Source organism: Pseudomonas sp. WS 5021 (genome assembly GCF_012985535.1).
In the GTDB taxonomy this organism is placed as follows: Bacteria; Pseudomonadota; Gammaproteobacteria; order Pseudomonadales; family Pseudomonadaceae; genus Aquipseudomonas.
In genome coordinates, this window is sequence record NZ_JAAQWP010000012.1 from 57,310 (window position 1) to 114,521 (window position 57,212).

Below are 57,212 nucleotides of genomic sequence, written 5' to 3' on the forward strand. Positions count from 1 at the left end.
CACTTCACCCTGCTCGGGCTTGCTGAAGCGATAGGCGCAGCGCAACAGGCTGGTCTTGCCGCTGCCATTGGGCCCGATCAACCCGACAAACTCCCCGGCACCCACCTGCAGGCTGGCATCACGCAGGTGGAACTGGTGATGACAGTGGCCATGGCCCAGGGGGGACCAGGCGAGGTGGTGGAGGTTGAGTGTGGGCATCAAAAATCTCAAGTCAAACAGCGATCCAGGGGTGGTTAGAAGGTGTAGTCCGCGGTCACAAAGAACGAGCGCGGTTCACCCAGTATCCATTGCTGGCCGTCATTGTATTGGCTCACGGCATAGGTGCGGTCGAACAGGTTATTCAATTGCAGGCCCAATGTCGTGTTGCGCAGGGCTTTCCACGAAACAGTGGCGTCGACCACGGTGTAGCTGGGCAGCTCATTGCGGTTGGCCATGTCAGCGTAGCGCGCATCCACATACCGCACGCCGGCACCGGCGCGGATGTCGTCGCTCACCGCCTTGCTGACCCACAGGTTGGCCGTACGGCGCGGCACGTCCACCGGGCGATTGCCGTCGCGCGAGACCTGCACGCCGCCGACGCTCTGCTGGAAGTCGTCGTACTGCGCCCGCACGATGGCCGCGTTGGCCTGCAGTTGCCAGGCGTGGGGCAGTTGCAGGTCGAGGCTGGCCTCCAGGCCGTCGGAGGATTGCTGGCCCACTTGCTGTTTGAACTGCGTGTTGCCCGGCACATCGGTCAGCAGTTTCTTTTTGACGATATGGTAGGCCGCCAGGGTCCACTCGCCGCGCTGGTCCCAGAAAGCTTGCTTGATACCGATTTCGGTCTGCTTGGCGGTGGACAGGTCGAACGCCTGTTGGCTTGAGCTCAGGGAGATCAGCCCGCCGACGCCATCGGTGCTGGTGGCGTACTGGCCGTAGACCGAGGTGTCCGGGGTGAGGGCAAACACCAGGCCGGCCTTCCAGTTGTTGCCGGTTAGGGTCTTGTCGCTGCGCTCGGCGCTGCGCAGTTCATCGCGGTCCAGGTGCACGTAGTCGCGACGAATGCCGGTGACCAGGGACAGGCGCTCGCTCAGTTGCAGGCGGTTTTCGGCAAAGCCTGCGAACTGCTTGGTGGTGGTGGCGAACACCGGCAGGAACGGATCGGCGCTTTCAAACGGGGCTTGGGCCGGGTGTTTCACATCGATGGGCTGGCCACCGTCCACGACGTCGTTAAACGGTGAGTTGCTGGCCAGGCGAAAGCGGATGCGGTTGTATTCCACGCCGGTCACGGTCTGGCTGTCGAGGCCAAACAGGGTGTGTTTGAAGGTAAAGGTCTGGCGGTCGCCGACCTGTTCCTGGTTGTGCTTGATGCCAAAAAAACCGCTGCGGGTCAGTTGCCCGGCGCTGAAGTTGTAGTTCTCGGCGTTCTGCCAGCGGCGCTGGGCCTTGAGGTAGTACAGCTCGTTGCGCGCACTCAGGCTGTCGTTGATCTGCCACTCGCTGCTCAGGCGGGTCCACTGGTCGTTGTAGTGCTGGGTGTCGTTGCTGACGTTGTAGTTCTTGTCCCGCAGGCCCTTGTGCAGGTGGCCGTTGAGCAGCGGTGTGCCGAAATAGTTCTGCGGGCGTTGGTCGCCGTAGTCGTGGGCCAGGGTGAAGCTCAGGTTGTCGGCGGCCTGCCAGCGCAGGGCGCCGCTGGCAAAATCGCTGGCCGAGTCGCCACGGTCGATAAAGCCATGGCTGCGCAGGCGGTTGAGGTTCAGGCGATAGCTCAAGGTATCGGTCAGCGAGCCGCCGCTGTCCAGGGCCTGTTGCTGGCGATCATAGGAGCCGTAGCCCAGGCGGATGTGGTTTTCGATCTCGCCCTCAAAGGGCTTTTTCGCGACGGTATTGACCACCGCGCCGGTGGCGCCTTCGCCATACAGCACCGATGCCGGGCCGCGCAGCACGTCCACGCGTTCGACGGCCCAGGTGTCGACCGGGAAGGTCGAGGTGCCCATGCCGTTGTACAGGCGGTTGCCGTCATACAACTGCATCACCGAACCCTGGCCGGCAAACCCACGGGCTTGCAGCGAGGTACCGCCGTCGCCCGGGGTGCCGGTGCGGCTGATGCCGGTGGCGCGGGAGATGGCGTCCTGCACACTGGCGTCGCCGCGTTCGCGGATCTGCTCGCCGGTCTGGCTTCCGACACTGCCGGGGGTTTGCCGGGCGCTGAGGCCCAGGCGCGAGCCGGCGGTGGTCGGGGTGTCGAGGTCGACAGGTGCGCTGTCCACTGCCGGGGCGGTCACGGGGCTGACGGGCAGGGTCAGGGCCTGGGCACTGTTGTGCAAGGCAAGCAGGCACAGGCCGCTGGCAAGGTACTTGTTCATCGGACGACAGATCGCTTCTTCGAGACGGTACTCGCCGCTGAGCGCGGCGAGTGGGGACGGTGCAGTAAGTGTTATAAGTTAACACTTCTTGCGCTGGGGATGAAAGCCCGCGTAAGACTACATAACGCCTCTATGTAGGGCATCTCGCCTACCTCATGCAGAAGATGAGGCCGATTCACGTTGCTTGAAAAAACGCGCCAGTACCAGCCGATCCAACACCCACACCACGATCAGCGAGGCGCCGACCAGCGGGAAAATGATCGCCAGGGCCAGCATGATCAGCATCGCGGTTTTCCATTTCGGCAGGTCGTGGCGCAACGGCGGCACCCCTAGGCCGCCCTGTGGCCGGCGCTTCCACCAGATCACCAGGCCGCTGACGGCACTTAGCAGAATCATCAGGCACACCAGCAGCACGATGATCTGGTTGACCACCCCGAACATCTTGCCCTCGTGCAGCATCACCCCGGACTCGGTGACCCGCGCCACCGTGTTGTAGTGTTCCCAGCGCACATCGGCCAGGACCTTGCCGGTGTATTGGTCGACATGCAGGGTTGCGTCATTGCGCGGGTCGTTGGCGAACACGGCGATGGTGAACACGCCCGTGGCCGTGGTGGGGAAGGTGACGCTGTAGCCCGGCTCGACCTGGCGTGCGGTGGCCAGGTCCACCACCTGTTGCAGGCTGATCGCCGGGGCGGCCGGGCCGTGATGCATGCCGCCGTGCTGCATGTGTTCGGCATGCTCGCCGGACATCGGCATGGGGGTGTTTTCCAGGGCCCAGGGCACGGTCTGTTGCGTGGCGGTGTTGAGGCTGCGGGCCTGTTGGTCGGACTGCGGCACGTCATTCCACATCGCCGCTGGGAAGTGGTTCCACAGGTCGGCGTATTGCTTGCCCCAGAAGCCGGTCCAGGTCAGGCCGCTGAGGATCATCAGCAGCAGGAATGCGGCGCCCCAGAACCCGGTGACCCCATGCAGGTCGCGCCAGAACAGGCGCCCGCGACTGTCCAGGCGCGGCCACAGGATCCCGGCGGCGGATCTGCCGCGCGGCCACCACAGGTACGGGCCGGACACCACCAGCATCACCCCCCAGCCCGCCGCCAGCTCGATCAGGCGGTCGCCGGTGGTGCCGATCATCAACTCACCGTGCAGCGCACGGACGATGGCTTGCAGGTTGTAGGTCGCGTCCTGCTCGCCGAGTACGTTGCCGCGATAGGGGTCGACGAACACGGTCAGTTCGTGGCCGGCGTTGTGCAGGACAAACTGCGCGCTGCTGCTTGCGTCCACAGGCGGCAGGTATTTGCTGAGGGTGGCTTGTGGGTAGGCGGCCTTGGCGCGCTGCAATTGCTCGTCGGCGCTGAGGACGTGCGCGGCGGGCTCGACCTTGAGCAGGTCGGCATACATCAGCGGGTCCAACTGGGGTTTGAACAGGTAGATGATGCCGGTCACTGCCAGCAACACCATGAAGGGCGCGACAAACAGCCCGGCGTAGAAATGCCAGCGCCAGGCCAGGTTGTAGAAGGAAATCTTTGGAGGGTTCATCAGGGCGCTCCGCAAGGACTCTTATATGGGTATTGATGACGCTATTGCGGGCAATCCCCCTGTAGGAGCCGGCTTGCCGGCGATGAGGCCCTTGAGGACGCCATCACCGGCAAGCCGGCTCCCACAGGGGGGATTGCCCGCGATGTGGTTAGAAGCTCATATCCACCTTGGTCCAGAGCGTGCGCCCTGGCTCCTTGATAGCTTGCGGGTCGTTGGCCGGGTAGCCGAACCCGGCGTTGCCGGCCAGGTTCAAGTGTTCGGCGTAGGCCTTGCCGAACAGGTTGTCGACGCCGGTGCTGACCTTGAAGTTCTTGTTGATGCGGTACGCCGCGTTGAGGGAGAACACGCCAAAGCCACCGCTCTTGGCGAAGTCCTTGCCGACCACGTTGCCTTTGTTCTGGTCGATGCGGTTTTGCGCCGCCACCACGCGCCACAAGGCGCCGGCGCTCCAGTCGTCTTCGCTGTAGGTCAGGCCGAAGCGCGCGTCCAGCGGCGGCATTTGCGGCAGGGCCTTGCCGTCGCTGCTGTTTTTGCCCCAGGCATACGCCAGGGTGGCATCGGCTTTCCAATTGGAGGTCAGCTTGTAGGCGGCGCCCAACTCACCGCCCATGATCCGCGCGTCGATGTTCTGCGCCTGGGAAGTCATGCCCATCATCCCGGGGGTGTAGTTGAACAGGATGTAGTCGCGCACCTGGCCAACATACCCGGAGGCCCAGGCTTCAAGCTCAGCGGTCTTGTATTGCAGGCCGAAGTCCAGCTGGGTGGTTTTCTCCGGCTTGACTGCATCAAAGGCATTGAGCGAACCCGCCGGGCCTTTGCCGGGGGAGAACAGTTCCCAGTAGTCCGGGAAGCGTTCGGCGTGGCCGAGGCCGGCGTAGAGCGTGGTCGGGCTGTCGGCCAAGTCATGTTCATAACGCACGAAACCCGATGGCAGGGTGTCGGCGCGGGTATCGCCGGCGGTCGGGTTGGCGCGGCTCATCATGCCGCTGCCGGTGCGCTGGCGGTAATCCTTGGCCGAGGCGCGATCCAGGCGGGCACCCGTGATCAACCGGTCATTGTCGGCGGCGTACCAGGTCAGTTCGCCAAACACCCCGTAGTTATGGAAGTCGGCGTCCTTGGTGCGCGGCAGGTTCTTGTAGGTGTCGACACCGGCGCTGCTGCGCTGGCGGTGTTCGTTGGTCTGCGCGTCGATGCCGCTGATCAGTTGCACATCGGCCCAGCGCCAGGTGGCTTTGATCCGCGCGCCGAGGGTGCGGCGGTCGACGTTGGACGCCATGGGCCCGGCCATCATCCCGGTGCCCGATGGCGTGCGCAGGCTGTAGTTGTCCATCACATGGTCGGCGTAGTTGTAGTAGACCTGGGCTTCGACCTTGTCCAGCACCTCGCCGATGTTGGACTTCTCGAACCGCAGGCCGAGGCTTTCGCGCAGGAACTGCGAGCCGTCCATGCCACGCCCGGCGTAGCGCGCTTCGCCATCGCCACGGCCGGCGGTGAGCTCCAGCAGGGTGTCGGCGTCCGGGGTCCAGCCGAGGGCGACGTCGCCGTTCCATTTGTCGTAGCGCGAGGCGACGGTGTCGTTGTTGCCGTCCTTGTAGTCATCGGCGTGGGCCTGGTTGCCGATCACGCGGATATAGCCGAGCGAGCCACCGGCAGCGGCATCTACTACTTTGTCGAAGCGCCCGTTGGAGCCGGCGAGGATGCTGGCGTTGACCCGGGTACCCAGTTCGCCGAACTGTTCCGGCTCACGGTCGAACAGCACTGTGCCGGCCGAGGCGCCGGGGCCCCAGAGTACGGTTTGCGGGCCTTTGATCACGGTCAGCTTGTCGTAGGTTTCCGGGGAGATATAGGAGGTGGGCGCGTCCATGCGGCCAGGGCAGGCACCGAGCATCATGCTGCCGTTGGTGAGGATGTTCAGGCGCGAGCCGAACATGCCGCGCAGTACCGGGTCGCCATTGGTGCCGCCGTTGCGCACCAGGGCAAAGCCTGGGATGGTCTTGAGGTAGTCGCCGCCGTCACTGGCCGGCACCGGCTGGCGCGGGTCCTTGGGGTTGGTGACGATAGTCAGCGGGGAGCTGGGAGCGACGCCAGTAATCACCGTCGGGCTCAGCTCGTTGCGGTGCTCGGCGTGGTCGTCGGCATACGCCTGTGGCGCCAAGAGTGCGCCGCACAAAACGGCGAGCACAGGGGTACATCCCATACGGGTGTCAGCAGGAAACCTGGACATGAAAAATTCCATCAATCAGTCGTAAACAACACGGCCAGCAGCCTGCGGCTGTCTGTGTGAAGGCGGCCGTGCGAAGTTGTGTGTTATTGGCGGTCTACGACTGGCTGGGCGGTGCGCGGCTGCGGGCGCCGGGGAAGATGCTCTGCCGGGCATGGCCCAGGCGCGGTGCGGGGATCAGGCCGGTGGCCGGCGGCGGGCTGCCGAGGGCCACGAACGACACGCTGCCAGGCAGGGCCGGGCAACTGAACAACAGGCTGCAATAGCCGCATTTCTCCCACATCACGTGGTCGGCGGCGGGGGCCTTGGCATGCCCGGCCGGGTGCTGCGGGGCGGCATGGCAGATGTCGTCCATGGACATCTGCATGGACATGCCGGCGTGATGGTCCATCGGCATCGCTTGGGAAATCAGCGGTCCGATAAAGATCATCAGCATGGCGAACAGGCTGATCCAACTGCCGCGGGCCAGCCTCAAGGGCTGGCGGCGGCGCAGGGTCGAGCTGTTGGCGGGAGCACCCATGGGAGCGACCTGGGGTAGTTACTGGGCGTGCTGGTGCTCGTGGTTGGCCATCGGCGGCACTTTTTGTACCCAGACTTGCACTTTTACCGGCCCGGCCTTTTCGAAGTTCAAGGTCAGGGGGAAGTGCTGGCCGTCGCGCAACTGGCTGCGATCTTTAAGATCCAGGAGCATCACGTGATAGGCCATCGGTGCAAAGGTCAGCTCGCCCTTGGACGGCACGGCCACGCTGGGCACCTGTTGCATCTTCATCAGGTCGCCCTGCATCACATGCTCATGCAACTCGGCCTTGGCCGCCACCGGCGTATCGACACTGAGCAGGCGGTCCGGGGCTTCGCCCTGGTTATGGATCACAAAGTAGGCGGCAACCGTGGGTGCATTGGGCGGCAATTCCTGGGACCAGGGATCGCTTACCAGCAGGTCGCCGGCCTTGTAGTCATCGGCATTGGCAGCACTGAACACAGGCAGCAGCAAGGCCGCCAGAAGCAGGGAAGATTTGAGCATGGCAGTTCTCCAGAACGATTCAAACGCAGTTCAATTGCGAAGTGATCAAACGGTTGGAGAGGCGCGGGGGTTGAGGCTCGGCCATTGCTGGCGCGGGGTCGGGGCTTGCAGGGCAGGCGATGGCAGGCCAGGCGCCGGGTCGAAGCGGGTGAGATACAACTGCGGCACATGCCCCGGCAGCGCCACCAATGGCGCCGAGCCCGAACAGCACCAGCAATGCTGCATGCTGGAATGCTCGTCCTGCTGCGGCGCCGGTACATCCAGCGTGCCCAGGGACATCGCCACCAGCTTGCTGCCGGTGGACGAGCAGAAACTGCCCCACAGCAATTGCTCGGTAGGGCTTTTGCCCTGCTGCATCGCCCCAGCCATCGGCATGGCAAACGCATTGAACAGCACTGCAAGGCAGGCGATCCAGGCAAATGCAAAGCGTTGACGGGCCATGGCGGACAATCCGTAGGGTTAAGCGATCAAGTGGGTATTTAGCCTGATCGGGGGGCATAAGTAAAAGTTGCTGGTGTGGTTTGGTGTCGCAGTGATGTCAGGCGCTGTGCTTATCATGATAGACGCGAACGCAGGAATACCAATCGTGAAAACGCCGCAGTCCTAAATGTGGGAGCGGGCTTGCCCGCGATTGCGGTATGTCAGGATCAAATATGTTGACTGATACACCGCTATCGCGGGCAAGCCCGCTCCCACATTTGAGCAGTGTTGTTCTATAAGGCCTGCAATATCGAATCGACCGTCAAAAACTCCCGATCCACCCCCGCCAACACCGGCCGCTGCAAAACGACCACCGGTATGCCGCGCTCGCGGGCCACTTGCAGCTTGGGTTCGGTGGCGCTGCTGCCGCTGTTTTTGCTGATCAATACATCGATGCGCCGCCGTTCGAACAACGCCCGTTCGTCCTCGATCAAAAACGGCCCACGGGCGCCGATCACTTCGCAGCGTTCGTTGCCGGGGTAGGCGTCCAGCGCACGCAAGGTCCAGAACTGCCCGGCGGGGATTTCGTCGAGGTGTTGCAGCGGTTCGCGGCCGAGGGTGAACAGTGGGCGCTGGAAGGGTTTCAAGGCCTCGATCAGTTCGCTCCAGTCACTGACTTCACGCCAGTCATCACCCGGTTGTGGCTGCCAGGCGGGACGGCGCAGGGCCCAGCAGGGGATCGTGCACAAGCGCGCTGCCTGGGCGGCGTTGGCGCTGATTCGTGCGGCGTAGGGGTGGGTGGCGTCGAGTATCAGGCTGATGTTCTGGGCGCGGACAAACTGCGCCAACCCCTCGGCACCGCCGTAACCACCGACGCGGACCTGGCACCTCAGGTCAGTGGGCACCCGGCCAATCCCGGCCAGGCTGTAGATATGCTGGGGCCCCAGGGTGCGGGCGATGGCCAGGGCTTCAGTCACGCCGCCCAGCAGCAGGATGCGCTTCATAGCGGCTTGATCACTTCCAGCAAGGTGATGGGCAGCGCCTGGCGCCAGGTGTCGAATTCGCCCAGGGGCTGGGCCTGGGCCACATGGATGCGGGTCAGTTCGCCGCCGTGTTGTGTGCGCCAGTTCATCAGGGTCATCTCGCTTTGCAGGGTCACGGCATTGGCCACCAGCCGCCCGCCGGGACGCAGGTGTTGCCAGCAGGTGTCGAGCACGCCGTCGCGGGTTACGCCGCCGCCGATGAAGATTGCATCGGGCGCCTCCAACTCTGCCAGGGCCTGGGGCGCGCTGCCGCGAATCAATTGCAGGCCAGGCACGCCGAGGGCCTCGCGGTTGTGTTCGATCAACTGTTGGCGGCCGGCGTCGGCTTCAATTGCCAGGGCGCGGCAGCTGGGGTGGGCGCGCATCCATTCGATGCCGATGGAGCCGCTGCCGGCGCCCACATCCCACAGCAATTCGCCGGGAGTCGGGGCGAGGCGCGCTAAGGTCATGGCCCGCACATCGCGCTTGGTCAGTTGGCCGTCATGCTTGAACGCCGCATCCGGCAGGCCGGCCAGGCGTGACAGGCGTGGGGTATTGGCGTCGGCGAGGCAGTCGATGGCGATCAGGTTCAGCGTGGCAATCGGTGGGTCTTGCCAGCCTTCGGCGTGGCCATCGATGCGCCGCTCGGCGGTGCCCCCGAGGTGTTCAAACACACTCAGGCGGCTCGGGCCAAACCCGCTGGCGCGCAGCAACGCGGCGATGGCGGTCGGGCTCTGGCCGTCGTTGCTCAATACCAGCAAGCGCACGCCACTGGCCAGATGGGCATTGAGCGCGGCCACCGGGCGGGCGACCACCGATAGCGTCACCACGTCCTGCAACGGCCAGCCCAGGCGCGCCGCCGCCAGCGATACGGACGAGGGCGCTGGCAGGATCAACAGCTCATCCGCCGCCACCTGCCGTGCCAGGCTGGCGCCGACGCCGTAGAACATCGGGTCGCCGCTGGCCAGCACGCAGACCGGCTCAAAGCGCCGCGCCAAGAGCGGCTCCAGGGAAAACGGGCTGGGCCATAGCTCGCGTGTGCCACGGATGCACACCGGCAGCAAATCCAGCTGGCGCTGGCCGCCAATGATACGAGAGGCGCGCAACAGAGCATGCCGGGCATTCCTGCCCAGGCCCTTGAAGCCGTCTTCACCGATGCCTACTACCGTCAGCCAGGGCGACATATTGATTCCTTGAACGACATCCGACGGGCAGGCTTTTCATGCCGCCGGACAAAGCAGGCATAATACCGCGCCTTTACCCGTGAACCGGTAGCCCCCCGTGAAGCCACTTCCTCTGTCCACCAGCAAACGCCCCTCGGGTTGCCCGGGGTTGCTGCGTATTGTCCAGGCGTTGGATGGCGGGATTTGCCGGATCAAATTGGCCGGTGGGGCCATCACCGCCGCGCAGGCATTGGCCGTGGCGCACGCCGCGCAGGTTTACGCCGGTGGGGTGATCGAGGCGACCAACCGCGCCAACCTGCAGATTCGCGGTATTGGCCCGGAGCATGACGGCTTGATCGCGCATCTGCTGGCCGCAGGCCTGGGCCCGACCACCGCCGGCGGTGATGATGTGCGCAATGTGATGCTCAGCCCCGGCGCAGGCATCGACCGCGACATGCTGCTGGACACCCGGCCCCTGGCGGACCAGATCCTCGCCACCTTGCAAACCCATCCACGGTTCCATGAGTTGTCGGCCAAGTTCGCCGTGCAACTGGATGGCGGCGAAGCCCTGGCGATGCTCGAACATCATCACGACCTGTGGTTATCAGCCTACGCCGCGCAGGGCCAGACCTGGCTGGCGTTCGGCCTGGCCGGTTGCCCCGGGCAAGATCAACCGCTGGCCGCTGTCCCCGTGGAGCAAGGCCATGGGCTGGTCGTCGCCGTGCTGGAGCTGTTCCTCGACCTGGCGCGCCCGGAGCAGAACCGCATGCGTGAGGTGCTGGCGCAAACGTCTGTGGATAACTTCGTCGGGCGTTTGCACCTGCCGTTGCTCCGCGCCGATGGCTATCGCCGCCGCGCCAGCCCGAGCAGCTTGCGCCTGGGCACTTATCCACAGCGCCAACCGCAGCGGGTCTACGTGGCCGCCGTCACGCCATTGGGGCGCCTGGACTCGGCCATGCTGCGAGGCGCTGCGCAACTGGCCCTGGAGCATGGCGACGGCACATTGCGCTTCACCCCATGGCAAGGCTTGCTGCTGCCCAACCTGGCGCCGGACGTTGCCGTGGGCGTTACCGAAGGCCTGGCGCAGTTGGGCTTCCTCTGTTCGGCCGACCAGGCCCTGGCGCGGATGATTGCCTGCACCGGTTCCAGCGGCTGCGCCAAGGCCCAGGCCGACACCAAGGCCGACGCCCTGCACCTGGCCACGTTGCTACAGGACCACGGCCAGGGCCTCGACGTGCACTTGTCCGGCTGCCCGCGCACCTGCGCTGCGGCGCACATTGCCCCGGTCACCTTGCTGGCGGTGGGCACCGGGCACTACGACCTCTATTTTCGCGATGCAGGCCAGCCGGGTTTCGGCCGCCTGCACGCGCACAACCTTTCTATTGAAGCGGCGGGCGCCGTGTTGCGTGCCCGTCCACGGAGCAGCACCGATGATTGATTACATCCGCGACGGTCAGGAGATCTATCGCAACTCCTTTGCGATCATTCGCGCAGAGGCCAAGCTGGATCGCATCCCGGCCGACCTGGAAAAACTCGCCGTGCGGGTGATTCATGCCTGCGGCATGGTCGAGGCTATCGACGGTTTGCAGTTCTCTGAAGGCGCAGGCAAGGCCGGCCGTGAGGCCCTGGCCGCCGGTGCGCCGATCCTGTGCGATGCGCGGATGGTCTCCGAAGGCGTGACCCGTGCGCGCCTGCCGGCCAACAACGAGGTGATCTGCACCTTGCGCGACGATAGCGTGCCGCAGCTGGCACGGGAGCTGGGCAACACCCGGTCAGCCGCCGCCCTGGAACTGTGGCGCCCGCACCTGGCTGGCAGCGTGGTGGTGATCGGCAACGCGCCGACTGCCTTGTTCTACCTGCTGGAAATGCTCGACGCCGGCGCCCCCAAGCCGGCGCTGATCCTCGGTTTCCCGGTGGGCTTTGTCGGCGCCGCCGAGTCCAAGGCGATGCTCGCCGCAGACAGCCGTGGCGTGCCGTTTGTGATCATGCAGGGCCGCCTGGGCGGCAGTGCGATGGCCGCCGCAGCGGTCAACGCCCTGGCCACGGAGGTCGAATGATGCAGGCGCGTGGACGTTTGATCGGCCTGGGCGTCGGCCCTGGCGACCCGGAACTGATTACCCTCAAGGCCCTGCGCCTGCTGCGCGAATCGCCGGTGGTGGCGTACTTCGTCGCCAAGGGCAAGAAGGGCAATGCGTTCGGCATTATCGAAGCGCACCTGGTACCCCAGCAGACGCTGATGCCGCTGGTGTACCCGGTGACCACCGAAGCCTTGCCGGCGCCGTTGTCCTATGAACAGGTGATCAGCGATTTCTACGACGCTGCCAGTGTCGAGGTGGCCGCGCACCTGGATGCCGGGCGCGATGTGGCGGTGATCTGCGAAGGCGACCCGTTCTTCTACGGCTCCTACATGTACCTGCATGACCGCCTCGCCGAGCGCTACGACGCCCAGGTCATTCCCGGGGTGTGCTCGATGCTCGGTGGCGCCTCGGTGCTGGGCGCGCCATTGGTGTATCGCAACCAGAGCTTGTCGGTATTGTCCGGCGTGCTGCCCCACGACGAACTCAAGCGCCGCCTGGCCGATGCCGATGCGGCGGTGATCATGAAGCTGGGGCGCAACTTCACCAAGGTGCGCCAGGTGCTTGAAGAGCTGGGGCTGGCCGGGCGCGCGCTGTATGTGGAGCGCGCCACCATGGCCAACCAGAAAATCGTCGCGCTGGATCAGGTCGAGCCCATGTCTTCGCCGTATTTCTCGCTGATCATCGTGCCGGGCGAAAGGTGGCAAGGGTGATGACGCCGGCGATCGTAGTCCTCGGCCAGGGCAGCCTGGCCACCGCGCGCAGCATCCAGCAGGTCTACCCCGGCGCCTTGATCCACGGCCTGGCCGGCCGGGTTGAGGGGGCCGACCAGGCCTATAGCGAATTTGGCGTGACCCTGCGTCAGTTGTATCAGCAGGGCACGCCGATCATTGCCTTGTGCGCGGCCGGGATTGTGATCCGCACGTTGGCGGCGCTGTTGCTGGAAAAAGGCGAGGAGCCGGCGGTGCTGGCTGTTGCTGAAGACGGTAGCGCGGTGGTGCCGTTGCTCGGTGGCCTGGGCGGGGTGAATATCATGGCGCGGGAAATCGCGGCGGCCCTGGGTGTGGCTGCCGCGATTACCACCAGTGGTGAGCTGCGTTTTGGCACCTGCCTGCTCAACCCGCCCCAGGGTTATCAACTGGCGGACCTTGAACTGGGCAAGCGCTTTGTCGCGGACCTGCTGGCCGGCGAGCATGTGCGTATCGAAGGCGCTGCGCCATGGCTGGAGCAGGCCAACCTGGCGCAGGACCAGCAGGCGCGCCTGAGCATTCATGTCGGCAATGCCGAGCGGGTGCCAGCGGCCAATGAGCTGCTGATCTATCCGAAAAACACTTGGATCACCTGCCGCCCGGGCGCCGGTTTGGCCGCGCGGGTGCGCCAGGCGTTGCAGCAGGACGGCATCGCCGTGCAGTCCCTGGCGTGCCTGCTGGCCGATAATGCCGATATGGCCAGTGGCCAACTGCATGAGGCCGCGCTGGAGCTGGGCGTACCGCTGCGCTTTACGGCGCTGGCCGCCGGGCCGGAGCTGGTCATCCATTCGAGCGCTGCGCCGGTGGACCTGGCGCAACTGGGCCACCCCCGTGGCCGCCTTGCGGTGATCGGCCTGGGCCCCGGCGCTGCCGAACTGATGGTGCCGGCGGTCAAGGCTGAGCTGGCGCGTTGTACCGACGTGCTGGGCTACGAAACCTATGTGCGCATGGCCGGGCCGTTTCGGGCCGACCAGGTGCAGCACTGCACCGACAACCGCGAAGAGATGCAGCGGGCGCGGCATGCCTTCGCGCTGGCGGCCGAGGGGCGTTCGGTGGTGGTGGTGTCTTCCGGCGACCCTGGGGTGTTCGCCATGGCTGCGGCGGTGCTGGAGGCGTTGCACGAATCCAGCGACCCGGCCTGGCAGCGGGTCGAGCTGGAGATCCTGCCGGGGGTCTCGGCATCCCTCGCCACGGCGGCCCAGGCGGGTGCGCCACTGGGGCACGACTTCTGCGTGATGTCGCTGTCGGACAACCTCAAGCCCTGGTCGATCATCGAGAAGCGCCTGGACCTGGCATGCGAGGCCGACCTGGCCCTGGCGTTCTACAACCCGATCTCGCGTTCGCGCCCCTGGCAACTGGGGCGCGCTCTGGAAATCGTCGCCCGGCACCGCGTTGCCAGCACGCCGGTAGTGCTGGGACGCGATATCGGTCGCCCTGGGCAGACGCTGCGCACCACTACCCTGGGCCAGTTGACCCCGGACCAGGTGGATATGCGCACCATGGTGCTGGTCGGTTCGTCCACCACCTGCGCGTTCCCTCGGGTGGGCGGTGGCGAGTGGGTGTACACGCCACGCTGGTATGGCGAGAAGCCGGCCTCCTGAAACGATAGCGGCCCCGCGATGGGGCCGCTGATCTGTCAGAAAACGCTAATCATCGATGACAGAGATTTCTGCATTCACCCCCGCCGTTTCGCAATGCCATCAACGGTTCCTCCCTTTTAGTTGCAGAAAGTAAGCCTGCTGTTATCAGGCTTCACCCCATCCCCCGTGTTTGCGAGGGGGCCAAGGGGCGCAGGTTTTTCCTACGGCCAAATAACCCTATTTGTACCCCCTGAAAAAAGTTCAATCACACGACTAGTGTTTCTTGTAAGCCCGTGTGGGTTTTTGTGGAGAAACAGTTATGGAGCGCAAACATAAACGAATCGACGTGGCGAAAAAGAACAAGCTGATTGCGGCATACCGGCTGCCACTGACCAGTCAGCCGTCGGGTTCGCCAGGGCCCGCCCAGGCCGATGGCGACTTGAATGGCGCGGTGATCAACAACAGTGTGTTTTCGTTTGTGGCGGGCATGAGCCGCCTCAACAAGGAATACACCCGCAAGAGTTACCTGTTGGCCAGTAGCTACGTGAGTGATGTGCTGAAAGTGGGGCGTGGTACGCAGGCCTGGTACGACGAGTTCATCAAGGTCATGGGCAACCTTGGGTGGTTGCCGATACGCAGCAGTTTCGAACGGGTCACCACTTCGGTGAAGGGGCTGAGCGTGCAGATGGCGGCGCTGAACATCATCACGTCCACGGTGGCCTCGACGTTCCTGTCGGGCTCCCTGGCCATGGCACTGCCCAAGTTGGCGGCGGATGCCTTCGAGGCGTTGAAGCAGCTGTCGGCACCGTTTGATCTGTTCAAGCGCAATATCGTCAACCATGAGGGCGGCGACTTTGGCCTGGCGTCCTGTTCTGAGGTCGACGGAGAGGTGTTGATGGTGCTGGTGACCTACAGCGCCCATGGCGTGAGCAAGAAAGTGGGGGTGCCGTTTTTTGAATGGGACAGTTCCACGGTCGAAGCCTACAGTGGCCAGACCTGCCTGATGCTCAATCCTGCCGTGGTCAACGACGCAACCCTCAAGCAGTTGCGCGAGAGTGCAGGCGACAAGGTCTTGCTGGCGATTGCCCAATACCGGATCTGACCGTTGCCTCAGGGCACCAGGTAACCGCGCACTCCGGTAAAGATGATCTGCGCTGCCAGTGCGCACACGAACAAGCCCATCAGGCGGCTGACAATCTGCAGCCCTTGGTCGCCGAGGATGCGTTCGATGCGGTTGGACAAGTACAGCACCACGCCCACCGTCAGGCTGGCCAGGGCAATGCTCAGGATCGCGGTGAGCTTGTCATCCCAATGGGGCTGGCTGACGCCCATCACCAGCAGCGCACCGATGGTGCCGGGGCCGACCGTCAAGGGGATGGTCAGGGGGACGATGGTCACGTCCTGCTGCACGTTGTCGGTCTGCACTGCCGACTTGCCCTGGGCCATGCCCAGGGCGGAGATAAACAACACACTGCCGGCGCCGATGCGGAAGGCATCCACGGTGATGCCAAACACACTGAAAATCACCCGGCCAAACAGGTAGAGCAACACGCTCGACACCAGTGTCGCCAAGGCGACCTTCCAGGCCAGGCGCCGCCGTTCCTTGCTGGAATAGCCACGGGTCAGGCTGATAAAGCAGGACAGGACGAAGAAGGGGCTATACAGCACCAGCATCTTCAAATAAACGCTGAACAACACGTGGAGCATGGTGGGAGCTCACAGCGAAGGAAGGGCGAGGGAGAGTTTATCAGGCTTGCAGGCCGGAAGGCGCGACTGCGAACCAATGTGGGAGTGGGCTTGTGTAGGAGCTGGCTTGCCTGCGATAGCATCGCCTCGGTACATCAGGTATATCCAGGTGATGCTATCGCAGGCAAGCCAGCTCCTACACAAACCAGCTCCGGTACCCGCAGGGATGTGTGGTGATTCAGGACGTATGCGCCTGCTCTGCCGGCTGCTCACGCTGCGTCACCCAGAACTCTACCAGTTCGCGCAGTTGCGACAGCTCCACCGGCTTGGCCATGTGCCCATCCATCCCGGCCTGGCGTGCGCGTTCCTTGTGTTCCGAGAGGATGTGCGCGGTCAGCGCCACCACCGGCGTGCGGGTGCGCTGGTTGCTGACTTCCCAGACCCGCAACTGCTGGGTCGCGGAGAAACCATCGAGGATCGGCATTTCGCAATCCATCAACACCAGGTCGTAGCGCTGGGCCTTCATCGCCTGCAAGGCTTCCTCGCCGTTGCTGGCGGTGTCGGGTTGCAGGTTGAGCTTGCCGAGCATGCCGCGAATCACTTTGGTGGAGATGCTGTTGTCTTCGGCCACCAGGATGCGGAAATCGCTGGGCACCGTGACGGCCACCGGGGCGCTCGGCGCGGGGTGGCGGGGTTGCACCACGCCTTTGCTGCGCTGGGTCAACTCGTCGGCCAGGGTGGTCTTGAGGGTGTAGCCCGCGACCGGTTTGGCGAGGATGCGCTTGATCCCGCAATTGCGCGCGATGATCTTGCTTGGCGCGTTGCTGATACCGGTGAGCATGATCAGCAGGATGTCGTGGTTCAGGCTCGGGTCTTCCTTGATCTTCGCCGCCAGTTGCATGCCGGTCATGCCAGGCATGTTCTGGTCCAGCAGCACCACATCGAAATAATCGCGCAGGTGCGCCTTGGTGCGCAGCAGGGCCAGGGCTTCCTTGCCCGAGGGCACGGCGCTGACGTTCAGGCCCCAGGCGGTACATTGCTGCACCAGCACCTTGCGACAGGTGTCGTTGTCGTCCACCACCAGCACCCGTGCGCCTTGCAGCGGGCCGTCGAGGTCGGAGGTCGGGTGTTCCAGGCGCTCCGGGTCCAGCGGCAAGGTCAGCCATAGCGTGCTGCCTTGCTGGCTGCCAGCCTTGATGCCGAACTCGCCATTCATCAACAGGATCAGTTGGCGGGCGATCACCAGGCCAAGGTGGCCGCTGAGGCGGGTGGCCGAGAGGAAATTCTTGCTGTGCAGTTCGCTGTGCAGCAGAGCGTCGCGCTCGGCAGCTTCCATCGGCAGGCCGCTGTCTTGCACGGCAATGCGCAGACGCGGTTTGCTGCTGCGCTCGTCCAGGGCGACCACGATCAGCACTTCGCCTTCGTCGGTCTTTTGCAGGGCATTTTCCAGCAGGCTCAACAGGGCCTGGCGCAGGCGCGTCGGGTCGCCGCTGATGACCCGGGGCACCTGGGGCTGGATAAAGCTGATCAGCTCGACGTTCTGCTGCTCGGCCTTGGCGCGAAAGATACTCAGGCAGTCTTCGATCAGGGCGTTGAGGTCGAACTGCACATCGTCCAGTTCAATCTGCCCGGACTCGAGCTTGGAGATGTCGAGGATCTCGTTGATCAGGGTCAGCAACTCATTACCGGCGCTGTGGATGGTCTGCACGTAGTCACGCTGCTTGACCGACAAAGGCGTGCCCAGCAGCAACTCGGTCATGCCCAGCACGCCATTCATGGGGGTGCGGATTTCGTGGCTGATCTTCGCCAGGAACTCGGCCTTGGCCGCGATTTCGGCGTTGCTGGCAGCCAGGTCGCGGCTGAGGCTGAAGCGGTCCTCGACGATGCTGCGCTGGCGCTCGCCCAGGGCCTGGCTCATCAGCAGGCCGCTGACGCAGATCACCGCCAGCAAGGTGATGATCAGGCCTTGCGGGGCCACCAGGGTCAGGCCCAGCAGGGCCGGGAGGATAATCAGCGTGCCGGTGTTGAACACCACCATGGCCAGCAGGAACAAGCGGGCCGGCCGGTAGCCTTTTTGCCAGTGGTAGGCCGAGACAAACAGCATGCTCAGGCCGGCCAGCGCCACCAGGGCATAGGTGATGATGTTCAGTGGCAGGGTGTTGACGAACAGCAGCAACAGGCCGCACAGCACGATCAGCAGGATGTCCGCCATCAGCAGCTTGTTCAGTGGATGCGGGCCCAGTGGCGCGAAGAAACGGTAGGCAAACATCAGGCCGCACGGTGCGGTCAGCAGCAACGCCATATAGGCCCCCGGGGTTTGCATGGCGTGCCAGTTCGGCAACCAGGGGCCCAGCAGGTTGAGCAGCAGCAACAGGCTGAGCAACAGCAGCACTTCGCAGGCCGCCAGCCACAGGCTGCTGCGCGAGCGATGGTAGGCGTAGCGGGTGAGGTTGTGCAGGATCAGCATCAGCAGGCAGCCGAACAGCAGGCCATAGACCAGGGTCTGGGTCTGGTTGGCGGCGGCCATCACGGCGGGTTCGAGGGTCAGGTATGGCCGCAGCTCGTGCTCCGAAACCAGGCGCACATATACATCCAGGGGCTTCTGGCTCTGGGGCAAGGGCAGCATGAAGTCGCTGCTGGGCAGCGGGCGTTCGGCCTGGGGTTGGCGGGTGCCGGTGTTCACTTGCTCGATCAGCGTGTCGCCGTCCAGCACATACAGGTTGAGGTGCGCCAGGTCCGGCGCGAAGACCCGCAGCACTTGCTCGTGCTTGCCGGGCTGCAGCCTGAAACGTACCCACAGCGCACCATTGGGCTCGGCGGCGGTGATCCGGTCCAGTTCGATGGGGCTAAATTGGTTGGTGTAGCGTGCCGAGCGAATGTCGCTCAGTTGCAGGTCGGCCTGTTCATCAAGCAATACCGCCCAGCCGCTACCTTGTGCGGCGGCCTGGGCCGGCAAAAGGCAGAGCAGGGTCAGCAGGCTGACTGTAAAAACTATGGCGATCCTGAGCCAGCGCACGGCGAAATCCCTTCGTAGGTTGATGCACGGGGTTAACTATGCGCGGGACCGTAATGGGACGGCAAGGGCCAAAGGCCCCTGCCTAGCCGAACGGACAGCTGCTTACTGATCTTCGCCCCGCTCACGGGCAATGGCGCGGTAGCCGATGTCCTTGCGGTAGAAGCAGCCCTGCCAGTCGATCTTCGCGGCCAGCTTGTACGCTTGCTGCTGGGCGGCATCGACACTGGCGCCCATGGCGGTGGCGCACAGTACACGGCCACCTGCGGTGACGACCTGGCCATCCTTGAGCGCGGTACCCGCGTGGAACACTTTGCCTTCCAGTGTAGCCGCTGCGTCCAGGCCCTGGATCAGGTCGCCCTTGGCGTAGTCGGCAGGGTAGCCACCGGCGGCCAGTACGATGCCGACGCTTGGGCGTGGGTCCCACTGCGCTTCGACCTTGTCCAGCGCTTGCGCCAGGGCGGCTTCCACCAACAGCACCAGGCTCGACTGCAGGCGCAGCATCACCGGCTGGGTTTCCGGGTCGCCGAAGCGGCAGTTGAACTCGATGACTTTCGGGTTGCCGGCCTTGTCGATCATCAAGCCCGCGTACAGGAAGCCGGTGTAGACATTGCCTTCATCGGCCATGCCGCGCACGGTCGGCCAGATCACCAGGTCCATGACGCGCTGGTGCACGTCGGCGGTGACCACCGGGGCAGGGGAGTAGGCACCCATGCCGCCGGTGTTGGGGCCGGTGTCGCCGTCGCCGACGCGCTTGTGGTCCTGGCTGGTGGCCATGGGCAAGACGTTCTTGCCGTCGACCATCACGATAAAGCTGGCTTCTTCACCGTCGAGGAATTCTTCGATCACCACCCGCGAACCGGCGTCACCGAAGGCGTTGCCGGCGAGCATGTCGCGTACCGCGTCTTCGGCTTCTTGCAGGGTCATCGCGACGATCACGCCTTTACCGGCGGCCAGGCCATCGGCCTTGATCACGATGGGGGCGCCTTTCTCGCGCAGATAAGCCAGGGCCGGCTCGATCTCGGTGAAGTTCTGGTAGTCGGCGGTCGGGATCTTGTGGCGCGCCAAAAAGTCCTTGGTGAAGGCTTTCGAGCCTTCCAACTGGGCGGCGCCAGCGGTCGGACCGAAGCAGTCCAGGCCACGGCTGCGGAACAGGTCCACGACACCCGCCACCAGCGGCACTTCCGGACCAACGATGGTCAGGGACACGTTCTTTTCGGCAAAGTCAGCCAGTTGCTCAAGGGCCAAGACGTCGATGGCGACGTTTTCGCACTTGGCTTCAATGGCGGTACCGGCGTTGCCGGGAGCGACGAAGACTTTCTGCACGCGTGGGTCCTGGGCGACTTTCCAAGCCAGGGCGTGTTCACGGCCACCGCTGCCAATGATCAAAACATTCATTTCAAAAACCTCAAATTCTGTAGGCGCTGCTGGAGCGCTTTAAAATGTGGGAGCGGGCTTGCTCGCGAAAGCGGTGGGCCTGTGAGGAATGTGTCGAATGACACACCGCATTCGCGAGCAAGCCCGCTCCCACATAAGCCCCACCCACATTTGGATCAGTGGCGGAAGTGGCGCATGCCGGTGAAGACCATGGCAATGCCGGCTTCATCAGCCGCGGCAATCACCTCAGCATCACGCATCGAGCCACCCGGTTGAATCACCGCAGTAACACCTGCTTTTGCAGCGTTATCCAGGCCATCACGGAAGGGGAAGAACGCATCCGATGCCATCACCGAACCCGCGACTTGCAAACCGGCATGTTCAGCCTTGATCGCCGCGATACGCGCCGAGTTCACGCGGCTCATCTGGCCGGCGCCGACACCGATGGTCTGGCGGTTCTTGGCGTAGACGATGGCGTTGGACTTGACGTACTTGGCCACTTTCCAGGCGAAGATCAGGTCGTTGATCTCTTGCTCGGTCGGTGCGCGCTGGGTCACCACTTTCAGGTCCTGGCTGCCGATCATGCCGATGTCGCGGCTCTGTACCAGCAAGCCACCATTGACGCGCTTGTAGTCCCAGGCAGCGGCGCGGTCAGCCGACCACTCACCGCAGGCCAGCAGGCGCACATTGGCCTTGGCGGCAACGATGGCACGGGCCTCTTCGCTGACGGATGGGGCGATGATCACTTCGACAAACTGACGCTCGACGATGGCCTTGGCAGTCTCGGCGTCCAGTTCGCGGTTGAAGGCGATGATGCCGCCGAATGCCGATTCGGTATCGGTGGCGTAGGCCAGCTCGTAGGCCTGGCGGATCCCGCCTTCAGCGTCCGGGCTCACCGCCACGCCGCACGGGTTGGCGTGCTTGACGATCACGCAGGCCGGCTTGACGAAGCTCTTCACACATTCCAGCGCGGCGTCGGTGTCGGCCACGTTGTTGTAGGACAGCTCCTTGCCCTGCAGTTGGGTCGCGGTGGCGATCCCCACTTCGGCAGGCTTGGCTTCCACGTAGAACGCCGCGCTCTGGTGCGGGTTCTCGCCGTAGCGCATTTCCTGGGCCTTGATGAACTGGCTGTTGAAGGTGCGCGGGAACTGGCTGCGGCCTTCCGTGCTCAGGGTTTCGGCGGCCTGGTTCACGGTGCCCATGTAGTTGGCGATCATGCCGTCGTAGGCGGCGGTGTGTTCGAAGGCCTTGAGCATCAGGTCGAAACGCTGGGCGTAGGTCAGGCCGCCGGCTTTGAGGCTTTGCAACACCTGGGCGTAGTCGCTGGCGTTGACCACGATGGCCACGTCTTTGTGGTTCTTGGCTGCCGAGCGCACCATGGTCGGGCCGCCGATATCGATGTTTTCGATCGCGGTCGGCAGGTCGCAGCCTGGCTTGTTGATGGTGGCTTCGAACGGGTAGAGGTTGACGGCCACCAGGTCGATCGGCTTGATGCCGTGCTCGTTCATGATGGCATCGTCGATACCGCGACGGCCGAGGATGCCGCCGTGGATTTTCGGGTGCAGGGTCTTGACCCGACCGTCCATCATTTCTGCGAAACCGGTGTAGTCCGCGACTTCTACTGCGGCCACGCCGTTGTCCTGCAGCAGTTTGAAGGTCCCACCCGTGGAGAGGATTTCCACGCCCAGGGCTTCCAGCTCCCGGGCAAATTCGAGGATCCCGGTCTTGTCGGAAACACTGATCAAGGCACGGCGGATCGGCAGGCGGGTAGTCTGGTCGGTCATCTCAATTTCCATCAAAAGCAAAGGAGTCAGCAAAAAAGGCGACCGGTTTTACGCGGGCGCCTTTCTGGTTTGATTGAATGCTTACAGCAAATCGTACTGTTTGAGCTTCTTGCGCAGGGTCCCACGGTTCAGGCCCAGCAGCTCACTGGCTTTGGTCTGGTTGCCCTTGACGTAGTTCATCACGCTTTCGAGCAAGGGCGCCTCGACTTCGGAGAGCACCAGGTTGTACACATCCGTGACGGCCGCGCCCTCAAGGTGGGCGAAATAATTGTGCAGCGCTTTCTCGACGCTCCCGCGAAGGGTCTGGCCTTCTTCGCTCGGCGTGTTGAGGTGCTGTTTCAAATTGACGTTGTCGCTCACGGGTGTTGTTCCACTCACTAAAGTCTCGGTCATCATCGTCATGCGGCCACCCCTTCTGCGTCCCCTGCTCTCAGGCTCTTGTCTCGTTCGGCAAAGAACTCACGAACGGCGGTGACCTGTGCTTGCGTTTCATCCAAACGATTGAACCCGGCACGAAACTCTTTGGCGCCGGGCAGGGTTGCGAGATACCAACCCACATGCTTGCGAGCTATGCGCGCGCCCATCACGTCTCCATAGAAGGTGTGCAGGGCGGCCAGATGCTCTAGCAGAATACGTTCCACCTCGATCAGCCCCGGTGCCGGCATGATTTCGCCGGTACGCAGGAAGTGCTCGATCTCACGAAAAATCCATGGCCGCCCCTGGGCGGCCCGGCCGATCAACAGCCCATCGGCACCGGTTGCGTGCAGCACGCGCCGGGCTTTCTCGGCCGAGTCGATGTCGCCGTTGGCAAAGACCGGAATCGACACCGCCTGCTTGATCGCAGCAATGGTGTCGTATTCAGCCTCGCCGGTATAAAGGTCCGCACGGGTACGGCCATGCACCGCCAGCGCTGTAATGCCTGCCTGTTCGGCGATCTTCGCCACCGTCAGGCCGTTCTTGTTGTCCCGGTCCCAGCCGGTGCGGATCTTCAGGGTGACCGGCACATCCACTGCACCCACCACGGCGTGCAGGATCTCGGCCACCAACTGCTCATCCTTCAACAGGGCGGAGCCGGCGGCCTTGTTGCAGACCTTTTTTGCCGGGCAACCCATGTTGATATCAATAATCTGTGCACCCAGCTCCACGTTGGCCCGGGCTGCATCCGCCAGCATCTGCGCGTCGCCACCGGCGATCTGTACCGAGCGCGGCTCGGGATCACCTTCGTGGATCATGCGCATCCGCGATTTGCGGGTGTTCCACAAGCTCATGTCGCTGGTGACCATTTCCGAAACTACAAGGCCCGCGCCCAAACGTTTGCACAGCTGACGAAAGGGCTGGTCGGTGACACCCGCCATCGGGGCGAGAATCAAAGCGTTTGGCAATGCATATGGGCCGATGCGTACCGCCGACATAGGACTTCCCTGTTGTGGGGCCGGATCATTAGAGTTCGAAAAAGGGTTGGCATGATACCCGCTCTCGATGACTGGTTAAAGGCTGAATTGGATAAAATCTGAGCAGTTATTTTCTTATCGCCAGCGGTTTGGTCGTGGACGAGCAAGTCAATAACCTGCCGTCCGAACCTTGACGTGCGCTGCGAATCACTCGGGGGAGTGGAAACTGAGACTGTAGTTCACAGCCTTGTTGCCTGGGTCGAGAATGTCCAAGGCGATATGGATCGGGGTCTGGGACGGCATCTCGGTCTGGCCGGCCAGCTCCCCGCTGAGGTACTCGGCGGGCTTGAAGCGCCGGCTGGCGATCATCCGGCCATTGAGGTCGGCAAAACGCAACTCCAGCAGCGGGAACGGCTGGGAGAACGTCGCACGGTTGTAGATGATCGCATCCACCACCAGGGCGCCGGCGAACTCGGGATGGCTGCGCACCACCAGGTTGCTGCTCTTGATATGGGCAATATCGACCCGCGACGGCACGGTGCAGCCCAGTTTCGGGCACAGTTCCTGGAACCATGGCCGGTACTTGTCCTGACGGGCCAGGTCGTCGAACTGATAGGCGATGTACTGGCCAGCGAGGGCGGCGGCGGCCAGCAGCACCAGGGTCAGCCAGAGCAGACGGCGGCCCCAGCCGGCCGGGCGTTTGCCGGTGTACAGGTGCAGCGGGTCGTCTTCCAGGTCCTGCAGCATCTCGTCATGGGCGTTGCCCGTGGCGCGTGTGCGCTTGCGGCGTGGCTCAGGCTCGGGTTCGTCCAGCTCGCTGCTGAGCGTTGGCTCGGGCGGGTCGAGAGGCTCGTCAGCATGCAGTACGGGCTCGTCGTCCACCTCGTGGATGTCGAAGGACATCGAGGGCTCGGTACGCTGGGTTTTGCCCGTGGGGGCTGGGGCCGGTTCGGCGGCTTGCTCGGCGTGGGCGATTGTCGCAGCCCGTTCGTCCGGTGGGTCGCTGAACAGGCTGGCGGCCCATTGTTCTTCTTCAGCCTTGGCGGTGTCGCGGCTGGCGCTCATCGACTCGTCTTTTTGCCGGCGGTCCGCACCTGCCTGGCGTCGTTCGCTGCCCTGGGGCTGGGTGTGCTGGATTTCCCGGCGTTCGAGCTTGGCCAGTTCTTCGTCGAGGTCCAGGTGGTCCAGGTCCAGCTCCTCGGCGGTCCATTGCTTCTGGCTGATGGCGCGCGGCGGGGCTTCGGCGGCCGGCGTTTCAGGCGCGTGGGCGCGCTGCTCCAGCAGTTGCCGGGCGGCATTGAACACTTGCAGGCAAGAGCCGCAGCGAACCACGCCGCGGGCCACGCTCAACTGGGCATGGCTGACGCGGAAACGGGTTTGGCAATGCGGGCACTGGGTGACAAAACTGTCGGTCATGCGGCCATCCGATTCATGCAGGCGCTCATTCTAGCGCCGACGACCGCTGATGCGTACCCAGCCATCGCGGTTGGCGATGGGGTCCAGGTCGAAGTCCTGGGCATAGGCGGCGGCGACTTCTTCGCCCTGCTCGGCGAGGATCCCCGACAGCGCCAGGCGCCCGCCCGGCTTGACCAGGCTCGACAGTTGCGGGGCCAGTGAGACCAGCGGCCCGGCGAGGATATTGGCGACCAGTACGTCGGCCTGCACCTGGGGCAATTGCTCCGGCAGGTACAGTGGGAATTTGCCTTCAGGGATGTTGTTGCGCCCGGCGTTATCGCGGGAGGCCTCCAGGGCCTGCACGTCGATGTCGGTGCCGACGGCTTCCTTGGCGCCCAGCAGCAGCGCGGCGATGGCCAGGATCCCCGAGCCGCAGCCGAAGTCCAACACATTGCAGCCTTGTAAGTCCTGGCCATCGAGCCATTCCAGGCACAGGGCGGTGGTGGGGTGGGTGCCGGTGCCGAACGCCAGGCCCGGGTCCAGCAGCAGGTTGACTGCCTCAGGCTCCGGGGCCGCATGCCAGCTTGGCACGATCCACAGGCGCTGGCCGAAACGCATAGGCTGGAAGTTGTCCATCCAACTGCGTTCCCAGTCCTGGTCTTCGATCACTTCGCTATGGTGCTCGGGCAGCGGGCCGCCGGTGAGCAGTTCCATGTGGGCAAACACGCTGCTGGCGTCGGTGCCGTCTTCGAACAGCGCCAGCAAGTGGGTGTGGGACCACAGCGGGGTGGTGTTCAGCTCAGGCTCGAAAATCGGCTGGTCTTCGGCGTCCATGAAGGTCACCGACACGGCGCCCACTTCGAGGAACGCGTCTTCATAGGTTTCGGCTTGTTCTGGGCTGATGGCGAGACGGACTTGCAGCCAAGGCATGGCGGGCACCTTTGAAAAAATGAGTGTGCAGCGGGGTGGGGCTGCGAAAGGGCGCAAGTTTACGCGAGAGCAGGCCAGAAGACGACACCACTGACAGCACGGGAGCCAAATGTGGGAGCTGACTTGCCTGCGATGGCGGGGTGTCAGCTTGCTCATCAGTGCCAGGCCTACCGCTATCGCAGGCAAGCCAGCTCCTACAGGGTTTTGTGGTGTTCTTGTGTGCGCATAAACGACAAAACCGCCCGAAGGCGGTTTTGTGGGTGGAGCACAAACTTATTGGTTGGCCAGCTTGTGTTCCAGGTAGTGAATGTTCACACCACCTTCGCAGAAGCCTTCATCACGAACCAGATCCCGATGCAGGGGGATGTTGGTCTTGATGCCGTCGACCACGATTTCGTCCAGGGCATTGCGCATACGGGCCATGGCCTCGTCGCGAGTGGCGCCCCAGGTGATCAGCTTGCCGATCAACGAGTCGTAGTTGGACGGAACCTTGTAGCCGCTGTACAGGTGCGAATCGACGCGAACGCCGTTGCCGCCGGGTGCATGGAAATGCTTGACCAGGCCTGGACTCGGGATAAAGGTTTTCGGGTCTTCGGCGTTGATCCGGCACTCCAGGGAGTGACCGTGCATCTTCACGTCGTCCTGGGTGAAGGACAGCACGTTGCCAGCGGCGATGCTCAGCATCTCCTTGACGATGTCGATACCGGTGACCATCTCCGAAACCGGGTGCTCTACCTGCACACGAGTGTTCATCTCGATGAAGTAGAAGCGGCCGTTCTCGTAGAGGAACTCGAAAGTCCCGGCGCCACGGTAGTTGATATCGATGCAAGCCTTGACGCAGCGTGCCAGGACTTCCTGGCGTGCTTTTTCATCCAGGCCCGGTGCCGGAGCTTCTTCCAGGACCTTCTGGTGACGGCGTTGCAGCGAGCAATCGCGGTCGCCCAGGTGGATCGCGTGGCCCTGGCCGTCGGACAGTACCTGGACTTCCACGTGACGTGGGTTGGTCAGGTATTTTTCCAGGTAGACCATCGGGTTGCCGAACCAGGCGCCCGCCTCGGAGCGAGTCTGCTTGGCCGCTTCGATCAGGTCTTCTTCCTTGTGCACCACGCGCATGCCGCGACCACCACCGCCGCCGGCGGCCTTGATGATCACCGGGTAACCGACTTCACGACCAATGCGCAGGGCGGTTTCCTCGTCCTCGGGCAGTGGGCCGTCGGAGCCTGGAACGGTAGGCACGCCGGCTGCGATCATGGCGTCCTTGGCCGACACCTTGTCGCCCATCAGGCGAATGGTCTCGGCTTTCGGGCCGATGAAGGCGAAGCCGGATTTTTCCACCTGTTCGGCGAAATCGGCGTTTTCCGCGAGGAAGCCGTAGCCAGGGTGGATGCCATCAGCGCCGGTCACTTCAGCCGCAGCGATGATGTTCGAGACCTTCAGGTACGAGTTCGTGGCCAGTGGCGGGCCGATGCAGATGCTTTCGTCCGCCAGTTTCACGTGCATCAATTCGGTATCGGCCGTCGAGTAAACAGCGACGGTCTTGATGCCCTCTTCCTTACAGGCGCGCAGGATCCGCAGCGCGATCTCGCCGCGGTTGGCGATCAGGACTTTTTGCAGTTTCTTCGCAGGTTTCAACATCGAAGGCGCTCCGCGGTTCAAACGATGGTGAACAGCGGCTGGTCGTACTCAACCGGCTGACCGTTTTCTACCAGGATGGATTCGATGACGCCGGCTTTTTCGGCCGTGATGTGGTTCATCATCTTCATCGCTTCCACGATGCAGATGGTGTCGCCCACTTTCACGGTCTTGCCCACTTCAACGAAGGCTGGCGAGGTCGGTGCCGGGGTGCGGTAGAAAGTACCGACCATTGGCGACTTGACCACGAAACCGTTCAGCACAGGCGCTGCTGGTGCGGCAGGTGCAGCGGCAGCAGCAGGCGCGGCGGCTGGAGCAGCAGCGGCTGGCGCCGGCGCTTGCATCTGTGGCGCGTAGAACTGTTGGGCCGGGGTCTTGCTGTGACGGCTGATCCGTACGGACTCTTCGCCTTCCTTGATTTCCAGCTCGTCGATACCGGATTCTTCCAGCAGTTCGATCAGTTTCTTAACTTTACGGATATCCATGAATCATCAACTCCCAAGGGTCGGTCAGGGGCGTATAGCCTGTTCTTCAATGTGTTCCAGGGCGGCCTCCAGGGCCAGTCGGTAACCGCTGGCGCCAAGGCCGCAGATCACTCCTACCGCTACGTCGGAGAAGTAAGAGTGATGGCGGAAAGCTTCGCGTTTATGCACGTTCGATAAATGCACTTCGATGAATGGGATGCTCACCGCCAGCAGCGCGTCACGTAATGCAACGCTTGTGTGCGTAAAAGCGGCGGGATTGATCAGGATAAAGTCCACGCCTTCGCTGCGCGCGGCGTGAATGCGATCAATCAATTCATACTCGGCATTGCTTTGCAGGTAGAGCAGATGGTGGCCGGCTTCACGGGCCCGTCGTTCCAGATCGAGGTTGATCTGTTCGAGGGTCACTGCACCGTACACACCCGGTTCGCGGGTGCCGAGCAGGTTCAGGTTGGGTCCGTGCAGAACCAGTAAGGTCGCCATCGGCTGTTCCTTGTTATTGGAGGTAGGTACGTCAGAACCCGGCGACTATGCCGCAAAGCCTTTGTGACTGTCCAGTTCTCTGCAATAGCCAGCACGATTAGCGAGGATTGCGCAAAGTATGTGACTGGGGCGCACGATCCGGTCATTGGTAATACGGTCTGGAAAGCAATGAAGATCGACTGTAGGAGCTGGCTTGCCTGCGATAGCGGTGGATCAGTAGCCGATTAGTCGCCTGGCACACCGCTATCGCAGGCAAGCCAGCCCCTACATTTGATCTTCATGGGGCGGGAGATGGCGTCAGACGCGAAATGCCTGCACCGCCGTATTAAGCTGCCCGCCGAGCACCAACAGATGCTCGCCCTGGCGGCGGCCCTGGCCGATCCGCAGCAGGTTTTCCTCGCCCAACTGGTGGATGCGCTCGCTGTTATCGCGGATTTCACTGACCGCGCCGCTCTGCTGGGCCGTCACCTCGGCAATCCGGGTGGCGGTGTCGGAAATGGTCTGGATCGCGCCGACGATTTCATCCAGCGCGCCGTCGGCCGCCTGGGCCTGCTGGGCGGTGGCTTCGGCGTGTTCGACCTGGGCGCGCATGCCTTCCACCGATTGCCGGGCTGCGGTCTGCAGGCCGGCAATCAGGGTCTGGATCTCGGCGGTGGCGCCTGCCGTGCGCTGGGCCAGGGAGCGTACTTCGTCGGCAACCACCGCAAACCCGCGCCCGGCCTCACCGGCGCGGGCCGCTTCGATGGCGGCGTTGAGCGCCAGCAGGTTGGTCTGGTCGGCAATCGAGCGGATCACCGTGAGCACGCTGCCAATGGTTGCGGACTCTTCGGCGAGTTTTTCGATCATCTGCGCATTGTCTTGCACTTCATCCACCAGCGCGTGCAGGCCGGTGAGGCTCAAGCCGATCACCCGCTGGCCATGTTCCACGGCCTCGCCGGCACTGCGGCTGGCCCCGGCGGCCTGGCTGGCGTCACCGGCAACCTGCTGGATAGTGGCCTCCAACTCGCCCAATGAATCACGGATTTGCGCAGTGTCCCCGGCCTGGCGTTCGGCCCCGTCATGCAGGCCGCCGCTCAGTTCGGCCAGGGCGCGGCTGCTGCCGGCCACTTGCTCGGCATTCGTGCGAATAGTGCCCACCAGGTTCACCAGGTAAGCCCGCAGGCGATTGAGCGAGGCTTCAATATCATGCAGTTCGCGGTTGGTCGCACCCAGGGCTATCTCTTGGCTGAAGTCACCCTCGGCCCAGGTCGACAGGGCCGGTGCCAGGCTGGTCAGCACCCGCGCCAGGCGCCGTTGCAGGGTGTCGATGAGCAGGGCGATCAGCAGGATCAGGCCAATCATCACGCCTTGGATCACCCGCACTTCGCCCTGGATTCTGGCGTGCTGGGCGCGCACTTCGGGCTCCAGTGCGGCAATGGCTTGCTGCACGGTGTCGATTTTCAGATGGGTGGCGGCGGCCAGCTCAGTGCGTTTGTGGATTTGCTCGCGGGTGCGCGCCAGTTCGGCCGGGTAGCGCGTGAGCAGGCTGTTGAGCTCGCGCTTGAGGCCCACGCCGGTGTCTTCGGCGGCTGTGGTTTCGCTGCTTTCCAGGCCCATCAGCGCCGAAAAATCATCGCTGTTGGAGGCACTGCTGGCGGTCACGCCCAGCAGCGGCAGTTGCCCAAGCAGATCAGCCTGGCTGCGGATGTTGGCCAGTTCGCGCTCTACATCGTCGGCCAGTTCGCTGCGCCCGCTGCTCACCAGTTTGTCCCGTGCCAGGGACAGTCGGCCCAGATGCTGGGAGGCGGCGAGCAACGGCGGCAGATAACGGGGCGCGTCTACTGAGCTGACGCCGATGGCGTACTGGCTCAATTGCTCCAGATTGGCCCCCAACTCCCGCTCGGCTTGCAGCAGCAGGGCTTGTGGGTCACCGGCCAGTTTGCCGGCGGCCAGCAGGTCGGTCTTGCTGAAGCCATCGAGGTCGAGCAGGCCGGGCCGCAGTTTTTGCGTCAGCTCAGGCGGCAGCTCGTCCAGGTGCAGCAGCAGGTTTTCCAGGCTCTGGCCGGCAGCGCTCAGGCGCAAGGCGTCGCCGCTGGAAAGATAATCGTCGATATTGCGCGCAGTCTGGTTCTGGAAGGCCTGGGACAGGCCCAGGTAGCGCTCCATCAACAGGTACGGGCGCTCAAGGGCCCGCTGCGACCACCAGAGCGTAGCGCCCAGGGCCAGGCAAACGGCGACCAGCAGAAGGGTGTTCAGATTCGTCAGCAGCTTCAGGCGCATGCGTGGTTTCAACCAACGGCGGAAAGATAAGTGCCTGAAGTTATTGCGTTTTCGTTACAGCGTTATGACGGACTGAGTGGAATCCGATGAAAAGGTGGCACTTTGCCTTGAGGTGCCTGCGGCGTGCACCCGGTTACGCCCGGCATCCTTGGCGCGGTACAGCGCCTCGTCGGCCTGGGCGGCCATCATCAAGCTGTCGGAGCCATCGCACAGCTCGACCACACCGGCGCTGAAGGTGCACCACAAATCCTGGGGCTGGGCCGGGTAGTGAATTTCGGCAAAGCGCCCACGGATTTCGTCGAGCACTTTGCAGGCCGCGTCCAGGTCGGTGTCGGGCATCACAATGGCGAACTCTTCGCCGCCGTAACGGCCGATGTAGTCGGTCTTGCGCAAGCGTTGCTTGAGAAACAGCGCCAGGCTCTTGATCACGCGGTCGCCCATGGGGTGGCCGTGGCTGTCGTTGACCCGCTTGAAGTGGTCAATGTCGAGCATGGCAAAGCTCAGCGGCTTGTTCTCGCGGCGCGAGCGGAAGCTGCAGTCTTCCAGCAGTTGCAGGATATGGGTGTGGTTGTACAGGCCGGTCAGGCTGTCGCGCACCATCCGCGCCTTGAGATGGCGGGCGCGGGCGGCGCGGTTGCGCACGGTGGTGATCAGGTGGCGCGGCTTGATTGGCTTGGTGAGGAAGTCGTCGCCGCCTTCGCTCATGGCATCCAGCTGTTTATCCAGGTCGTCTTCGGCCGACAGGTAGATGATCGGCACGCTGACATAACGGTCATTGTGGCGAATCACCTTGGCCAGTTCCGTACCGGTGCAGGCCGGCATGTACATGTCGAGGATGATCAGGTCGGGCTGGAAGTCTGCCAGCTCGGCCATGGCCTGGATCGGCTCGATCAGGGTCCGGGTGACGATCCCGGCGCTGTTGAGCAGGCGCTCGGTGTGCATCGCCTGGGCGCGGGAGTCGTCGATGATCAGCACTTTATAAGGTTCGTACTGGGCGACGCAGGTCAGTACCTCGATTTTTTCCAGCAGGCTCGAGGCTTCCAGGGTCCCGGTGAGGAACTCCTGGCCACCGGCGCGCACCGCCGCCAGGCGGGTGGGGGTGTCGGTTTCGTGCAGGCTGAAGAACAACAGCGGCAGTTTCTGCTCCAGGCCTTCCTGGGCTTCGGCGGCCAGTTTCAGGCCCAGGCCGGTGCCGCAGAAGTCCACGTCCATCACAATCGCCGCCGGCAGGCGTTCGGCCATGGACGAGCGGAACGCGGCCACGCTGTCCAGGGACTGCGCGCTCAAGCCAAAGAATTCCAGCTGCTTGGCCAGGCGCTCGGCACGGTCGTGATCGGCCAGCATCACGTAGATCGGCTTGCGCATCGGCGGCAGGAAGGTCTGGTCCAACTGGTCGCCCTGGCGCAGGCCGGTTCGTGACAGGCGCTGCATCAAGCGGTTGAGGTCGGTGATCAGGTGGCTGCTCAGGCGGCCGCGGTTTTCATCCACCGCTTTGAGCGACTCGATGATGTGCCGGGCCAGTTGGCCATGCTCGGGTTGTTCAAAGCGCTCGGCAAAACGCAGCAGGCGCAGATTGGCCTCGCTGAGTTCGTTCAATTCGGCGTTCGACCATTCGCTGCGCTGCAAACGCTGCCAGATCTCAAGAATTTGACGCGCCTGATGAATTACCCGCTGGGCAAAGTGGTGCTTGAGACGCTCACGGCTTGGGTCTTCTGGCTCGGTCATATCCTGACTACTAGGTAAGGGTGCATGCTGAGGTCGACTGGTGGCTCTATGCTAGCACCTCTTTTCAATCGCACGAGTGTCATACGTCAATTAACTGCAAGGTCCCGGGGATTCATTTACTGACTGCTGGGTCGCGTAGGCGCATCAGCGCCCTTCCTTTATAGTTGAGTGCCAGCTTTGCGCCACCTTGATTAAAAGCCCCGCACAGACGGGCACGATGGGGTAGGGTTGTGGTCGTAGCTATTGAACTCAAGTGACTGAAAGGATATCCGCCATGCTGGACTGGAAAAACCGTGCAGGCAGCGCCCCAGGCCCAAGCCCTGCGCCCAAGTCGGCCTCCCGCAGCTATTTTCGTAACCTGTTGATGAGCCGGGCACTGCTGACCCTGGTGGTGATTTACCTGTTGGTCACCGGTGGCCTGGGTTGGTATTGGAGCCAGGAGCCGGCCTTGTTCCCGGTCCAGCAAAACGCGCAAATTGCCGCCGAAAAAGACGGCAAGCAAATGGTCATCGGCTTTACCACCGTCGAAACCGTCAAGACCGTAGTGGGCACCCTGCTCAACAAGCCTGGCGGCTACATTTCCAACGACCGCTTCCCGCCTGGGTTGTGGATGGACAACATGCCCAGCTGGGAATATGGCGTGCTGGTGCAGGTGCGTGACCTGACCCGTGCCCTGCGCAAGGACTTCGCCCGCTCGCAATCGCAATCGGCCGAAGACGCCGACCTGGCCAAGGCCGAGCCGCGTTTCAACTTCGACAACAAAAGCTGGGTGCTGCCTTCCAGCGAATCGGAATACCAGGAAGGCATCAACTCCCTGAGCCGCTACCAGGCACGCCTGTCCGACCCCAATCAGAAAGGCGCCCTGTTTTATGCGCGCGCCGACAACCTGAATAACTGGCTGGGCGATGTCGCCACCCGCTTGGGCTCGTTGTCGCAGCGCCTGTCGGCCAGTGTCGGCCGGGTCAAGCTCAACACCGCGCTGAAAACCGAAGCGCTGGCGCCGGGCGAAGTGCCGCAGGTCGATGAAGAAGTGGTGGAAACCCCATGGATGCAAATCGACAACGTGTTCTACGAAGCCCGTGGCCAGGCGTGGGCCCTGTCCCACCTGTTGCGTGCCATCGAAGTCGACTTTGCCGACGTCCTGGCCAAGAAAAACGCCACCGTCAGCGTGCGCCAGATCATTCGTGAGCTGGAAGCCTCCCAGGAAACCCTGTGGAGCCCGATGATCCTCAATGGCAGCGGCTACGGCGTATTGGCCAACCACTCGCTGGTGATGGCCAACTACATCTCCCGCGCCAACGCGGCAGTGATCGACCTGCGTCAACTGCTGAACCAGGGTTGAGTCATGGTCGATAGCGCCAAGGAGGTCGCGCACCGCGCGGCCTCGGATGCCGAGCACATCGCCTGGGTCGACGAGCAGGACAACCTGCTTGGCGCCCTGGTGCGGGCCGATCTGCGCGAGCGCGGGCTGATCGGGCGCGGCACCTACATCATGCTGTTCAACTCAAAGGGTGAGCTGTGTGTGCATCGGCGCACCCTGAGCAAAGCCATCTATCCCGGTTACTGGGACGTGGCGGCGGGGGGCATGGTCGGGGCGGGCGAGACCTATGAGCAGTCGGCCGCCCGCGAGCTGGCAGAAGAGTTGGGCGTCAGCGGTGTAAAACTGACGGCCCACGACCACTTCTTTTTCGAGGACACGGGCAACCGGCTCTGGTGCTCGGCCTTCTCGGCAGTCTGGGACGGGCCGCTGCAATTGCAGCCCGAAGAGGTGCTGGAAGCGCGCTTTATGAGCATCGAGGCGGTGCTGGCCGATATCGAGCAAAAGTCCTATTGCCCCGACTCATTGGCCGCCTTAAAACGCTATCTGGCTGCGCGTCGCTAAAGTTGCATAAATTGGCGCCATTTGGCTCTTAGCAAGTAGGCTTTTTGCCGTTACACTGCGCGACTTTTCAAGCCGAACCGCTCCAACGTTTCCCCGGTCCCTGTAGGAGCGAGCTTGCTCGCGAAAAAACCAATGTCACCGCGTGCTGTCTGGATGCCCGCGTTATCGTTGACGATTTTCGCGAGCAAGCTCGCTCCTACAGGGGCGGGTAGGCCTGAGCGGTTCGGTAGCGCTGCCCCTGCCTGAGTGGGGCTTCGCGGTTGGTGGCCGGTTGACGGGCACTGATCAGTCTTCATCCTCCCAAGAGGATTGCCGGTGGCCAAAAAAGCCGCATCCTTCGCCGCCCTTGGTGGCCTGGTGTTTTCCACCGACGCAGGTCGGCATTGCCCGGACTGTCGCCAGCCCGTGGACGCCTGTACCTGTAAACAGACCCTGATTCCCGAAGGTGACGGAATTGCCCGCGTACGCCGCGAGAGCAAGGGCCGTGGCGGCAAGACGGTGACCACCATCACCGGCGTGCCCCTGGCAGCCGAGCCACTCAAGGAGTTGGCCACGCTGCTGAAAAAGCGCTGTGGCACCGGTGGCGCCCTGAAAGACGGGATCATCGAAATCCAGGGCGATCACGTCGAGTTGCTGTTGGCCGAGTTGATCAAGCTCGGCTACAAGGCGAAGAAATCCGGCGGCTAGCAGCCTCTGTGAAACCCGCACCGACGAGCGCGCTCGTCGTCTCCATGGTTTCACAGAGCCTGTTCCTGACCGGTGTCTAAACTCTGTCCTGCAAGTGGGGTCTACCCCTCTCACAGGCAAATCGTCATTTTCACTCTTTAGACTGCGCCAGCCTCTGACTTGGGTGGCGCTCTTCGACTTTATATAGGGGACTTCGATGTCCGTACGACGCACACGCAAAGACGATGGCAGCCAATGGACAGTTGCGGACAGCCGCAGTGTTTACGGGATTCGCCATTGGGGGGCCGGGTATTTCGCGATCAATGATGCCGGTCGCGTTGAAGTCCGTCCGAACGGCCCGAACAGCTCGCCCATCGATTTGTACGAGCAAGTGGATGAGCTGCGCAAAAGCGGCCTGTCCCTGCCTTTGCTGGTGCGCTTCCCGGATATCCTGCAAGACCGCGTGCGCCAGCTGACCGGCGCCTTCGACGCGAATATCGAGCGCCTGGAATACCAGAGCAAATACACCGCGCTCTACCCGATCAAGGTCAACCAGCAGGAAGCGGTGATCGAGAACATCATCGCCACCCAGGACGTGTCCATCGGCCTGGAAGCCGGCTCCAAGCCTGAGCTTCTGGCCGTACTGGCCCTGGCACCGAAAGGCGGCACCATCGTCTGCAACGGTTACAAGGACCGTGAGTTCATCCGCCTCGCGCTGATGGGCCAGAAGCTGGGCCACAACGTGTTTATCGTGATCGAGAAAGAGTCCGAAGTGGGCCTGGTGATCGAAGAAGCCGCCAACCTCAAGGTCAAGCCACAGGTCGGCCTGCGGGTGCGCCTGTCGTCCCTGGCGTCGAGCAAATGGGCCGACACCGGTGGCGAGAAGTCCAAGTTCGGCCTGTCGGCGGCGCAGTTGCTGTCGGTGGTCGAGCGCTTCCGCGCCGCGGGCCTGGACCAGGGCATCCGCCTGCTGCACTTTCACATGGGCTCGCAGATCGCCAACCTGGCGGACTACCAGCACGGGTTCAAGGAAGCCATCCGCTACTATGGCGAACTGCGCAACCTCGGCCTGCCGGTGGACCACATCGACGTCGGCGGCGGCCTGGGCGTGGACTACGACGGTACCCACTCGCGCAACGCCAGCTCGATCAACTACGACATGGACGACTACGCCGGCGTGGTGGTGGGCATGCTCAAGGAATTCTGCGACGCGCAGAACCTGCCGCACCCCAACATCTTCTCCGAGAGCGGCCGCTCCCTGACCGCCCACCACGCCATGCTGGTGGTGCAGGTGACCGACGTCGAGAAACACAACGACGACGTACCGGTGATCGAGAACAAGGAGAGCCTGCCGGAAACCGTGCAATGGCTGGTTGACCTGCTGGGCCCGACCGACATTGAAATGGTCACCGAAACCTACTGGCGCGCCACCCACTACATGAGTGACGTGGCCGCCCAGTACGCCGACGGCAAGCTGACCCTCGCGGAAAAAGCCCTGGCCGAACAGTGCTACTTCGCCGTGTGCCGCCGCCTGCACAACTCGCTCAAGGCCCGCCAGCGCTCGCACCGCCAGGTGTTGGACGAACTCAACGACAAGCTGGCCGACAAGTACATCTGCAACTTCTCGGTATTCCAGAGCCTGCCGGACACCTGGGCCATCGGCCAGGTCTTGCCGATCCTGCCGCTGCACCGCCTCGACGAAGAGCCGCTGCGCCGCGCGGTACTGCAGGACCTGACCTGTGACTCCGACGGCAAGATCAAGCAATACGTCGACGAGCAAAGCATCGAGACCAGCCTGCCGGTGCACGGTTTGAACGAAGGCGAGGACTACCTGCTGGGGATCTTCCTGGTGGGCGCCTACCAGGAAATCCTCGGGGACATGCACAACCTGTTCGGTGACACCGATTCGGTGAACATCTACCAGCGCGAGGACGGCTCGGTGTACAGCGCCGGGATCGAGACCCACGACACCATCGAAGACATGCTGCGCTACGTGCACTTGTCGCCGGAGGAGTTGATGACCCACTACCGTGACAAGTGCGCCAGCGCGAAGATCACGGCGGCAGAACGCACCCAGTTCCTGGATGCGCTACGCCTGGGCCTGACCCGTTCGTCCTACCTGTCTTCCTAAGACCGGCAGGCACAGCGCCAAGCTGTGGGAGCGGGCTTGTGTGGGAGCGGGCTTGCTCGCGAAAGCAGTAGATCAGTCAATACAGGTGCTGACTGATCTGCCGTCATCGCGGGCAAGCCCGCTCCCACATTAGTGTGCGCCCAGCCACAGCCCCTGCCGATTCAGCCGCCACGCAATCGCCCACAACGTCAAACTGCGCACTGCCATAAACAGCAGGAACGTTATCCACAGCCCGTGGTTACCCAGCCCCTGCAACGCCCAGGCAAGCGGCAGCATAATCAGCACCGTCAGCAGCATGCCGTTGCGCATCTCCCGCGCGCGGGTCGCGCCGATAAACAAGCCGTCCAACAGATAACTCCACACCGCAATCAACGGCAGTACCGCAAGGTACGGCAGGTAGATATCGGCGGTTTCGCGCACGCTGGGGATATCGGTCTGCATGGCGATAAACAAGTGGCCGGCGAAGGTAAACAACAGCACAAACCCGAGGCTGGCGATCAATGACCAGCCGCAGGCAACGACCAGCGAGCGGCGCAGGGCCTGGCGGTCATGGGCGCCGATGGCGTGGCCGCACAACGCTTCCACCGCGTGGGCCAGACCGTCCAGGGCATGGGCGGTCAGCAACAGCCCGTTGAGCAGCAGGGCATTGGCCGCGACGGTGGCGTCGCCCAGCCGGGCGCCTTGCACCGTGATCATGAAAAACACCGATTGCAGCGCCAGGCTGCGGATAAAGATGTCGCGGTTGACCGCCAGCAGCGCGCGCCAGCTGTGCCAGACCTTGAGCGCCGCCCAGGCGATGTGCCCGGGGTAGGCGCGCAGGGCTTTTTGCGTGAGGGCCAGGCCGAGCAAGGCGCCGGTCCATTCGGCAATCACCGAGGCCCGCGCCGAGCCGACCACGCCCCAGTCCAGGCCTAAAACGAACCACAGGTTCAGGGCGATATTCACAAGGTTAGTGGTCAACAGAATCGCCAGCGGGGCCCGGGCGTTCTGCGTGCCCAGGAACCAACCCACCAGGGCGTAGGTGGCCAGGGCGGCAGGGAGGCCGAACAGGCGGGTGTGGAAGAATTCGCGGGTCAGTTGATTCAACTCGGCCGAGGGCTGCATCCACTCCAGTGCCAGGTGGCTGAGGGGAATGCCCACCGTGCCCAGCACCATCGCCAACCCCAGTGCCAGCAGCAAACCTTGCAGCAGGATTTGCCGCAGCGCCGCGCCATCATTGCGCCCGGCGGCTTGGGCGGCAAACCCGGTGGTGCCCATGCGCAGAAAACCCATGGCCCAGGCCAGGAAGGTATACAGGCTGGCCCCAACGGCCACGGCACCCAGTTGATGGGCGTGGGGCAGGTGGCCGATGACCATGCTGTCCACCAGCGCCACCAACGGTACCGAAATATTCGACAGAATCATCGGCGCGGCCAGGGCCCAGACACGGCGGTGAGTGGGGCGGTGGCGCCAGTCGGTGAGTAAGGTGGGCATGGGGGCTCCTTGGGTGAGCGGCATTGTAACTGGCCCTCAACAGCGGCGCAGATCCAAATGTGGGAGCGGGCTTGCTCGCTCCCACCTTTTTGATCGTGTTTATGCCGGGGGATGCAGGCACTCGATGGAGCGGTCGACCGTGGTCTTGGCGATCTCCAGCAAATGCCACACCGCGAGCACCTTGGCCCGTTCGGCGCCGGGCAAGTGTTCACCACAGTCGAGCGCGGTGGCCGAGGCGCTGTTCAGCAGGCTGGCGGTGTAGAGCAGGGAGTCTTCGAAACTCAGTTCTTCACTGATGGAGTGGAAGCCCTGGGTCGGTAGGTAGTGGCTGAGGGCGCGACTGAAGGCGGCGCGGTCGTTGAGCAGGTCGCAGGGTGGGTCGGGGACAATCTTATGCATGGTGTAACTCCATATGGTTTGGAGCTGACATCCGTCGCGACTAAACGAAGGGTGGCGGCTGTACGCAGGTTAGTCGACCGGCCATATGGCAAACCGGCGCACCCGAAGGTGCCCTACGCACAGCCACCATGAAACTTCATGAGACCATGCGCCATATAGGATCCGGGCGACTAAACCCGATCACTGATAAGCAGTGACGGACCGCAGACTAGTCACCGATTCCAACAGGCACAAGGCGCTGAGGATTGTCTAGGAAACGTCCTGCAATTTAAAGCGACACGCCTTGCTGGCCCTTTACAAACCGTGACCAAATGCCAGCCCGGCGCCCCCACAAACCAGCTTTCACAGGAGGTCTTCAGTGTTTGTGGTGGCGATGTCGGCATGATGAAGGGTCATGGCTGTGCTGATGAGCTTTCGCTTCCGGCCGGCACGCGAGGCTGAGTTAAATACCCGCCTTCTCCTCTGAACAGCCCAAACTCCATGGATAACTCCGATATCGCGATCACCCTGGTCCTGATCTCCGCCTTCATGCACGCCACCTGGAACGCTGTTGTCCGGGCCGGCAGCAGCCGCTTCATGACCCTGGCCCTGGTCGATGGCACCGCATTGCTGATCTGCCTGGCGGCGCTGCCGCTGGTCAATGTGCCAAGCCTGCAAGTCTGGGGTTATGTACTGCTTTCGGTGATATTGAATACGGTCTATCGCCTGTTTCTGATCAAGGCCTATGAGACGGGCGACTTCGGTCAGGTCTACCCGGTGATGCGCGGTGTGCCGCCGGTGCTGGTGGCGTTGTTTTCCTACTTTCTGCTGCATGAGCAACTGTCGTTCCATGCGATGGCCGGGGTGTTGTTGATTTGCCTGGGGATCATCAGCCTGACATTTGTACGCAGGATGACCGCGCACATGCTCAAGCCGATCCTGATGGCGGTGGGCGCTGGAGTGTTTATTGCGTCCTACACAGTGGTGGACGCCAAGGGCGTGAGAGCCAGTGAAACGGTGCTGCAATACATTATTTACCTGACGGTATTCCAGAGCATTCCTATCCCGCTGCTGGCGTTTTTCAAGGAGCGTGCGGCACTTGTCCAGGCCATTGGCAGTCATTGGCGAGTGGGGGCCTTGGGGGGTGTTTTTTACCTGGCATCCTACGGCCTGGTGTTGTTCGCGCTGTCGCTGGATGCGGTGGCCAAGGTCTCAGCGCTGCGGGAAACCAGTGTTATTATCGGCGCCATTATTGCCGCGCTGTTCTTTCATGAACGGTTCGGCTGGCGACGGATGCTTTCGGCGTTCGTCATTGTTTGCGGGATCATCCTGATCAAAGTGAGCACCTGATGGCTCAGCGCCCTCCACCCACTGCGATGCTCCAGGCTTTTGTCAGCGCCGCGCAAACGGGCAGTTTCGCGCGTGCGGCGTCTGAGCTTAACCTCACCGCCAGTGCCATCAGCCATCAAGTTGCAGGCCTGGAAGCGTGGTGGGGCGTGCAGTTGTTTGAGCGGCACTCGCGCGGCGTCAAGCTGACGTCGGCAGGGCAGGCCTTGTTGCCGGTCACTGATGGGTTTTTCAAAGGGCTGGAGGCTGCGCTGCAGGCTCTTAATCCGCGCACAGCCCAGCCGTTGTACCTCTTGTGCACCTCTTCGCTCTGTTCGACCTGGCTGATTCCCAGAATGCATGGCTCGCATACTGACGCCTCGTTCAATCTTGACGTGGTGCTGAGCAGCGCAGATATGAACCCTGCCAGCCTGGGAGCTCATCAATTTGATGTCGCAGTAGTCATAGGGGGCGGGGACTATCCGGAGCATCATGTCGAGTTGCTGATGCGCGATGCGGTGTTTCCCGTATGCTCGCCGGCGTTTTATCGCGAGCATGGCGATATTGCGCCGACGGATATCGCCCGGTACCCATTGATTCACCGGGCGGATGATCAGATCTGTCCGGGGTGGGAGAGTTGGTTTGCGTTCCAGGGGGCGGCGGCGCCCCCGTATCACCCTGGGCCTCGGTTTCCGGATTCGAGCCTGGCTATAAGCCTTGCGGTCAAGGGGGGTGGGATCGCTCTGGGCCGGACGGCGTTGGTATACGACCAATTGGAAGAGGGGGCGTTGGTTGCCTTGAACAGCCCCGTGATGATGTCGCCGGCGGCGTATTACGTTATTTGCCGCAATGGTCGACAGTCCGAGCCGGACATCGCCCGGTTGATTGATTGGCTCAAGGCCAGCGCGGGTGAGTTTCTGCGGGAGGTTCGGACCCGCCACCCGCAAATAGCGGGTGCTGGAGCACTTTAGCGGTAGGGTTTGGCCTGACTTGGCCTGCACGCAGAACCAAACCGCCCTCCGTCGGTCAATGTGATCACTGCCACAACCGCTTCACTGGCACTGATATATAGTTCACCCCTCAGACACCCCGACAACGAGTGCCCCATGCTTAACAAAGGATTGTTCCTGGCCTGTGCGCTGGCCCTGCTGAGCGCCTGCGATTCTTCCGACAAACCCGCAGCCCCCGCGCCCTCTGCGCCAGCGGTGACGGTGCCGGCCAAGGCCGCGGTGGATGTGGCGACGCTCAAGCAGCGTTATGCCGGCCGTGAGTTAAGCGTGGTGGACGTGTCTGAGGTGCAACTGGATGGCGCCAGCACCTTGTCGGTGAGTTTTTCGATCCCGCTGGACCCGGACCAGAAGTTCGCCGACAAGCTGCACCTGGTGGACAGCAAATCCGGCAAGGTCGATGGAGCCTGGGAGCTTTCCGACAACCTGATGGAACTGCGCCTGCGCCACCTGGAGCCCCAGCGCAAGTTGGTGCTGACCGTGGACGCCGGCCTGCGTGGGGTCAATGACGCCAAGCTCGCCGCCGAGTACGTCAGCCGCCTGGAAACCCGCGACCTGCAAGCCACCGTCGGCTTCGCCAGCCGTGGCACCCTGTTGCCCACCCGCCTGGCCGAAGGTTTGCCGGTGATCGCGCTGAATGTCGACAAGATCGACGTCGAATTCTTCCGTATCAAGCCCGAATCGCTGCCGGCGTTTCTCGCCCAGTGGGGTCGCAATACCAGCCTGCAAAGCTATGAGTCGCGCGAACTGCTGCCCATGGCCGACTTGGTGTACGGCGGCCGCTTCGACCTCAATCCTGCGCGCAACACCCGCGAAACCCTGCTGCTGCCCATCGCCGGCCTCAAGCAACTGCAACAGCCGGGCGTGTACCTGGCGGTGATGCGCGCTTCGGGCACCTACAACTATTCGCAGCCGGCCACGCTGTTCACCCTCAGTGATATCGGCCTGTCGGTGCACCGTTACGCCAACCGCCTGGATGTGTTTACCCAGGCGCTGGAAGGCGGCAAGGCGCTGGACGGTGTCGAGCTGGAAATCCTCGATGCCGAAGGCCGCGTGCTGGGCCAGGGCAAGACCGAGAAGGGCGGCCACGCCGAACTGCCGCTGCCGAAAAAGGCCCAGGTATTGCTGGCCAAACAGGGCGAGCAAACCAGCCTGTTGCGCCTCGACAGCGCGGCGCTGGACCTGGCCGAGTTCGATATCGGCGGCCAGCCTGCGCACCCGCTGCAATTCTTCGTGTTCGGCCCGCGCGACCTGTACCGCCCTGGCGAAACCGTGCTGCTTAACGCCCTGCTGCGCGACAAGGACGGCAATGCCGTCAAGCCGCAGCCCGTGAGTGTCGAAGTGCGCCGCCCGGATGAACAGGTCAGCCGCAAATTCGTATGGGACGCCGATGCCTCTGGCCTCTATCAATACTCGTTGCAGTTGGCCGGCGAAGCGCCGACCGGGCGCTGGCAACTGGTGTTCGACCTGGGTGACGGCAAGCCGCAGCTGTATGAATTCCTCGTCGAAGACTTCCTGCCCGAGCGCCTGGCCCTGGAACTCAAGGGCAGTGACACGCCGTTGAGCCCGGCGGACAACGCCGTTATCCAGGTCAATGGCCGCTACCTCTACGGCGCCCCGGCGGCGGGCAATCGCCTGAGCGGGCAAGTGTATGTGCGCCCGCTGCGCGAGGCGGTCAAAGCCCTGCCGGGCTACGAGTTTGGCTCGGTAACGGAAGAAGAACTGAGCCAGGATTTTGAACTGGACGAAAGCGTGCTCGACGCCCAGGGCCAGGAAAAACTGACCCTGGAAAGCAAGTGGAGCGAGGCCAAGTCGCCGCTGCAACTGATCGTGCAGGCCAGCCTGCAAGAATCGGGCGGGCGCCCGATCACCCGGCGCCTGGTGCAGCCGGTATGGCCGGCCGAGCAATTGCCGGGCCTGCGCGGCTTGTTCGATGGCAAGGAAACCGATGGCGATGGCCCGGCGGAATTCGAAGTGCTGCTGGCCAACCAGGACGGCCAGAAACTTGCCGTCGACAACCTCAAGGTCCGCCTGATCCGCGAGCGCCGCGACTACTACTGGAACTACTCGGACAACGACGGCTGGAGCTATCACTACAACGAGAAATTCCTCAACCTCGATGAGCAGACCGTCAACATCAAGGCCGGCGACACCGCCAAGGTCAGCTTCCAGGTGGAGTGGGGCCCGTACCGCGTCGAGGTCGAGGACCCGCAGACCGGGCTGATCAGCAGCAAGCGTTTCTGGGCTGGTTACCAGGCCCAGGACAACACCGAAGGCGGCGCCGTGCGCCCGGACCAGGTCAAGCTGGCGCTGGACAAACCGGCGTATGGCGATGGCGATACGGCCAACGTCACCGTCACCCCGCCGGCAGCCGGCAAGGGCTACCTGTTGGTGGAGTCCAGCGAAGGCCCGTTGTGGTGGCAGGAAATCGAGGTGCCGGCCGAAGGCAAGAGCTTTGCGGTGAAGCTCGACCCGAAATGGTCGCGCCATGATTTGTATGTGAGTGCGCTGGTGATCCGTCCCGGCGAGCGCAAAGCCAACATCACCCCCAAACGCGCCGTGGGCTTGCTGCACCTGCCGTTGGACCGTACCCAGCGCAAACTGGGCTTGACCCTGACCGCACCGGAAAAAATGCGCCCCAAACAGCCACTGACGGTCAAGGTCGCGGCAAAAAATGCCGATGGCAGCGTGCCGAAACAGGTGCATGTGCTGGTGGCGGCGGTGGACGTGGGCATCCTCAATATCACCGAATACCCGACCCCGGATCCGTACTCCAGCCTGTTCGGCCGCAAGGCGTATGGCGTGGACCAGTTCGATATCTATGGGCAGTTGATCGAAGCCGGCCAGGGCCGCCTGGCCAGCCTGGCCTTTGGCGGTGACGCGGCGCTGGCCAAGGGCGGCAAGCGCCCGGACACCAGCGTCACCATCGTCGCCCTGCAAAGCGCGCCGGTGACCTTGAACGAGAAAGGCGAGGGCGAAGTCAGCGTCAATATCCCCGACTTCAACGGCGAGCTGCGCCTGATGGCCCAGGCCTGGAGCGATGACCGCTACGGCATGGCCGAAGCCAAGACCGTCATTGCCGCGCCGTTGATTGCCGAGCTGTCGGCCCCGCGCTTCCTCGCGGGCGGCGACCAGACGCGCCTGGCGCTGGACCTGTCCAACCTGTCGGGCAAGGCACAGAAGCTCGATGTGCAACTGACCGCCGAAGGGCAACTGACCCTGCTGGGCGAACCATCGCAAAGCGTGCAACTGACCCAGGGCCAGCGCACCACCTTGCAGATTCCGGTGCGCGCGCTGGGCGGTTTTGGCCAGGGCAAGATCAAGGTCACGGTCAATGGCCTGGACCTGCCGGGCGAGAACCTGCCGGCGTTTACCCGCGAATGGACATTGGGTGTGCGCCCGGCTTATCCGGCGCTGCTCAAGCAATACCGCGCGGTGCTCAAGGACGACGCCTGGAGCCTGCCGGACAGCGAACTGGCCCTGTTTGAGCCGGCCGGGCGTGAGGCGCTGTTGAGCCTGTCGAGCCGCCCGCCGTTGAACCTGGGCGAGCAGATTCGTGCGCTCAAGGCCTACCCGTATGGTTGCCTGGAGCAAACCGCCAGCGGCCTGTACCCGTCGTTGTATGCCGATGCCGCCGTGCTGACGCGCCTGGGGTTGACCGGCGAGCCGGATGCCGAGCGCAAGCGCAAGATCGAACTGGGCATAGAGCGCCTGCTGGGCATGCAGCGCTACAACGGCAGCTTTGGTTTGTGGGGCGCCGATGGCGAGGAAGAATACTGGCTGACGGCGTACGTCACCGACTTCCTGCTGCGCGCCCGCGACCAGGGTTTTGCCGTACCGCCCGAGGCGCTGAAAAAGGCCAGCGAACGCCTGCTGCGCTATGTGCAGGAACGCAATCTGATTGAAGTCGACTACAGCGACAACGCCGACCACACGCGTTTTGCCGTACAAGCCTATGCCGGGCTGGTGCTGGCGCGTAGTCAGCAGGCGCCGCTGGGGGCATTGCGCAGCTTGTTCGAACGTCGCAGCGATGCTCGCTCCGGCCTGCCTTTGGTGCAGTTGGCGATTGCCCTGCAGAAGATGGGTGACCAACCGCGTGCCGACCAGGCCTTGCTGGCCGGTTTGGCGGTCAAGCGCAAAGCCAATGAATGGCTGGCCGATTACGGCAGCCCGCTGCGTGATCAGGCGATGATCCTGGCCCTGCTGGAAGAAAACGACCTGGCCAAGGGCAAGCGTGAAGAGCGCCTGTTCGAGCTGTCGGACCAGATGGCGGCCAGCCCGTGGCTGTCGACCCAGGAGCGCAACTCGCTGTTCCTGGCCGGGCGTGGCTTGCTGGGCAAGCCGGAAACCAACTGGACGGCGCAGTTGAGCAGCGGCGGCGAAACCCGCGAGCTGAACAACAGCCAGTCCGGCCTGAAGCTGGAAGGGCCGTTGCTGGCCTCACCACTGACCCTGCACAACCCGGGCAGCGAGCCGATTTACCAGCAACTGAGCATCTCCGGTTATCCACAGCACGCGCCGGCAGCGGGTGGCGAAAACCTGAGTATTCGCCGCGAGTACCTGGGGATGAATGGCCAGCCGCTGAACCTGCAAAACCTGCGCAGCGGCGACCTGGTGTTGGTGCACATTGCGGTCAGCGCCAACAAACAGCGGGTGCCGGATGCACTGGTGGTTGACCTGTTGCCGGCTGGCCTGGAGCTGGAGAACCAGAACCTGGGGCAAAGCGCCGCCAGCCTGGAAAACGCCAGCAGCCAGGTCAAGGAATGGCGCGAGTCGATGCAGAATGCGTCGATCAAGCATCAGGAATATCGCGATGATCGCTACGTGGCCGCGCTGAACCTGGACGGCTATGGCACCACGCACCTGCTGTACCTGGCCCGTGCGGTCACGCCTGGGACTTATCGCGTACCGCCGCCGCAAGTGGAGTCGATGTACCGGCCGAACTGGCAGGCAGTGGGGGAAACCCCGGCCGATATGGTGATCAAGGGCCGTTAAGCCCAACCCCTATAGGAACTGGCGGTAGCTTTATGTGGGAGCGGGCTTGCCCGCGATAGCGATCTTTCAGCCCATACATTCGGTGGCTGATACACCGTTATCGCGAGCAAGTCGCACCGCTGCTCCCACACAAGCCCGCTCCCACAGGGTCTGTATTTAATGCACAACCCAACTGAGCAGCCACAACCCCAGCATCAACCAGATAATCCCCATAATGATCGAGGCCCGCATAAATGCCCGGACTGCCGAGTACAGCAGCATCAGGCCGATGATCAGGGTGATGATGCTGATGATCGAGGTGTCCATGCCCAGGGTGCGCGACAGGCCATCGATAAAGTTGCCACCGGCATTGGTCAGGGCGCCGAACAGGCCACTGAGCCCGTCGACGATAAAGCGGATGACCGAACCGAGCGCCTGGCCCAGCCATTCGAAAAAGCTTTCTACCTGCATATGAGTTTCCTGATGAAAGGGTGGGCGTATCTGCCGGACCTGAGCCTTTGGTCGCCAATCCCTTGGGCGAGTTCCCTAGAAGCATAGAGGTTTGCCCGTTTGAATTTGCGAATAGTTGCACGCGCTACCCTGGGTAGCCTGCTGGTGGTGATAGCCCTGCTGTGGCTGGCCGACCGCCTCTGGCCCCTGCCGCTGCCCAAGGATGACCTGGCCCGCGTGGTGCTGGCCGAAGACGGCACCCCCTTGTGGCGGTTTGCCGATGCCAACGGCGTGTGGCGTTACCCGGTGGCCACCGATGAGGTCTCGCCGTATTACCTCGATGCGCTGCTGACCTACGAAGACCGTTGGTTCTACCAGCACCCCGGCGTCAACCCGCTGGCCCTGGTGCGGGCGACCTGGCAGAACCTCAGCGGTGCACGGGTGGTATCTGGCGGCAGCACCTTGTCGATGCAGGTGGCGCGCCTGCTTGATCCCCATTCACGTACCCTGCCGGGCAAGTTGCGCCAGCTGTGGCGTACGGCGCAGTTGGAGTGGCACCTGTCCAAGGACCAGATCCTCAACCTGTACCTCAATCGCGCGCCATTTGGCGGCACCTTGCAGGGCGTGGCGGCAGCCAGTTGGGCGTATCTGGGCAAATCACCGCAACAGCTGACCCACGCTGAAGCGGCGCTGCTTGCGGTTTTGCCCCAGGCACCCAGCCGTCTGCGCCCGGACCGCCACCCGCAGCGCGCCCAGGAGGCCCGGGACAAAGTGCTGCGGCGCCTGGCCGAGTTTCAGGTATGGCCGCAACCTGCGGTCGACGAAGCCCTGGAAGAACCCCTGTTGCTGGCGCCGCGCCTGGAACCCAGCCTGGCGCCGCTGCTGGCGCGGCGCTTGAACCGTCCCGACAGCCCGCCGCTGATTCGCACCACTCTCGACGCGACCCTGCAACGGCGTCTCGAAGACCTGCTGCTGGGCTGGCGTGCGCGGCTGCCGGAGCACACGTCGGCGGCGATCCTGGTGGTTGAGGAGGAAAGCATGGCGGTGCGCGCCTACCTGGGCTCGGTGGATATCAACGACGCGCGGCGCTTTGGCCATGTGGATATGATCAGCGCCCTGCGCTCGCCGGGCTCGACCCTCAAGCCCTTCCTGTATGGCATGGCTTTGGACGCGGGGCTGATTCACTCCGAATCGCTGTTGCAGGATGTGCCGCGACGCTACGGCGATTACCGGCCGGGCAACTTCTCCATGGGCTTTACCGGCGCGGTACCGGCCAGCACGGCGCTGTCCAGTTCGCTGAACCTGCCGGCGGTGCAGCTTCTGGAAGCCTACGGGCCCAAGCGCTTTGCCGGCGAAATGCGCATCGGCGGCATGCCCCTGGCGCTGCCTGCGCTAGCCGAGCCGAATCTGGCGTTGATCCTGGGCGGCGCCGGCAGCCGCCTGGAGGACCTGGTCGGCGGCTACAGCGCGTTGGCCCGCGACGGCAAGAGCGCGGCCATCCGTTTGCAGCCTGATGATGTGCTCAAGGAGCGCCCGTTGTTGTCGCCGGGTGCGGCTTGGATCGTGCGGCGCATCCTCAGTGGCCAGGCGCGGCCGGACCGTGATCCCCGGGCCGAGTTGGTACAGCGCCCGGTGTTGGCCTGGAAGACCGGCACCAGTTACGGTTTTCGCGATGCCTGGGCCATTGGGGTCGGGCCGCGCTATTTGATTGGTGTGTGGATCGGCCGCCCGGACGGCACCCCGGTGCCCGGCCAGTTCGGCCTGGCCTCGGCGGCGCCGTTGATGCTGCAAGTGCACGATGTGTTGACCAACCGCGACAGCCAGCGCGGCATTACTGCGCCCGTTAAGGCGGTGCCGATGAATGTCGGCGTGGCGGCGATCTGTTGGCCCCTGGGCCAGCCCATGAGCCGCAGCGATCCCAATTGCCGGCGCCAGCGGTTTGCCTGGACGCTGGACAACACCACGCCGCCGACCTTGCAGGCCCTGGACCAACCTTTGGGTGTCGGCTTGATGGAGACCGTGTGGGTCAATGCCAAGGGCCTGCGCGTGGCGGCCAGTTGCCCGGGCGCGGTCTCGCGGGACATAGCCCTGTGGCCGGCACCGCTGGAGCCATGGTTGCCGCGGATCGAGCGGCGTGACGCGCGCATCCCCGCGCCAGACCCGGATTGCCCACCCCCGGCCCTGGCGGTAGCGTCGCCGTTGTCGGTGGTGGGTGTACGTGAGGGGGACCAGTTGCGGTTACCGGCGGGTAGCCAGCAGCAGTTGCGCTTGAAGCTATCGGCGTTGGGCGGCAGTGGGCGGCGCTGGTGGTTCCTCAATGGTGCACCGCTGGGGGACAGCGCCAGTCAGGACAGTATCAATGCCAGCCTGGAGCAGTTGGGGCGCTATCAACTGAGTGTGCTCGATGAGGCGGGGCAGACGGCCAGGGTTGAGTTCAGCGTGGTGGATTAGGTCGCCATCGCAGGCAAGCCAGCTCCCCCATGTTGATTTGTAAACACCGCCAAATATGGGAGCTGGCTGGCCTGCGATAGCGCCCTGACAAGCGCCGTAAATTTATTTGCCATCCCCGCCTTTGAGCCCGAAGCTATACCCCTTCAGGAGCGCCCCATGAATCTCGAACACCTTACCGAACGCATGCATCGCATCCGCGATAACAACGACTGGAAACAATTCCACAGCCCGAAAAACCTGGCCATGGCCGCCAGCGTCGAGATGGCCGAGCTGGTGGAAATCTTCCAGTGGCTGAGCGAAGACCAGTCCCGCCAGTTGCCCGCCGACAAACTCGCCCACGCCGGGCAGGAAGTGGGGGACATCGTGCTCTATCTGCTGCTGTTGTGCGGCGAACTGGGCCTGGACATGAACCAGGTGGTCAGCGCCAAGCTGGCCGACAACGAACGGCGGTTTACCCATGAGTGATCGCCATTTCGACCAGTTGGCCACGCGCTTTGCCGAGAAGATCTACGGCGGTGCCAAGGGTGCGATTCGCCTGGCGGTGTTGCAGGCCGACTTGACCGAGGCCCTGCCGGACCGGCCTCTGCGCGTGCTGGATATCGGCGCAGGCCTGGGCCATATGTCGTTGTGGCTGGCCGAGCGCGGGCATCAGGTGACCTTGGCCGAGCCCGCCGAGCCGATGCTCGAAGGTGCCCGCCAGCGGTTCGCCGAGGCGGGGCAGAGCGCAACGTTCATCCAGGCACCCTGGCAGGACCTGCTGGGTCAACTGACCGAGCCCTACGACCTGGTGCTGTGCCACGCCGTGCTGGAATGGCTGGCCGAACCCCATGGGATCCTGCCGGTGCTGCACCAGTTGACGGCGCCGGGCGGCTGGTTGTCCCTGGCGTTCTATAACCGTGATGCGCTGATTTACCGCAACTTGCTCAAGGGGCACTTTCGCAAGATGCGCAAAAATGACATGGCTGGCGAGAAACAGAGCCTGACCCCGCAACAGCCCCTGGACCCGCGTGAACTGGCGGCGCAACTTGAAGGCCTGTGGCAGGTCGAAAGCCAGAGCGGGGTGCGGGTCTTCCACGACTATATGCCGGTGGAGTTCCAGGCCCGCGCCGACTTGCAGGACTTGTTGGAGATGGAGCTCGCTCACCGTCGTCACCCAAGCTTTGCCGGACTTGGGCGTTATTTGCACTGGATCTGCCGTCCGGTTTAAGCGGCCCAGTCTGCGGAGATCGAAATGAAGCGCTGTGCATTGATCCTGCTGTGCCTGGGGCTGGGTGCCTGCTCCAGCAACAATCCGTATGTCGCGGCCTCCAAGCCCATGCCACCGGCGCCTGCCCAGGCGGCCAACACCTTTGATGCCAGCGCCTACCCGGCGCCGGTGCGTGACTACGGCGCCTATCGCAATTGGGCCTGGCGCAACGGCCAGTTGCCGGCGGGCTCGGCCTGGGCAGATCCTGCACAGATCGCCGAAGCCGTCAGCGGCGCCCTCGACCAACGCGGCCTGCGGCCGGTACATGACCAGCGCGCGCCGGACTTGCTGGTCAGCGCCGATGTGCATCTGGAAAAACGCCTGCGCCAGGTGCAGGACGATTATGGCTACGGCTACGGTGGCTACAACCGCTATGGCAACGGCTATGGCATGTACAACTCGGTGCCGATCGTGCGCACCTATGAAGTGCAAGTGGTGGTGGTGCGCGTCAACCTGTTCGACGCCCGCACGGGCCAGCCGGTATGGAGCGCCAGCGCCGAAACGGGCAGCCAGGGCAGCCTGAGTGAACGCGGCGATGCGTTGCGCCAGGCTGTGCAGAAGGCCATGACGGCGTATCCTCCGAGTTAACAGCTATTCTCATCTCAGGTTCGGTTTGCCCTTTGGAGAACTACCATGTTGCGTCGTATCGCTTTGCTCGCTTTTGCCGTGCTTTTGGGCGGATGCCAGACCAGCCAGGTCAACCACGATTTTGACGCCAGTCGCGACTTTGCCGCCTACCGCAGTTGGGCCTGGAAAGACCCAGCGTTGCAGTACCGCCCCGATGATCCACGGATCAAGAGCGACCTCACCGAACAGCGCATCCGCCAGGCGGTGGCCGACCAACTCGACCAGCGCGGCTTGCGCCCGGCGGCCCCGGGGGCCAAGGCTGATGTGAACGTGCAGGCCTACCTGATCGTCGAGGATCGCCAGCAGCAAGTCACCACCAACTACGGTGGCGCCTGGGGCGGCCCGTGGAATGGCTATTGGGGTGCGCCGATGTACAACGAAACCCGCAACGTCACCTACAAGGTCGCCACCCTCCAGATCGACCTGCTCGACGGCAAGGACGGCAAGTTGGTATGGCGCGGCAGTGACGAACAGATGATGAGCAGCTCGCCCAACCCCCAGGACCGCAATGCGGCGATCCGGGCGACGGTGACCAAAGTGCTGTCCAACTACCCGCCTCGCTAAGTCGTACTCGGTCCGTGTAGGGCCGCTGCATCACGGCGATCCGGGCGCTGCGGTTTAACAGGTACACCGAGGCGATCCCATCGCAGCCTCGCCGAGGCTCGACAGCTCCCACATTCGATCTGTGTTGCCAAGACAGATTTGCAGGTGTCGCGGCTCCCCTGTGGGAGCTGTCGAGCCCCGGCGAGGCTGCGATGGGATCGACTCCGTACAACTCGATACACCGAGGTGCCGGCATCACTGCCATGCAGCGGCCGGACTAGCCAGCGTCGAGCGGTGTTTCTTTCCGTCAGTCGCCAAAGTGGCGACTTGCCAGCGTACCTTGCAAGCCTTGTCTACACTGCTGTTGACTACAGGAGAGTAAGCGCTCGGCAGTTCGCCGGCAAAGGAGTGCTCGATGTCTCCCCGACTTCGTTCTGGCCAACGTGGCGCAATCGGTCTGGTATTCGCCGGCACCCTGGCATTGGCTCTGGTATTTCTGTTGCTGGTGGTCGATAGCGGCCGCCTGTACCTGGAAAAACGCAAGCTGCAAGCCATCGCCGACACCGCCGCCCTGGAAGCCGCCAACCGTGGCGGGCAGTGTTCAGGCAGTACCACCGCCGTCGATTACGCCAAGCAGAATGCCACCCGCAATGGTTTCACCGTTGTCGCCAATGACAACAGCCGCGCGCTGGCGGTGACGTGTGGGACGTTGTTGACCAATGGCCTCAACACCCGTGTATTTACGGCGGATGCCACCAAGAATGAGGCCATCCGCGTAGTCGCGAGCCGCACCGTCACCACGGGTATCGCCAACGGGGTGTGGAAGTTGTTCAGCGGGACGTACAACGCAAGTACTACGTTGACTGCGACAGCAGTGGCGGCACTGGCGCCACCGGTGGCGCAGTTGACGATTCGCAGCTCGTTGCTGACGATCAATTCGGCTCAATCAGACATCTTGAACAAAACCATCGGTGGCTTGCTCGGCGGTAGCCTTTCCCTGACCGCCGTGGGTTGGCAGGGCTTGATCAATACCAATGTGAACCTGCTCAGTTACTTGGACCAACTGGCTATTCAAGCGAATGTGGCGGCGGGTGACTATACGACGCTGCTCAACACTGCCGTGTCGGCGACGCAACTGATCGACGCGGCGGTCAAGGTTTTGCAAGCCAATGGCTCGGCGGTAGCTGCGACCATCACCAACGTGCTTGCCATCGAGGCGATTGCGCCGAACACCAAAGTGCTCAAGCTGGGCGATCTGTTAGATGTCGCCACCGGCACGCCCACCGCAGCCTTGAACACGGATGTGCAGTTGTTCCAATTGCTACAGGGCGTGGTCCAGCTTTCCAATGGCAATAGCCTGGTGAGGGCCGATTTTCAGTTAAGCGTGCCACTGATCGCCACCTTCTCAGTCAAAACCAAAGTGATGGAGCCGCCACAGCTTTCCGCCATCGGCAACCCGGCCCTGGCCAAGGCAGGCTTGGCCACGGGAACCAATCAGATTTCTGTGCGGACTGCGCAAGTGCGCACGTTGATCTCGGTGGATGCGCCGATACTGAAGACGGTTTCTTCAGTGCTGTCGGGGCTGTCAGCCTTGACCGACCCGGTGACCAAAGTGGTGAAGGGCCTTTTGAACCTGGATCTGGCCGCTATCGTAAACGCTCTTTTGTGTACGTTGTCTTGCGAGCGCACGGATGTAGATATTGCCAGCAAGCTGGATATCTACATCGAAGCCGCCAGCGGCGAAAGCCATGTCACCGACTTCACCTGTGCAACGTCCGCCAGCAAGACGCTGACCGCCTTGGCCACGAGTTCCATGGCCACTCTGGCCGTCGGCAACATTGACCCGGCCAAGGCGTTTTCCTCGTCGACACCGGTCGATGTCCAGCCGATCCGCCTGATCGATATCGGGACCCAGCACTGCACCTTGCTGGGGGGCTGCGACCCACGCAAAGCCAACGTCGGCGGCGGTTTTTTGTTAAAGGCACAATCAACTGTGGGGCAGAGAACAGAAAGCCTGTTTTATTCACCGGTGGCAGAAATGAATACTCTGCCGACCTATAAAAGTATTTCCAGCATCAACATCATCAATAGCCTGGGCGCCACACTGAGTGGCCTTCAGGTGACCTATGCACCGCCACCCGCCCCGGCTGTGCCAAATGGTGCACTGGCAGGTGTGGCGACACTCCTGACAACAATCACCACGACACTGGTCGGGCTCGTCCAAGGGCTTTTGTCGCCGCTGCTGGACCCTATCGTCAATACGCTACTGAGCGCTCTGGGCATCAACCTTGGCAATGCCGAAGTCGGCGCCAACCTCACCTGCCACATGGGCCGCGCCTACCTTGTGATCTAACCCCCACCCACCACCGGCAACTCCACACAAAACCGCGCCCCCTGTTCACTGTTGGCGACGCTCAGGCGTCCGCCCATGTTTTCCACAATGCCGTAGCTCACCGACAACCCCAGCCCGGTGCCGACGCCAATCGGTTTGGTGGTAAAGAACGGCTCGAAAATCCGCTCCAGCAACCGCGCATCGATGCCGCCGCCGTTGTCTTCGACCCAGATGCGCACATGGCGGCTGTCGTGTTCGCTGTACAGGGCGATCCAGGGGTGGAAGTCGTGGTTTTTTTCGTGGCGTGCCATCAGTGCATCGCGGGCGTTGACCACCAGGTTGATCAGTACCTGTTCCAGTTGGTCGACATGGCCGTTGACCTGTACGCCCAAGTCCATCGGCGTGATGCGCAGGTCCACGCCTTTGCCGCGCAGGCCTTCGCCCAGCAGTGACTGGGTGCCTTCCACCGCCTGGGCCGGGTCGAAGGGTTGTTGCTCGACCTCCGAGCGGCGGCCGAACACGCGCATGTGGTCCACCACCCGGGCGGCGCGTTGGACCTGGGCGTCGATGCGCTGGAGTTTTTCCGTGAGGTAGTCGATCTGCACGTCGCCGTTGCCCAGGCGCTTGAGCACGTTGACGATGGCCATGCGCATCACATTCAGCGGCTGGTTGATCTCATGGGCCAGGCCGGTGGCCATTTCGCCGAGGGTGGCCATTTTTGCGCTTTGGGTCAGTTGCTGCTGGGAGCGACGCACTTCGGTGTTGTCGCGGCCCACGGCCTGGACTTCCTGCAACTGGCCGTGTTCGTCGAATACGCCACGGTCCGACCAGACCCACCACGCATGTTCGCGCCCCGGCAGTTGCAGGCTGATTTCAGCCGTACTGACGGGGAATTCCGGGCTCAACTGGCCGATGCGTTTTACAAAGGCGTTGCGCTGTTCTTCAGATAACCAGTGGCCCAGGTTGATCCCCGGCAACTGGGCCGGCGTGCATTCCAGGTAGTTGGCCAGGGGCGTGTTGCCGAAGGTCAGGGTCAGGTCCGGGCGGTAGCGGCAGATCATCGCCGGTGAGTCTTCGACGAGGATGCGATAGCGCTCTTCGCTGTCCTTGATCTGTTGCGCCGCCAGGGTCGCTTCGGTGACGTCCAGCCACAGGCCGACGGCCTCCACCGGCAAGCCGAGGTCGTCGCGCAGCAGCTTGGCTTCGTCCAGCAGCCAGTGGTAGTTGCCCTGGCGATCGCGCACGCGGTAGCGACTGCGCACGCTGCCTTCGCGCAGCAACTGCCGGGTGCGTTCGAAGTACAGGTCACGGTCTTCGGGGTGTACCCATTCCACGGAGGTGTCGTGGGTGCATTCGGCCAGGGTCCAGCCCAGCAGCGGCAGCAGGCTGTCGCTGAAGAACGCCGGGTGCAGCGCGCCGTTGACGTAGCGCTGCACGTAGATCACCGCCGGGGAGCTGGCGATCAGGTTGTCCAGGCGCGCATGGGCGGCGGCGGCCTGCAATTGTTGGTTCTTGATGTCGCTGATGTCGAGCATGAAGCCGATCCAGCGGCGCTGCTCGCCGGCACCCAGCACCTGGCCCTGGACGCGGTACCAGATGGGGTTCTGCTTGGCGTCGCTGCGCAGCAGGCGCACGCTGGTCAACAAGGGTTTGCCCAGGGTTTGCAGGTCTTGCAGGCGGCTGTTGAGTTCCTGGCGGTCGGCGGGGTGGATCAGTTCCAGCCAGTTGGCCAGTACCTGTTTGGTCGGTGCATCTTCCGGGCTCAGGCTGCGCATCAGCTGTGGGGCCAGCAGGATTTCTTCACCGCTTTCCAGCAATTCCCACCAGCCGGTACCGAGCAGGCCTTGCAAGGCTTCCACCCGTTCCAGTTGTTGGTGATGACGTTGCTCGCGCAGGCGGCTGAGCAAAGGGGCGGCGAGGGCGGCGGCGAGGTTCAGCCAGTCACGTTCGCTGACGTCGGGGTGGCCACTGTAGAACCCGCACAGCAACCAGGCGGCCACCCCCTGGCTATCGCGATAGGGCACCAGCAGGCCCTCGGCGCTGCCAAACACGCTGTACAGGCGCGGGTGTTCGCTGCGGCCCTGGAGGGTTTTCAGGCTCAGCGCGGTGTTGCCGTTGAGGCTGTCCAGGCAGGTACCCAGGCGTTGGCCCGGTTCCCACAACTGCGGCGCGTCGTGGGCGCTGTAGCCGCTGTAGACCAGCCAGTCCTGGTCCTGCTGGTCGAGCAGGACCATCGCCACGCACGGGATATGCCAGCGCTGGGCCAGGTTGCGCAGGTGCTCGCTGAACACTTGCGGCAGGCGTGTCAGGCTGCAGACGCGCAGCTGCTCGCTCATCTGGCTGGCCAATTGGTGGTTCTGTTCGCGCTGCTGGGCCAATTGCCGGCCGCTCAGTAGGTCGCTGATATCCAGCAGGCGCAGGATCCAGCCATCGCCGTCCGGCTCGATCCAGCCACGGGTATGCAGGATGGTATCGGCGGCACCCTGGAAATCCAGGTCCAGGCTGTGCCGCTGCCAGTCGGCGGGCGTGCCTTCGATGCTCAGGGCGCCAGGCAGGCACAGCAGGTCGCGCAACAGCGGGTGAGCCGGGGCGCCAAGGTGACGGGCCAACTGTGGGTGCAATGCCCGGCTGATATCCAGCACATGACCTTGCGGGTCCAGGCGCAGGTGCAAGCCTTGCGCCGGTGGGCTGGCGGGCGTCTCCAGGGCCTGGGCGCTGCTGCGGCCCAGCAGCCTGCCGAAGATTTTGTCACCGGAGTTCAAAATTGCAGGCTCGACTGGGCGTGCAACGTGGTCGGCAAGCGGGGCACCGTGCCAATGCCCGGCAGCACGATAAACGGCAGGACGTTCTTCAGGTTGGCCGAGGGGTAGTTGATCTCGACGGTCAACACGCCTGCGGTGTAGGTCGGATTGATATGGGCCGCCTGGAACTGGAACGTCGCGGGGATCCACTGCAATTGGCTTTGCACGGTCTGGGTCGCCCGCAGGATCAGCGCCGCATTGTAGTTGGGGGTGCTGGGGTCCAGTGCCACGCTGCGGCGCACGGCTTCGGCGGTAGCCTGGTTGAACGACTGCAGCAGCAACAGCGGCAGGCTATAGCTGACCATGGCATAGAACACGGCAAAAAAAATCACGAACACTGCCGCAAATTCGATGGCGACGGCGCCTTTTTGCTTTCTAGGGAGGCTGGTTTTCATCACTGCGACTACCCTGACTGCTACTACCTGATATCAGCATAGAATCAATCGGCAAAAAGGGACGGTTTTTACGTGATCCAAGGCCTCGTGGTAGTTGTCTGGTTGGTGTTGTGTGCAATGCAGGATATTCGCCAGCGACAGATCGCCAATCGCCTGACCCTGGGCGTGGCGTTGCTGGCGCTGCTCTATCTGCTGTGGAGCGGTAGCACCTGGCTCGGCACGTCCCGGTCTGAAGGGCTGTGGG

The 57,212-nt window shown here is 63.2% G+C and carries 46 protein-coding genes (2 of these 46 only partly in view); 19 read left to right on the top strand and 27 right to left on the bottom strand.

Going from position 1 to position 57,212, the window contains the following annotated elements:
* The 9 genes from HBO19_RS26615 to cbiE all read right to left on the bottom strand — a co-directional run.
* Window positions 1-198 carry the 5' portion of an ABC transporter ATP-binding protein gene (locus tag HBO19_RS26615; RefSeq protein WP_170058624.1) on the bottom strand. Its footprint begins 591 nt before the window's first position, so 198 of the gene's 789 nt are visible here — the first part of the coding sequence; it begins with the start codon at window positions 196-198; its stop codon lies off the left edge, out of view.
* Window positions 199-233: 35 nt separating this feature from the next.
* Window positions 234-2,342: a TonB-dependent receptor gene (locus tag HBO19_RS26620; protein ID WP_170058625.1), complete on the bottom strand. Its 2,109-nt coding sequence runs from the start codon at window positions 2,340-2,342 to the stop codon at window positions 234-236.
* Between the two features lie 153 nt (window positions 2,343-2,495).
* Window positions 2,496-3,878 carry a PepSY domain-containing protein gene (locus HBO19_RS26625; RefSeq protein WP_170058626.1) on the bottom strand — a complete coding sequence of 461 codons (1,383 nt, stop codon included), beginning with the start codon at window positions 3,876-3,878 and terminating at the stop codon, window positions 2,496-2,498.
* Window positions 3,879-4,026: 148 nt separating this feature from the next.
* A complete protein-coding gene (locus tag HBO19_RS26630) occupies window positions 4,027-6,102 on the bottom strand; it encodes a TonB-dependent copper receptor (RefSeq protein ID WP_169952084.1) in 2,076 nt (691 codons plus the stop codon).
* 94 nt (window positions 6,103-6,196) lie between these two features.
* A complete protein-coding gene (locus tag HBO19_RS26635) occupies window positions 6,197-6,619 on the bottom strand; it encodes a DUF2946 domain-containing protein (RefSeq protein ID WP_169952083.1) in 423 nt (140 codons plus the stop codon).
* Between the two features lie 18 nt (window positions 6,620-6,637).
* Window positions 6,638-7,120, bottom strand: coding sequence for a copper chaperone PCu(A)C (locus tag HBO19_RS26640; protein ID WP_169952081.1), 483 nt, complete (start codon window positions 7,118-7,120; stop codon window positions 6,638-6,640).
* A 45-nt stretch (window positions 7,121-7,165) separates the two neighbouring features.
* Entirely contained in the window at window positions 7,166-7,561 is a 396-nt protein-coding gene (locus HBO19_RS26645; protein ID WP_170058627.1) for a DUF2946 domain-containing protein, read from the bottom strand.
* A 272-nt stretch (window positions 7,562-7,833) separates the two neighbouring features.
* Window positions 7,834-8,544, bottom strand: a complete 711-nt coding sequence (locus tag HBO19_RS26650; RefSeq protein WP_170058628.1) for a cobalt-precorrin-6A reductase — start codon at window positions 8,542-8,544, stop codon at window positions 7,834-7,836.
* Window positions 8,541-9,746, bottom strand: a complete 1,206-nt coding sequence (cbiE, locus tag HBO19_RS26655) for a precorrin-6y C5,15-methyltransferase (decarboxylating) subunit CbiE (RefSeq protein ID WP_170058629.1) — start codon at window positions 9,744-9,746, stop codon at window positions 8,541-8,543. The genes HBO19_RS26650 and cbiE overlap by 4 nt, the downstream gene beginning before the upstream one ends.
* Before the next feature lie 112 nt (window positions 9,747-9,858).
* On the opposite strand from cbiE, the gene cobG reads away from it, so the two are divergent.
* From cobG to HBO19_RS26680, 5 genes are all read left to right on the top strand, one after another.
* On the top strand, window positions 9,859-11,163 hold the full coding sequence (cobG, locus tag HBO19_RS26660; protein WP_170058659.1) for a precorrin-3B synthase: 1,305 nt from the start codon (window positions 9,859-9,861) through the stop codon (window positions 11,161-11,163).
* On the top strand, window positions 11,156-11,782 hold the full coding sequence (locus tag HBO19_RS26665; protein WP_169952069.1) for a precorrin-8X methylmutase: 627 nt from the start codon (window positions 11,156-11,158) through the stop codon (window positions 11,780-11,782). Before cobG ends, HBO19_RS26665 begins: the two co-directional genes overlap by 8 nt.
* Window positions 11,782-12,513: a precorrin-2 C(20)-methyltransferase gene (locus HBO19_RS26670; protein ID WP_170058660.1), complete on the top strand. Its 732-nt coding sequence runs from the start codon at window positions 11,782-11,784 to the stop codon at window positions 12,511-12,513. Before HBO19_RS26665 ends, HBO19_RS26670 begins: the two co-directional genes overlap by 1 nt.
* Complete coding sequence (cobJ, locus tag HBO19_RS26675; RefSeq protein ID WP_170058630.1) at window positions 12,513-14,150, top strand: precorrin-3B C(17)-methyltransferase; 1,638 nt, start codon at window positions 12,513-12,515, stop codon at window positions 14,148-14,150. The genes HBO19_RS26670 and cobJ overlap by 1 nt, the downstream gene beginning before the upstream one ends.
* A gap of 298 nt (window positions 14,151-14,448) precedes the next feature.
* Entirely contained in the window at window positions 14,449-15,231 is a 783-nt protein-coding gene (locus HBO19_RS26680; protein ID WP_169952065.1) for a hypothetical protein, read from the top strand.
* Between the two features lie 8 nt (window positions 15,232-15,239).
* Here the strand turns inward: HBO19_RS26680 and HBO19_RS26685 are convergent, their stop codons facing one another.
* The 13 genes from HBO19_RS26685 to HBO19_RS26745 all read right to left on the bottom strand — a co-directional run bounded on the left by HBO19_RS26685 (window position 15,240) and on the right by HBO19_RS26745 (window position 32,286).
* Window positions 15,240-15,836 carry a MarC family protein gene (locus tag HBO19_RS26685; RefSeq protein WP_003171467.1) on the bottom strand — a complete coding sequence of 199 codons (597 nt, stop codon included), beginning with the start codon at window positions 15,834-15,836 and terminating at the stop codon, window positions 15,240-15,242.
* A gap of 217 nt (window positions 15,837-16,053) precedes the next feature.
* Complete coding sequence (locus tag HBO19_RS26690) at window positions 16,054-18,831, bottom strand: hybrid sensor histidine kinase/response regulator (RefSeq protein WP_169952063.1); 2,778 nt, start codon at window positions 18,829-18,831, stop codon at window positions 16,054-16,056.
* Window positions 18,832-18,933: 102 nt separating this feature from the next.
* Window positions 18,934-20,226, bottom strand: a complete 1,293-nt coding sequence (purD, locus tag HBO19_RS26695) for a phosphoribosylamine--glycine ligase (protein ID WP_170042520.1) — start codon at window positions 20,224-20,226, stop codon at window positions 18,934-18,936.
* A gap of 155 nt (window positions 20,227-20,381) precedes the next feature.
* Window positions 20,382-21,989 carry a bifunctional phosphoribosylaminoimidazolecarboxamide formyltransferase/IMP cyclohydrolase gene (gene purH, locus HBO19_RS26700; RefSeq protein ID WP_169952059.1) on the bottom strand — a complete coding sequence of 536 codons (1,608 nt, stop codon included), beginning with the start codon at window positions 21,987-21,989 and terminating at the stop codon, window positions 20,382-20,384.
* Between the two features lie 81 nt (window positions 21,990-22,070).
* On the bottom strand, window positions 22,071-22,391 hold the full coding sequence (gene fis / locus HBO19_RS26705; protein WP_003186237.1) for a DNA-binding transcriptional regulator Fis: 321 nt from the start codon (window positions 22,389-22,391) through the stop codon (window positions 22,071-22,073).
* A complete protein-coding gene (gene dusB / locus HBO19_RS26710; protein ID WP_170058631.1) occupies window positions 22,388-23,401 on the bottom strand; it encodes a tRNA dihydrouridine synthase DusB in 1,014 nt (337 codons plus the stop codon). The genes fis and dusB overlap by 4 nt, the downstream gene beginning before the upstream one ends.
* A gap of 186 nt (window positions 23,402-23,587) precedes the next feature.
* Window positions 23,588-24,796, bottom strand: coding sequence for a DUF3426 domain-containing protein (locus HBO19_RS26715; protein ID WP_170058632.1), 1,209 nt, complete (start codon window positions 24,794-24,796; stop codon window positions 23,588-23,590).
* A 30-nt stretch (window positions 24,797-24,826) separates the two neighbouring features.
* Window positions 24,827-25,705: a 50S ribosomal protein L11 methyltransferase gene (prmA, locus tag HBO19_RS26720; RefSeq protein WP_170058633.1), complete on the bottom strand. Its 879-nt coding sequence runs from the start codon at window positions 25,703-25,705 to the stop codon at window positions 24,827-24,829.
* A gap of 273 nt (window positions 25,706-25,978) precedes the next feature.
* On the bottom strand, window positions 25,979-27,340 hold the full coding sequence (accC, locus tag HBO19_RS26725) for an acetyl-CoA carboxylase biotin carboxylase subunit (protein ID WP_003188188.1): 1,362 nt from the start codon (window positions 27,338-27,340) through the stop codon (window positions 25,979-25,981).
* A 17-nt stretch (window positions 27,341-27,357) separates the two neighbouring features.
* Window positions 27,358-27,822 carry an acetyl-CoA carboxylase biotin carboxyl carrier protein gene (gene accB / locus HBO19_RS26730; RefSeq protein ID WP_029297651.1) on the bottom strand — a complete coding sequence of 155 codons (465 nt, stop codon included), beginning with the start codon at window positions 27,820-27,822 and terminating at the stop codon, window positions 27,358-27,360.
* Window positions 27,823-27,846: 24 nt separating this feature from the next.
* On the bottom strand, window positions 27,847-28,302 hold the full coding sequence (aroQ, locus tag HBO19_RS26735) for a type II 3-dehydroquinate dehydratase (RefSeq protein ID WP_170042526.1): 456 nt from the start codon (window positions 28,300-28,302) through the stop codon (window positions 27,847-27,849).
* 297 nt (window positions 28,303-28,599) lie between these two features.
* Window positions 28,600-30,561 carry a methyl-accepting chemotaxis protein gene (locus HBO19_RS26740; RefSeq protein WP_170058634.1) on the bottom strand — a complete coding sequence of 654 codons (1,962 nt, stop codon included), beginning with the start codon at window positions 30,559-30,561 and terminating at the stop codon, window positions 28,600-28,602.
* Window positions 30,562-30,615: 54 nt separating this feature from the next.
* Entirely contained in the window at window positions 30,616-32,286 is a 1,671-nt protein-coding gene (locus HBO19_RS26745) for a PleD family two-component system response regulator (protein WP_170042527.1), read from the bottom strand.
* 274 nt (window positions 32,287-32,560) lie between these two features.
* Here HBO19_RS26745 and HBO19_RS26750 point away from each other — a divergent pair, with 274 nt between their 5' ends.
* The 4 genes from HBO19_RS26750 (at window position 32,561) to speA (ending at window position 36,965) form a co-directional block, all read left to right on the top strand.
* A complete protein-coding gene (locus tag HBO19_RS26750) occupies window positions 32,561-33,628 on the top strand; it encodes a DUF2333 family protein (protein WP_169952047.1) in 1,068 nt (355 codons plus the stop codon).
* A 3-nt stretch (window positions 33,629-33,631) separates the two neighbouring features.
* Window positions 33,632-34,168, top strand: a complete 537-nt coding sequence (locus HBO19_RS26755; protein WP_170058635.1) for an NUDIX hydrolase — start codon at window positions 33,632-33,634, stop codon at window positions 34,166-34,168.
* Between the two features lie 315 nt (window positions 34,169-34,483).
* Complete coding sequence (locus tag HBO19_RS26760) at window positions 34,484-34,855, top strand: translation initiation factor Sui1 (RefSeq protein WP_169897394.1); 372 nt, start codon at window positions 34,484-34,486, stop codon at window positions 34,853-34,855.
* Window positions 34,856-35,051: 196 nt separating this feature from the next.
* Window positions 35,052-36,965 carry an arginine decarboxylase gene (speA, locus tag HBO19_RS26765; protein ID WP_169952043.1) on the top strand — a complete coding sequence of 638 codons (1,914 nt, stop codon included), beginning with the start codon at window positions 35,052-35,054 and terminating at the stop codon, window positions 36,963-36,965.
* Window positions 36,966-37,094: 129 nt separating this feature from the next.
* Here speA and HBO19_RS26770 read toward each other — a convergent pair whose 3' ends face one another.
* Window positions 37,095-38,438 carry an MATE family efflux transporter gene (locus HBO19_RS26770; protein ID WP_170058636.1) on the bottom strand — a complete coding sequence of 448 codons (1,344 nt, stop codon included), beginning with the start codon at window positions 38,436-38,438 and terminating at the stop codon, window positions 37,095-37,097.
* Between the two features lie 99 nt (window positions 38,439-38,537).
* Complete coding sequence (locus tag HBO19_RS26775) at window positions 38,538-38,837, bottom strand: hypothetical protein (RefSeq protein WP_170042570.1); 300 nt, start codon at window positions 38,835-38,837, stop codon at window positions 38,538-38,540.
* A gap of 480 nt (window positions 38,838-39,317) precedes the next feature.
* On the opposite strand from HBO19_RS26775, the gene HBO19_RS26780 reads away from it, so the two are divergent.
* From HBO19_RS26780 to HBO19_RS26790, 3 genes are all read left to right on the top strand, one after another.
* Window positions 39,318-40,166 carry an EamA family transporter gene (locus HBO19_RS26780; RefSeq protein ID WP_170058637.1) on the top strand — a complete coding sequence of 283 codons (849 nt, stop codon included), beginning with the start codon at window positions 39,318-39,320 and terminating at the stop codon, window positions 40,164-40,166.
* Window positions 40,166-41,113, top strand: coding sequence for a LysR substrate-binding domain-containing protein (locus HBO19_RS26785; protein WP_170058638.1), 948 nt, complete (start codon window positions 40,166-40,168; stop codon window positions 41,111-41,113). The genes HBO19_RS26780 and HBO19_RS26785 overlap by 1 nt, the downstream gene beginning before the upstream one ends.
* Window positions 41,114-41,248: 135 nt before the next feature.
* Window positions 41,249-46,144 (top strand): alpha-2-macroglobulin, encoded by a 4,896-nt coding sequence (locus HBO19_RS26790; RefSeq protein WP_170058639.1) that lies wholly within the window; start codon window positions 41,249-41,251, stop codon window positions 46,142-46,144.
* A gap of 156 nt (window positions 46,145-46,300) precedes the next feature.
* On the opposite strand, the gene HBO19_RS26795 is transcribed toward HBO19_RS26790, so the two are convergent.
* The gene (locus HBO19_RS26795; protein ID WP_057437585.1) at window positions 46,301-46,594 is read right to left on the bottom strand and encodes a hypothetical protein; all 294 of its coding nucleotides are present in this window, start codon (window positions 46,592-46,594) and stop codon (window positions 46,301-46,303) included.
* Window positions 46,595-46,693: 99 nt separating this feature from the next.
* Between HBO19_RS26795 and pbpC the strand changes: the two genes are divergently transcribed.
* The 6 genes from pbpC to HBO19_RS26825 all read left to right on the top strand — a co-directional run bounded on the left by pbpC (window position 46,694) and on the right by HBO19_RS26825 (window position 53,793).
* Window positions 46,694-49,024, top strand: coding sequence for a peptidoglycan glycosyltransferase PbpC (gene pbpC / locus HBO19_RS26800; protein WP_170058640.1), 2,331 nt, complete (start codon window positions 46,694-46,696; stop codon window positions 49,022-49,024).
* A 156-nt stretch (window positions 49,025-49,180) separates the two neighbouring features.
* Window positions 49,181-49,489 carry a MazG-like family protein gene (locus HBO19_RS26805; RefSeq protein WP_133713881.1) on the top strand — a complete coding sequence of 103 codons (309 nt, stop codon included), beginning with the start codon at window positions 49,181-49,183 and terminating at the stop codon, window positions 49,487-49,489.
* Complete coding sequence (locus HBO19_RS26810) at window positions 49,482-50,231, top strand: methyltransferase (protein WP_170058641.1); 750 nt, start codon at window positions 49,482-49,484, stop codon at window positions 50,229-50,231. Before HBO19_RS26805 ends, HBO19_RS26810 begins: the two co-directional genes overlap by 8 nt.
* 24 nt (window positions 50,232-50,255) lie before the next feature.
* On the top strand, window positions 50,256-50,858 hold the full coding sequence (locus tag HBO19_RS26815; RefSeq protein ID WP_029297619.1) for a DUF4136 domain-containing protein: 603 nt from the start codon (window positions 50,256-50,258) through the stop codon (window positions 50,856-50,858).
* A gap of 45 nt (window positions 50,859-50,903) precedes the next feature.
* Window positions 50,904-51,461 carry a DUF4136 domain-containing protein gene (locus HBO19_RS26820; protein WP_170042537.1) on the top strand — a complete coding sequence of 186 codons (558 nt, stop codon included), beginning with the start codon at window positions 50,904-50,906 and terminating at the stop codon, window positions 51,459-51,461.
* Window positions 51,462-51,855: 394 nt separating this feature from the next.
* Window positions 51,856-53,793: a pilus assembly protein TadG-related protein gene (locus HBO19_RS26825; RefSeq protein ID WP_170058642.1), complete on the top strand. Its 1,938-nt coding sequence runs from the start codon at window positions 51,856-51,858 to the stop codon at window positions 53,791-53,793.
* Here the strand turns inward: HBO19_RS26825 and HBO19_RS26830 are convergent.
* Together HBO19_RS26830 and HBO19_RS26835 are read right to left on the bottom strand one after the other, a co-directional pair.
* Complete coding sequence (locus HBO19_RS26830; protein WP_170058643.1) at window positions 53,790-56,534, bottom strand: ATP-binding protein; 2,745 nt, start codon at window positions 56,532-56,534, stop codon at window positions 53,790-53,792. The genes HBO19_RS26825 and HBO19_RS26830 overlap by 4 nt on opposite strands.
* The gene (locus HBO19_RS26835; RefSeq protein ID WP_169952020.1) at window positions 56,531-56,968 is read right to left on the bottom strand and encodes a TadE/TadG family type IV pilus assembly protein; all 438 of its coding nucleotides are present in this window, start codon (window positions 56,966-56,968) and stop codon (window positions 56,531-56,533) included. The genes HBO19_RS26830 and HBO19_RS26835 overlap by 4 nt, the downstream gene beginning before the upstream one ends.
* Before the next feature lie 72 nt (window positions 56,969-57,040).
* On the opposite strand from HBO19_RS26835, the gene HBO19_RS26840 reads away from it, so the two are divergent.
* Window positions 57,041-57,212: the 5' portion of a prepilin peptidase gene (locus HBO19_RS26840; RefSeq protein ID WP_169952018.1), read on the top strand. The gene runs 302 nt beyond the window's last position; the window shows 172 of its 474 coding nt (coding positions 1-172); its start codon is at window positions 57,041-57,043; the stop codon falls past the right edge of the window.

What these genes read in the sequence shown, in the direction of transcription:
- HBO19_RS26620 (WP_170058625.1), bottom strand. Translation starts at nt 2,342, where the DNA reads ATGAACAAGTACCTTGCCAGCGGCCTGTGCCTGCTTGCCTTGCACAAC.
- HBO19_RS26625 (WP_170058626.1), bottom strand. Translation starts at nt 3,878, where the DNA reads ATGAACCCTCCAAAGATTTCCTTCTACAACCTGGCCTGGCGCTGGCAT.
- HBO19_RS26630 (WP_169952084.1), bottom strand. Translation starts at nt 6,102, where the DNA reads ATGTCCAGGTTTCCTGCTGACACCCGTATGGGATGTACCCCTGTGCTC.
- HBO19_RS26635 (WP_169952083.1), bottom strand. Translation starts at nt 6,619, where the DNA reads ATGGGTGCTCCCGCCAACAGCTCGACCCTGCGCCGCCGCCAGCCCTTG.
- HBO19_RS26640 (WP_169952081.1), bottom strand. Translation starts at nt 7,120, where the DNA reads ATGCTCAAATCTTCCCTGCTTCTGGCGGCCTTGCTGCTGCCTGTGTTC.
- HBO19_RS26645 (WP_170058627.1), bottom strand. Translation starts at nt 7,561, where the DNA reads ATGGCCCGTCAACGCTTTGCATTTGCCTGGATCGCCTGCCTTGCAGTG.
- HBO19_RS26650 (WP_170058628.1), bottom strand. Translation starts at nt 8,544, where the DNA reads ATGAAGCGCATCCTGCTGCTGGGCGGCGTGACTGAAGCCCTGGCCATC.
- cbiE (WP_170058629.1), bottom strand. Translation starts at nt 9,746, where the DNA reads ATGTCGCCCTGGCTGACGGTAGTAGGCATCGGTGAAGACGGCTTCAAG.
- HBO19_RS26665 (WP_169952069.1), top strand. Translation starts at nt 11,156, where the DNA reads ATGATTGATTACATCCGCGACGGTCAGGAGATCTATCGCAACTCCTTT.
- HBO19_RS26670 (WP_170058660.1), top strand. Translation starts at nt 11,782, where the DNA reads ATGCAGGCGCGTGGACGTTTGATCGGCCTGGGCGTCGGCCCTGGCGAC.
- cobJ (WP_170058630.1), top strand. Translation starts at nt 12,513, where the DNA reads ATGACGCCGGCGATCGTAGTCCTCGGCCAGGGCAGCCTGGCCACCGCG.
- HBO19_RS26680 (WP_169952065.1), top strand. Translation starts at nt 14,449, where the DNA reads ATGGAGCGCAAACATAAACGAATCGACGTGGCGAAAAAGAACAAGCTG.
- HBO19_RS26685 (WP_003171467.1), bottom strand. Translation starts at nt 15,836, where the DNA reads ATGCTCCACGTGTTGTTCAGCGTTTATTTGAAGATGCTGGTGCTGTAT.
- purD (WP_170042520.1), bottom strand. Translation starts at nt 20,226, where the DNA reads ATGAATGTTTTGATCATTGGCAGCGGTGGCCGTGAACACGCCCTGGCT.
- purH (WP_169952059.1), bottom strand. Translation starts at nt 21,989, where the DNA reads ATGACCGACCAGACTACCCGCCTGCCGATCCGCCGTGCCTTGATCAGT.
- fis (WP_003186237.1), bottom strand. Translation starts at nt 22,391, where the DNA reads ATGACGATGATGACCGAGACTTTAGTGAGTGGAACAACACCCGTGAGC.
- dusB (WP_170058631.1), bottom strand. Translation starts at nt 23,401, where the DNA reads ATGTCGGCGGTACGCATCGGCCCATATGCATTGCCAAACGCTTTGATT.
- HBO19_RS26715 (WP_170058632.1), bottom strand. Translation starts at nt 24,796, where the DNA reads ATGACCGACAGTTTTGTCACCCAGTGCCCGCATTGCCAAACCCGTTTC.
- prmA (WP_170058633.1), bottom strand. Translation starts at nt 25,705, where the DNA reads ATGCCTTGGCTGCAAGTCCGTCTCGCCATCAGCCCAGAACAAGCCGAA.
- accC (WP_003188188.1), bottom strand. Translation starts at nt 27,340, where the DNA reads ATGTTGAAACCTGCGAAGAAACTGCAAAAAGTCCTGATCGCCAACCGC.
- accB (WP_029297651.1), bottom strand. Translation starts at nt 27,822, where the DNA reads ATGGATATCCGTAAAGTTAAGAAACTGATCGAACTGCTGGAAGAATCC.
- aroQ (WP_170042526.1), bottom strand. Translation starts at nt 28,302, where the DNA reads ATGGCGACCTTACTGGTTCTGCACGGACCCAACCTGAACCTGCTCGGC.
- HBO19_RS26740 (WP_170058634.1), bottom strand. Translation starts at nt 30,561, where the DNA reads ATGCGCCTGAAGCTGCTGACGAATCTGAACACCCTTCTGCTGGTCGCC.
- HBO19_RS26745 (WP_170042527.1), bottom strand. Translation starts at nt 32,286, where the DNA reads ATGACCGAGCCAGAAGACCCAAGCCGTGAGCGTCTCAAGCACCACTTT.
- HBO19_RS26750 (WP_169952047.1), top strand. Translation starts at nt 32,561, where the DNA reads ATGCTGGACTGGAAAAACCGTGCAGGCAGCGCCCCAGGCCCAAGCCCT.
- HBO19_RS26755 (WP_170058635.1), top strand. Translation starts at nt 33,632, where the DNA reads ATGGTCGATAGCGCCAAGGAGGTCGCGCACCGCGCGGCCTCGGATGCC.
- speA (WP_169952043.1), top strand. Translation starts at nt 35,052, where the DNA reads ATGTCCGTACGACGCACACGCAAAGACGATGGCAGCCAATGGACAGTT.
- HBO19_RS26770 (WP_170058636.1), bottom strand. Translation starts at nt 38,438, where the DNA reads ATGCCCACCTTACTCACCGACTGGCGCCACCGCCCCACTCACCGCCGT.
- HBO19_RS26775 (WP_170042570.1), bottom strand. Translation starts at nt 38,837, where the DNA reads ATGCATAAGATTGTCCCCGACCCACCCTGCGACCTGCTCAACGACCGC.
- HBO19_RS26780 (WP_170058637.1), top strand. Translation starts at nt 39,318, where the DNA reads ATGGATAACTCCGATATCGCGATCACCCTGGTCCTGATCTCCGCCTTC.
- HBO19_RS26785 (WP_170058638.1), top strand. Translation starts at nt 40,166, where the DNA reads ATGGCTCAGCGCCCTCCACCCACTGCGATGCTCCAGGCTTTTGTCAGC.
- HBO19_RS26790 (WP_170058639.1), top strand. Translation starts at nt 41,249, where the DNA reads ATGCTTAACAAAGGATTGTTCCTGGCCTGTGCGCTGGCCCTGCTGAGC.
- HBO19_RS26795 (WP_057437585.1), bottom strand. Translation starts at nt 46,594, where the DNA reads ATGCAGGTAGAAAGCTTTTTCGAATGGCTGGGCCAGGCGCTCGGTTCG.
- HBO19_RS26805 (WP_133713881.1), top strand. Translation starts at nt 49,181, where the DNA reads ATGAATCTCGAACACCTTACCGAACGCATGCATCGCATCCGCGATAAC.
- HBO19_RS26810 (WP_170058641.1), top strand. Translation starts at nt 49,482, where the DNA reads ATGAGTGATCGCCATTTCGACCAGTTGGCCACGCGCTTTGCCGAGAAG.
- HBO19_RS26815 (WP_029297619.1), top strand. Translation starts at nt 50,256, where the DNA reads ATGAAGCGCTGTGCATTGATCCTGCTGTGCCTGGGGCTGGGTGCCTGC.
- HBO19_RS26820 (WP_170042537.1), top strand. Translation starts at nt 50,904, where the DNA reads ATGTTGCGTCGTATCGCTTTGCTCGCTTTTGCCGTGCTTTTGGGCGGA.
- HBO19_RS26825 (WP_170058642.1), top strand. Translation starts at nt 51,856, where the DNA reads ATGTCTCCCCGACTTCGTTCTGGCCAACGTGGCGCAATCGGTCTGGTA.
- HBO19_RS26835 (WP_169952020.1), bottom strand. Translation starts at nt 56,968, where the DNA reads ATGAAAACCAGCCTCCCTAGAAAGCAAAAAGGCGCCGTCGCCATCGAA.